Raw genomic sequence first — 56,084 nt, 5'->3', positions numbered from 1 at the left:
TGTCGCGGACAGGTTCGCCGTATTCACTGACCGAAGCCGTCAACGACCTGACCACGAACGTCGCCGCGACGGACACAGACACGCTCAATCAGTCGCTGGACACGTTGTCGGCCACACTCGACCAGGTCGCACCGCAACTGGGTCCGACATTCGACGGGCTCAGCAAGTTGTCTCGGTCATTGAACAGCCGCAGCGCTTCCCTGACTGAACTGTTGAAGAACGCCGGCGATGTCTCCCGGATACTCGCCGACCGCAGCCGGCAGGTGAACACGCTGATCCTCAACGGAAATGACCTCCTGGCGGTGTTGGTACAGCGCCGAGACGCCATCGGTGAACTACTCGCCAACACGGCCGCTGTCGCCAAGAATCTCACCGGCTTGGTTGCCGACAACGAGGCCGAGCTCGCACCGACACTCGATCGGCTCAACGCCGTGACGGCAATGTTGGAGAAGAACCGTGACAACTTGTCCAAAGCACTCCCCGGGTTGAAGAAGTTCCAGATGTCCACCAGTGAATCCGTGGCAAATGGTCCGTATTACAGCGCCTACGTCCCGAATCTGGTTCCACCGCAGTTCCTCCAGCCGTTCATGGACTATGCGTTCGGCTTCCGGGCAGGCGATCCGAACATGCCGCGCGCACTGTTCCCCCCGGTCCGCAACGGCATTCCGGGCGGTTCGCGATGAGCACGACAAAGCGGTCACGAATAGTTCTCGTCGCTGTGCTGGCCGGGCTTCTCGTTTCGAGTTGTGCGCTGCTGGCTCGTCAGACGTACTTCAAACCGCAGACGATCACAGCCGACTTCTCCTCGGCTGCCAGCCTGTATCCCGGCGACGAGGTGCGCATCGCCGGGGTGAAGGTTGGCACGATCGGCGCCATCACGGCGCAACCCGACCACGTCGCCGTCACGCTGGAAGTCGACCACGGCGTGCGCGTACCGAAGGACGCGAAGGCGGTGATCGTTGCCCAGAATCTGGTGTCAGCCCGCTATGTTCAACTCGCACCTCTCTACCGAGCCGGCGAGCCGCGATTGATCGGCGGCGGGAACATCCCGCTGGAGCGAACCGCAGTCCCCATCGAATGGGACGAGGTAAAAACTCAATTGTCCAGACTGGCCACAGAACTCGGCCCGAAGAGTTCGTTGTCCAGCAGTTCGATGGGGAAGTTCATCGACAGCGCGGCCAATGCGATGGACGGAAACGGTGAGAAGCTCCGGCAGACGTTCGCCCAACTGTCGCAACTAGGACGCATTCTGGCCGATGGCAGCGGGGATGTCGTCGCCACGATAGAAAACTTGCAGACCTTCGTGACCGCGCTCCGAAACAGCAGTGACGAACTCGTGCTGTTTCAGAACCACCTCGCAACGTTCAGTACGGTACTCGACGACAGCAAAGGCGATCTCGACGCCGCGATGTCGCAGCTGGCGGTCGCCGTCGGCGAGGTGCAACGCTTCGTCGCAGGCACCCGTGACAAGACCGCGGAGCAGGTGCAGCGCTTGGCCAATGTCACTTCTGTTCTGGCCGAACATCGTTCAGACCTCGAAAACATACTGCACGTAGCGCCAACGGCATTCGCGAACGCCTACAACATTCTCAACCCGAATCTCCCAGGTGCGGTGGGTACGTTTACCGTCGCGAACTTCTCGAACCCCATCGCATTCATCTGTAGCTCACTCGGGGCCGTCAGCAATGTCACCGCACCCGAGACGGCCAAGCTCTGCCGGCAATACCTCGGTCCGGCATTGTCATTGCTCAACTTCAACTCCTTGCCGGGCCCACCGATCAATCCCTACCTGCAGTCGTCGGTCACTCCCGACAAGGTGGTCTACACCGATCCCGCACTGGCGCCGGGCGGAACCGGCGGCGCGCCCGTGCCTCCAGAGATACCGCCGGCCGTGTCGGCATACACCGGGGTTGGTGCCAGCCCGCCACCCGGCGATGCGACGACACCGTCACTCCCTCAACTCCTGCTACCTGCTGAAAGCGCCGCACCAACTGGTGACGCACCACCACCGCCTGCCGAAGGGGCACCCCCATCGTGATCACGCGCGCAGTCCGAAACGTCGCGGCCGCAGGGTTGTGCGTCGCGATCACCAGTACCTCTTGTGGGTTCAGCGGTGTCAACTCCCTGCCACTGCCCGGCGCAGTCGCGAGCAGTTCACCGAACGCCGTCTACCACGTTCAGATCGCCAATGTCGCCACTCTGGAACAGAATTCACCGGTCATGATCAATGACGTGGTCGTGGGAAGCGTGGGCCGGCTCAGCGTCGAGAATTGGCATGCCAATGTCGAGGTACGCATAAAACCCGAGATCGCCGTGCCGGCCAACGCGGTGGCCACGATCGGACAAACCAGCTTGCTGGGGTCGATGCACTTGGCGCTCGACCCTCCGCTGGGCGAAGCACCCAGCGGCCACCTCCAACCAGGCTCGACTGTCACACTGAATCAGTCTTCGACGTACCCGTCGACCGAGCAGACCCTGTCCGCACTCTCCGTCGTCATCAACGCCGGCGGACTCGGACAGATCGGTGAGATCATCCACAGCGCCACCACCGCCCTGTCCGGCCACGAATCGGACATCCGGCAGCTGCTCACACGACTGGACACGTTCGTGGGAACCGTTGATTCCCAGCGGGATCGAATTATCGTCGCCATTCAGAACCTCAACCGGTTGACCAGTACCCTCGCGACGCACAAGGACGACATCGCCGACGCACTCCACAAGATTCCGCCGGCCCTTGACGTCCTCCTACGAGAGCGAGCACGAATCGTCACCGCGTTCCAAAAGCTCGGCCAGTTCAGCGATGTCTCGACCGAACTCGTTCGCACGACGCAAGACGACATGGTCCGCAACCTGTCCAACCTCGAACCCACGATCAAGGCCTTCGCCGACATCGGTCCACAGCTGGACACCATCCTGGCCTATCTGCCGACGTTCCCCCTTCCACAGAACCTGATCGACAGGGGGCTCCGTGGCGACTACATGAACATCTTCGCCAGTATCGACTTGACGATCCCCCGACTGAAGCGGTCATTGTTCGCCGGGACGCGATGGGGAGATCCGAACGCTACCTTGGTGCCCGCGCCAGGTGATCCGGTCCACCTCAATTACAGCTATGAACCGCTGAGCGTCGGCGTGAATCCGCCACCGGCGGAATCCGCTCCGGGGGTAGCGGCACCCGTGCCGGCGGACCAACCGCTCCTACCCATCGCACCGCCGCCGTCGCCCGCCGTGACACAGCAGCCCGGCCAACAGCCGCCAATCTTCGCCGGCCCCTACGCGCAATCCCCTACACCGACGCCAGGGGCGAACTGATGTTGACTCGCTTCATCCGCACGCAGCTCATCGTGTTCACGATCACGTCCGTCATCGGGATGGCGGCAATGGCTTTCGTGTACATGGGAGCGCTCACGTGGCTGGGCATCGGTCGCATCACCGTCACCGTCGAGCTGCCGGCAACGGGTGGGCTCTACAGATTCAGCAATGTCACCTATCGCGGGGTGCAGATCGGGAAGGTCTCCAGCGTCGAGCCAACCGCAACCGGTGCCACCGCTGTGCTCTCGTTGGATTCTTCACCACAGATTCCTGCAGATGTGGCAGCCAATGTGCGCAGTGTGTCGGCCGTCGGGGAGCAGTATGTCGATCTGGTTCCCCGGGCGGGTGGCCCGCCGTTTCTCGCGGACGGCTCGCTGATCAAGAGTGCCGACACCACCGTCCCGCAAAGGGTCGGGCCCATGCTCGATCAACTCAGCTCGCTCGTGGCCAGCGTGCCGAAGGACAAACTGTCCGACCTACTCGACGAATCGTTTCGCGCATTCAACGGAGCCGGTTACGACTTCGCCTCTCTGCTCGACTCCGGGTCCCGAATCGCCGCCGAATCCAACGGCGCGGCGGATCGCATGGGAACGCTGATCGACGACACAGCACCGCTGCTCGATTCACAAGCGAAAAGCACTGAGGCGCTGCGCACGTGGGCACGGAGTCTGAACGCGGTGACCCAGCACGTGGTGGACAACGATGCCCATCTACGGACCGTGCTCAGCACCGGTGCCGACACTGCCGAAGAGGCTTCTCGGCTGCTCAACCAGCTCAAGCCGACCTTGCCGGTGCTACTGGCCAACATGACCACGATGGGTCAGGTCGGCGTCACCTACAACCCTGCGCTCAGGCAGCTGCTGGTCCTGCTCCCGCCCTATGTCGGCGGATTCGCTTCGATTTCGGGGATGAACAATCCGACCGGCAACTCGTTGGGGTCCTTTTCCCTGATGAGTGGTGATCCATCGGCATGCACGGTGGGCTTTCTGCCGCCCTCGTCCTGGCGATCACCCGATGACACGTCGGATATCGATACACCGGACAATTTGTACTGCAAGTTGCCGCAGGACTCACCTGTCGCCGTTCGCGGTGTCCGCAATAACCAGTGCATGGGCAAGCCCGGCAAACGAGCTCCGACGGTGGAGATCTGCGAAAGCGACAAGCCGTACATGCCCCTCGCGATGCGGCAGCATGTACTCGGGGCGTATCCCCTCGACCCCAACCTGATCTCCCAGGGCGTTCCGCCCGACTCAAGGGTCAAGCCGGACGAAAACCTCTACGGACCATTGGACGGCGCCCCCCTGCCGCCCCCGGGCCCGAACGCCGGTGCACCCGCGGCGCCGGCCGCATTCTCCGGTGATGCTGTCCCAGGTAGCAGCTCCGTCGCTGTCGCCAAGTACGATCCGCGCACCGGACGCTACGTCGGTACCGATGGTTTGGTCTATCGCCAGAGCAACCTGACGACGCAGACGGATACGGCGAACTGGCACGACATGCTTCCGCACTGACCAGCTGCGAAACTCAGCCGGCCTCCGACGTGTAGGCCACGACTCCGCCGAAGTGGGGCGCGGACTGACAGGCGAGTCCGACGGAGACGTCGCGCTGGCGATCTGCCGCGCGGCCCGACAGCTGCAGATAGCACTCCAGCATCTGGGGCACACCGTGCATGCGGCCGTTGCCCAGGGCACCTCCGCCTGACAGTGCCGGGATCGCGGCCGGATCGTCGCTGTCGATGCCACCCGAATCGACGAAGCGGTGCGCTTCGCCCTCAGGACAGACTCCGAGCGCTTCGAGCCAGAACCACACGAACGGGGAGAAGCCGTCGTAAACCTGCGGCAGGTCAACGTCATCGATCGTGAACCCGGTCTGGCGCCACAGCCTGTGCACGGTGTCGGCGCCACCGTGCTGGATGTCGTCGAGCGGCCAGTGCAGAGGTAGCCGCCGCGGACCGCCCGTGCTGCCCGCGAAGCCCGCGACGTACACCGGGCGGTTCGGCAGATCGACCGCCCGCTCGGCCGAGGTCAGCACGAACGTCGCCACCCCCTCGACCGGAATGTCGCAGTCCAACCGGCAGATTGGATCCGACAGCATCCGCTCGGCCAGGTACTGCTCGGCAGTGAGCGGCCGGTCGTGCCAGTACGACCACGGAATACGTGCCCCGTTCTTGCGCGCCTCGGTCACCACAGCGGCCATGGATTCCCTTCGGGCACCGTACCGTTGGAGATACTCCGTGTAGGGCAGGGCGATCATGGCGAGCGGCCCGAAGTAGCCCTGCGGCGCGGTCCACTGCATGGCGCCGCGGATCTCTCGCATGGGATTGCCGTGATAGCTGCCGGTCGGGTTGTGCAGCGCCCTGTGCACCAACACGTAGTTGGCGGCACCACTGAGCACTGCGTTGACGGCCATGCCGACCGAACCGCTCAGCTGCCCGATGCCGTCGAAACCCGCGACGTATCGTGGGTTCGCACCGAGGCTGCGGGCCAGCCAGGACGAGGACACGATGCTGACGCCGTCGACCACCTGGCGACCACCCGCGCTCGGCAACAAGCTAGAGCTGACGAAACCGTCGACCTGGTCCACGGTGAGCCCCGCATCAGCGATGGCCGCCCTGGCCACATCGACGGCCAAGGCGCCGAGAGCGCGGTCGCCGCGGCGATCAACCGAGCTGTGCGCATAGCCGACGACGGCGGCCCGGTTCCCTGTCATCGAACCAACTCGAAAGCAGGAACAGAGATTTCGTCCGTCAGATCCTCGTACGCCACCTGCACTTCGGCTCCGATGCCGAGTTCGGCCTCGACTCCGTCGAGCAGCCGACCGATCAGGCGCAGGTCGGCTTGTTCGGCGAGTTCGACATCCACGAGCACGAACGGCACTTCACTGTCGAACCCGGGCAGGAACGCCTGGCGTACCACAGTCCAGGAGCGGACGACGGCACGGCCGCTCACCGCGGTGAACTCGTACGCAGGGTCCGTCGAGCCGCATGCTGTGCACACCACGTCGGGTGGCAAAGCCAGGGTCGCGCATCGGCCGCAGCGCGCCACCGTCAGGACGTGACGGGCCGCCGAAGCCCAGTACGATTCCGATGACGCATCTGGGACCGGGAGCGGCCGATTCGTCGTCACGGGATGGCCCCTTCGTCGGCCAGCCGGCCGATGCGGTCCCAGTCGTAGCCGAGTTCGTTCAGCACGGTCTCGGTGTGCTCGCCATGTTCAGGGGCACGCCGCAGTGCAGGCGGTCGGCCGTCGAATTGCACTGGGACGGTGGGTAGCCGGTAGGACACCCCGTGGTCGGTTTCGACTTCTCCGATATAGGAGTTGGCAAGCACTTGTGGGTCGTCAACCACCTCTTCGACGGACTGGATCGGCGCCCACGGCGCGTCCAGCTTCGCGAGGATTTCCTTCCATTCCGCCAAGGTGTGTTCGGCGAAGGTGGAATCCAACTCCGCGACGCACTCCGCAGCGTTCGCACGCCGCGCTGCCATATCAGCGAACCGCACGTCCTCCGCGAGATCCGCCCGGTCGACCGTTCGGCAGAATTCCGGCCAGTACCTGTCGCCTTGGAGGAACATCAGCTGGACGTGGCGGTCGTCCTTGGTTCGGTAGGTGGCCGTCAACGGGCTCATCAGCGCAGTACGGCCCGAAGGTCGTTGCACCACACCGCCGTTGAGCGCAGCCAGCAGGTCGGAAGAAAGCATCCACATCGCCGTCGCAAGAAGTGAGACATCGACAACCGATCCCTCGCCGGTGCGCGTGCGCTTGAGCAAGGCCCCGGCGATGCCGAATGCAAGCGCCATAGCCCCATTACGGTCCCCCATCGCGCCACGCTGGCTGATCGGGTAATCCCGGTCGTCTGGGGTGAGAATATGGCCGACGCCGCCGCGGGCCCAGAACGCCGAACTGTCGTAGCCCGGCTGGTCAGCATCAGGCCCCCGCACTCCGAAACCGTTGCCGCGGGCGTAGATCAGCGTAGGGTAACGCTGACGCACAGCTTCGGCGCCCAAGCCCAGCCGGTCGAGCGCGCCTGGCCGCAGACTGGTCAGCAGCACGTCCGCCGAGGCGAGCAGATCGTGGAGGGCGGCCAGGCCGGCCGGCTTGCGTAGGTCCAGGGCCACCGAGCGCTTGCCGCGGTTCGCAAGAGCCATGGACAGATTCACGCCACCGCTGTCGGTGCCTATCCCCTGGGTGGCCAGACCGCGGTAGGGGTCACCGTCGAGACGCTCGATGCGGATCACATCCGCGCCCCAGTCAGCCAGAAGCGCACCCGCCACCGGTACGAACACCCACTGCGCGAGCTCGATGACCCGCACTCCGTCGAACGCTCCGGGAACGGTCACGGTACAGATACCTCCTGATAGTCAATGGCATTGAACGCGTCCCGGGCTCTGGCGGCCACATCGCGCAAGATCTGTTCCCGATCGGCGGGCAAGATGAACCGGGCGCTGATCGTCGCGTCCAGAGCCGCTGTGAACTCATCGAGATACCGATTCACGTCCCGGTACCTGCCGACGAGCGTCTCGGTGGGGAGCGGTGTTTCGCGGCCCGCCAGTTGACAAATCGGCCCTGGACTCGAGTGCGCCCCATACCGCGCCAACGCCACATCCAGGTGTGGGGACCGCACGCCGCCGAGCGGGTTCCCATAGCGGTCGACGCGGGCTTCCGATACGGGCCCTGTGCGATGCATACGGATGCGCGCCGCTCGCGGCGGCGGCAGCGCGTCCTCGACCCATTCGAACAGCAGCCGCAATGCCGCCCGGACGAACACCGATGTCGGGAAGCTCGAACCAGCGCCGTCGCACCCTTCCAACCGCGCCGCGTGGGGCGCTCCGGCGAGTTCGAAGAGCCGGTACCGGTCGCGGTTGTGATCGCTGTCGGGCCGACGGACCGACGCCGAGCCGGGGTTGACGAATGTGGCGGAGTCGATCTTGGCGGCGAAGCCCTCGACATCACTTTGCGGCTGCACCTCGATGACCGGCACGCCGACGTAGCGCACCGGCGGGTATTCCATTTCTGGCCGCCATGCAGCACCGGAAGCGATCGCCGAACAGCTCGCGGCATGACCAGCCGGGAAATAGCCATCGAAGATCGGCGAATCGTCAGGTAGTCGAGCCATGGCGTTGAATGCGATGGCGAATGTCGCGACGTCGACCGCGCTCTGCGAGTAGCCGCCGAGGTACACCCGGCGGACGTCGAGCTGCCCCAGCGGGCTGTCGCCGCCACCGCACTTGATCAGGGAACCGAGGTCGCACAACGCATCCCACCCCAGATCATTGATGGGGAAGTCAATTCGGGCGTACCGCACCGAATCTGATTTCCGCAACTCGGCGGCGCCCATCGCCCGTCCGGTGATGCCGACCCATGCATCGCCCTGCGCCTGGAGGAGTCCACCCACATGGGCCCACAAAGCGTCGCGATCAACGCCGAACGAGGTGTTGAACGGTTCGACGACGACGCGCCCACTGAACTCCGCCGGGTTCCTCGGATGCCGCACCAAGATGCGTGTCACATATGGACTGCCGTCGGAGGCGACGGTAACAGGCCCGGTGACCGGACCGGCGTAGGTCTGCGCGAAACCGGATAGCAGGTATTCGGTTTCGGCGTAGCCCTCGGCCAAGGCAGGCACGGACTCGCCGTCCCATGTCCGTTGTAGGCGCGCCGTCGAGCAGGCTGCGCCGCCACCGGTTGGGACCGGCACCGCCATCGGCTCTCGGTGCATACCCTGCCTACTTCAGGCAGCAGCCGGCGTCAACTGGGAGGGGAACCCCTGTGACGTAGCGTGATTCGTCGGATGCGAGGAACAGCACCGCATTGCTGACGTCCTCGGCCTCGATCCAGGGGATCGGCAGATAATGGAAGTTCCGGCAGATCGGCTCCAGGTCGTCCTTGCCCGGGTTCTCCAGGTCGGGCCGGAACGCCCTGAATGTCGCTTCATTGTGGAGCAACGGTGTGGCGACGTGGGTCGGGTGTACCGAATTGACCCGAATCGAGTACTGCCCCAACTCGACCGCGAACGACCGCATCAATCCGACGACGCCGTGCTTGGCCGTCACATAGTGCCCGATGTGGGGGTAGGCCTTGAGTCCGCCGACCGAACTGGTCAGGATCACCGAACCGCCGCGCTCGCCCGCCTTGAGGTGCGGCACAGCAGCTTTCACCGACTTCCAAACTCCGGTCAGGTTGACGTCCATCATCTGTTCCCACCGCGGCTCGTCCATCTCCTCGAGCATCGCGCCTGGAGTGCCGATACCCGCGTTCGCGACGACGATGTCGAGCCGACCGAGCTGCTCGACGCCGCTGTCGACCGCGGCTTTGAGCGCGTCGTAGTCGCGCACGTCCACCTCGGCGGTGACAACCCGGCGATCCAGCGACTTGATCAGATCCGCGGTTTCGGCGAGGTCCTCGGAGGTCGACGCCGGTGCCGTCGTGTTCTCGATGGGCTGACAGACATCGATCGCGATGACGTCGGCACCCTCCTGCGCCAGCCTGACCGCATGGCTGCGCCCTTGCCCGCGTGCCGCGCCGGTGACGAAGGCCACCTTGCCTTCCACCCGTCCAGCCACTTCAGTTCTCCTCGCCTAGGAAACTTCTAACCTGTTGTCGCACAAGATACTTCTGCACTTTTCCGCTCGCAGTGCGCGGATAGTCCTCGACCTCGCGGAGGTCTTCCGGCCACTTCTGGCGGGCCATTCCGGCCGCCCGAAAATGCTCACGCACGCGGTCCCGGCTCGGCAGCTGATGTCCGTCCCGGATACGCAGCACTCCGACCACGCGTTCGCCGAATCGGGCATCGGGGGCGGCGACCACGACCGCGTCCGCCACCTCCGGCATGGTCAGCAGCGCCTCCTCGACCTCGATGGCGCTGATGTTCTCACCTCCGCGGATGATGACATCGGACTTTCGGTCGGTGATCGTCAGATAGCCGTCGTCGTCCAGCACACCGATATCGCCGGTGTGGTACCAGCCCTCGTCGTCGAAGGCCTTCGCCGACAGCTCAGGGTCCAGGTAGCCGAGGCACAGATCCGGTCCCCTGCTCAGGATTTCCCCGTCGCTTGCCAGCCGGACCTCCACGCCGCCGCGAGCAGTTCCATCCGTGAGGAGTCGCTTTTCGAGCGCTGCCGTCGGGCTCGAACCGGTGATCGAGGGGTGCTCGGTACTGCCGTAGGACCGCGTCACCACCAGACCCAGGTCGGTCAGCCGACGAGTGACCGTGGTGGGAATCGCAGATCCACCCAAACCGAGGTAGCGCATGTACTGAAGATGGTCGTCGGTGAATTCGGGATGGTCCAGCAAGCTGGTGATGAAATATGCTGGGCCGCCGCCGAACCCGAGTCCGTCTCGTGCCATGAGCTTCAGCACCAGGCTGGGATCCCAAGCGTCGCACAGGTGGACCGGGATGCCTTCGAGCACCGGGCACAGCAATCCCCCGAGCATGCCGATGAAATGCCCGACGGGCAGCGCCGTGAGACTTCCGGCCGGCTGCTTGGGATGGCCGGCGTTGAGCTGCCGGATCTCGCACCCCAGGGTCTGGTGACTGTGGACGACACCTTTGGGGTCACGGGTGGTGCCCGACGTGAAGGCGATCAAGGCGGGATTCGCGGGGTCGGTGTCCCCGGCGCCAGGCATTGGTTCCGCGGCGAGCAGCTCGTCGAAATCCCGCCCGACGAGGCCGACGATCGGCACATCGACACATAGATCCGGGTGATGCGTCATCCGCCCGAACAGTTCGGTGGTGATGAACACCTTTGGCTTGGCGGCCGTCAGGATGTAACCGACTTCCTTGCGACCGTAGAAATGCACGATCGGCACCACGACCGTGCCGAGCAGGGCGGAGGCCCAGAACGTCGCGGCGGCTTCCATCCAGTTGGGCAGCTGGAACGCGACCACATCACCGGGGCCCACCCCTCGGGCCCGCAGACCACCCGCCAACCGCCGCGCGACATGCTCGACGTCGCCGAACGTTCCGGCGTATGGCCGGACGCTGGAATGCACCTGGAACGTGGTGCGCGGCGCTTCTGCCAGGGCTCGGGCCAGAAGCTCGCCCAGAGTGTCGGACGTCCACCATCCGTCCGCTTCGTACCGTTCCCTCAACTCTGAACTGGTCGAACGGGTCGCCATCACTTCGACCACATCTGCCCCGCACTGACAACAATCGCTCGAAACACACTGATGACAGTAGAACGTGATTCTTGTTGAAACAAGGGTCAAATTGTTGATTCGGGGCCGTCGGGTGCCGCTGGGTACCGGCCATTGCCACCAGCTCACGGCAACAAAACTGTTCAGCTGCCGGAATCATCAGATCTGATTTTGTGAGAACTACGCTCTACGCCGAAGTGGGTGTTTTGTCGGAAATCTACTCACTGGACGCGATCTGAGTACTACATTCCGCCCAAGAGCCGGTGCGGCGGCGGCACATCCAGGTCGATCGGCGGGATTGCTTCTGGAAAGGACGAAACCATGCCCCACGCCAGATCTGCGGAGATGTCGGCGGTCGGACTCCTCGGCCGTTCCCTCGGCGTGGCTCTTGCCTGTGGCTGCACGGCACTTCTCGCGACGACCCCGACCACCTGCGCCGGCGTCTCGCTGTCGACCAACGCGTTGATCATGGACGGCACCACCTTTCCCAGCCCGAGCCAAGGGTTCATGGAGTCGGCCGTCAACGACTTCATCATGCCGTCGACGCCCGGCAGCTACACCGCAGTCGCAGTGCGGACACCCGAACACGCCGTTGGCATCAATCAGTCGGTCGCCGACGGCGTCGCCGATTTGGAAGCCGCCATGGCTGCGAACGGGTGCAGCGAGGCAGGGCAGTCGTGCGTGGTGTTCGGGTATTCGCAGAGCACCGTGATCACGATGGTCGAGAAGGCCAAGCTGCAGCAGCGGATGGCTGCGGGCGAGCAGGTCCCCGACGTCACCTTCGTCGGCATCGGAGTAGGAAATCGCCCCAATGGCGGTATCGCGGAGCGCTTTTCAGGGGTCGTCATCCCGTTCTTCGATTTCACCTTCAACGGAGCATCACCGGACGATCCGGAACACCCGATCACCACCATCGACATCGCCCGCCAGTACGACGGCCTGGCCGACACACCACAGTTCCCGCTGAACCCGGTGGCCGATGCCAACGCATTGCTGGGAATCTTGTTCGCACATGCGCTCTACGGCGAAGAGATCAGCCTTGACCCGGCCAGTCCGAAGTACGTCGATGGCACCGTCAAGGAACAGGTCGGCGACACGACGTACTACTGGATCCCCACCGCGGATCTTCCGTTGTTCGACCCGCTGCGCCTGGCCGGTGTGCCGGAACCGGTCATCGACATCGTCGAGCCGCTCGCCAAGGTTGTCGTCGAAGCCGGCTACGACCGCTCGGTTTCCTTCGGTGAACCCACACCGGCTCAACTAATTCCGGTGATCGACCCGGTGACGTTCACGATCGAACTCGCGGCCGCAACGCTCGAAGGCGCCGACAACGCTGCGAAGATCCTTGGTGGCGAACTGCCCGGCTATGCGGCGCTCAAACAGGAACTCGACGCGGCGCACGCATCATCCGCTGCCACGATCGGCACCCGGTACCGCGACGCGGTCTCCTCGATCAACAAGGCTGTCAACCCATTCCAGACTTTTGCTCAGATCGAGGGGCCCCTCGCCACCCAATTCGACAATCTCGTGAATGCAGCGGGCGCGCCGCAACTGCTCAACAAGGTCATCGACCCCGTTCTCACGCCGGTCACCGCATGGGCGGAGGACAAGGTCCTGTTCCCGCGACCCGGTACCACGCCGGGGCCGATCGCCGGGGCCGCGCGGCAGTTCTTATCGAGGGTGGCGCCGAACCTCGCGCCGAAATCGCGGACTCACCGAACAGCGGCCAACGCGGCAGTGACTGCGCCCGAGACCGCCGCTCGGCCACACCTCGGACAGCGCAGGCGTTCCCACATCACACACGGCGATCCGCCGACACGTACATCGTCCACGCCTACCGACGCCGTTCGTTCCCCGGTGTCCACCAGAAAGTCAGCTCCCAAGCCGCACAAAACATTCGGTCCGCGGCGCCATCACACGCGGGCCACCGACGCCCGATGACTCAGTTCGACTCGGCCCTCTGGCCGGCCATGTCCGCCGTGCGTTGCATCGCGTCCATGCATTCCTGAAGGGCATACGCGGGGTTGAACTCCAGGTGATTGGTTGGATCGCTGTACTTGAGCACGTGCCCCGCTGGGATGAAGTAAACCTCTCCGGCATTGATCACCTCGTCTGGCCTGCTGGTGTTGGGGTAGACCGCCGTGATGGATCCCTCGAACACGTAACCGTAATGAGGACAGGTGCACACACCGCCCGGCAGTCCACCGAGCCGATTGAGTTCAGTGGTGTCTACGGGATGTTCCGTCGTGGTGTAACCCACTTCCAGATCTCCCCATTGCACCGATCGGAAGTGGTCCTTGGAGGCGGGCCAACGGCCCCCGCCGGCGTTGGGCAAATCGGCTGGCTTGGCGTGCGGCATCGCAGTTACCTTTCTTGTCGGCTGTCGAGTGGCCGACCTTGTCGGAGCGCCTGTGGGCGCCTGAGGCTCACGTATGCGCCTGTGGCAGTAGAACGTCAATCTGCTTCGAAGGAGAATTACATACCAGCGATGGGTGCGCGGGCGGATTCGTTCGATCTGTTGAAGAAACGCTCGCACGATCGTTCAGAGGTCACTGCCCGCGCGGACGAGCGCGTCGTGATCAGCTACTGCGTTACTCATGCGGTGCAGCAGAATCTCGATGAGCCCCGGCTCGACCTGCGTGGTGATACTCCACAGAAAGAGCCCGTGCACGAAGCCGAGGCTGAGGGCACGCCAGGCGTCGTCCCACGTCGGCGGCTCAACGCCCAACTGGGCCAGGCACTCTAGATAGTGCTGCAACAAATCACCTTCGGACGTACGGCGGTCCTCGACCGTGAGCGTCGAGGCGATGTGATAGCCCACGTCGATCGACCAGGTTCCACGTTGCACCAACTGCCAGTCCAGCAGACACGGCAGTCCCGCGGCATCGAGAAACAGGTTGCCCAGGTGGGGATCACCGTGGATGACGCACCACGGCGACGTCGATTCCGTATCGGACAGCGCAGCAGTCATGGCCCGGTAGACATCGACAAGGCGCTGTGCGTCACGCAGTCCGGCGGGAACTCCGCGGCCGTTAGGTCCGTGGTAGTTCGCACTGACCTTCGATACCGTCTCGGCCTCACCCCAGACCTGCATGGCAACGCCCATGCGAGATTCCAGCCACGGTGTCGCCGCCCAGTGCGGGTTCAGCCATGTCTCGGCATGCAACTGGGCCAATTCGCCGAGACTCGCCGCAGCCTGCTCCGGCGTATAAGCGCTTCTGCCGTCGAGAAATACACCTCCCTGGGCGACGACATCTTCGGTGATCACGACGCCGTGGCGAGTCTCCGGATCGACGTCGGCGTACACACTGCACAAGGTGCGGACACCGGTGGGCACGGCGAGATCTCGATAGAAAAGCGCCTCGGGTTCGCCGACATGGCGAGCCATCCAGCCGAGTTCGTTGAAGTAGCCCTTTACGCAGAGAGACTGTGACGGGCCATCCGCCGGCGCGCGGGAGTACTCGACAGCGAACCGGGCATTGGTCGAGATACGGTCCACCACCGGACCAGGGGTGACACGCTGCACCTCGATCCCGGGAAAGCGCGGCTGCAATGCCGCGGTGAGCCACGACGGCAGCAGCGCCTCGCCGAGCGTATTGGGCACGGAGACAGTCACGGGATAAGCGTCCTCTCGGTCACCTGGCCCAACTGTCGCGAGCCGGATGAGACCCATCGATATCACTATGACACTAGTGTGCAGTGAAGAAGATGGTTCTATCCTTTAGTGCATATTTCGACGGAAGCTCAAGATCCTCGTGCCAAGCAAAGCGAGCTCTAAGCCGGCAGCGGCCGGGATCCCGGCAGTGGGACAGCCACTAGCGCCGGGCACGATCCGATGAGCAGTGCAGGAGGCGAAATCCGGATCGGGATCGTCGCCGGCGGTGATGCCCGCGCCATCCGCGATCTAGAGGCTCGGCCAATCGACTCGTTGTGGACCGGCGGCCATCTCGCATCGCGAAATCCGAGCGCCGAGGCCATGGTTGGCCTCGTCCGGCTCGCCACGCTGACCGAACGGGTCAAGGTGGGCACGTCGATCCTGTTGCTGCCGCTCTATCCACCGGCGCTCGTCGCCAAGCAGATCGCCGACCTCGACTGCGCCACGGGCGGCCGCCTGATGCTCGGCGTCGGGGTCGGGGGCGAATACCCGCAGGAGTTCAGCGCCGTCCAGGTCCCGATCGAGGAGCGCGGCTGCCGCGTGAACGAATCGATTCCGCTGCTGCGGCGATTGTGGACCGCCGAACCCGTCACGCACGACGGCCCGTACTACCCGATGCAGGACGTGAAGATCCATCCGGCACCAGCGCAGCCAGGCGGCCCGCCGGTCATCGTCGCCGGGCGCAAAGAGCCGGCCATGCGACGGGCGGCGCTCCTCGGCGATGGCTGGTTCCCGTACCTGTACTCACCCCGCCGCTACGCCGCCTCGGTAGCGACGATCCGCCAGAGTGCCGCCGAGGCCGACCGCGACCTCACGAATTTCGAGTGGTGCGTGTGGGTGTTCCTCAACATCAACCCCGACGGTGACACTGCCCGGGAGGAGGCCGCCCGCACGATGGGCGGCACCTACAACCAGGACTTCCGGGCCATGATCGACAGCGTCGCGGCTGCGGGAACGGCGGCCGAGGTGGCCGCGAAGCTGCAGAGTTTCTACGACGCGGGCGCGCGCCACTTCATCTTCCTGCCCGCTACCGCGGGCGCAGACCAACAGCCGGTGCTGGACAGACTGTTGGCCGACGTCGTTCCCGCACTGCGCGCGTATGCGAAGCACCATGACGTGCCGCCTCTTGCATTCGCGAGGACCACACTCTAGAAACGAAGATCTGCACTTTCATTCCGACACAAGGGAACTCACCATGCCGCGCGGTAAACTCATCGTCTTCAACGAGCCGGCGTCGCCCGAGGTGGAGGAGGAGTACAACGCCTGGTACGACGGCGACCACGTACCGCAGATCCTCGCGAGCGTCCCGACGATAACCGGCGCCAAGCGCTATCGGATCGCCCCAGGCCAGAACTCCACCATCCCTGGCGCACCCCGTTACCTCGCGATCTACGACATCGAGGCCGACGACGTCATGGCTGCCCTTGCGCAGCTCGGCCAGGCCACCATGGACGGCAAGGTAATCATGACCGACCAGATCCGTTCGGACCCGCCAAGCACATTCCTCGTGTACGAGGAGATCTGAGTTGGCAACGGTCATCTCGCCCGCTCCAGTGTCATTTCCGGGCCGCCGGCATCACCTCTCGCAGCTCATTGCCAATCGTGTGAGCCAGCAGTTGGTGGCCCGCATCGTCGGGATGTATTCCGTCAGAAAACATCTCGGGGGGCACGAGGTTGCGGCCGCGCACGAGGATGGTGAACGAGTCCCGGGTGGCAAGTACCGCCTGCTCCACAGCCGATCGCAGATCGGCATGTGTGGCGCCCAGACGATTGGGCGTCAGCTCTGCATCGGGTCGGATGATCGGGCTCACGACGACGATCGGTACCTCGGGGTGTGCCGACCGGGCGATGCTCAGAAAGGCCCCCGTGTTCGAGCGCACCATGTCGACCGAATGCGGGATCGTGGCCCAACAGTTCGTGCCGTACGCCACCGAGATGACATCTAGGTCGAGCGCCGCAATCTGCTCGGCAACCGCGATCTCCCCACGGGCCGATCCGGCGTAGCCAAGGTTCAGGACGTCCAGACCACACTCCCGCCCGACGATGGCCACCCAGCTTCGCGCAGGAGAACTCGCCGACCAGCCCTCGGTGATCGAATCGCCGTAGGCGATCCAACGTGGCTGCGTCGGAGCCGGTTCGATCTCGCCACTCAAGGCGCGCAAGCTCGTCACCGTCGGCTTCATACCTTCCGGAAGATAGACGATCGCCCGGTCCATGCCATGCCCGAGCTCAAGCCGCACGGTGCCCTGGCCGAGCCTGGCGGGCTGCTCGTCGATCTGCCTACCGCCACGCCAGACACTGAAGGTTCGCCCCGCACCATCTCCGCGGTAACCGAGTTCGCCCGTCTGCGTTGTGTATTCAACCTCGAGGCCGGCTGCGTCACCGATCATCTCCAGGCGGACACCGGCAGGTAGCTGTGCCGCCAGCCAGGTGTCTGCGGGCAACCGCCTGGCCTGCGTGGGATCCGCGCGTGGGTACGGGATGGCGTCCGTCGCCGGCCAGGCAATTCCCCCCAGGAAGGGGCCGACGTCCTCGATTCGTTCCCTCACGTGAGGCCTGCCGTCCCTAGTCGTAATCGCCGCAGGAGAAGCGCTCGAGCATCTTCTCGTGCATCCCCCAGAGATCGCGGATGATGGCACCACCATCGACGATCAGCGTCTGCCCGGTCACACGCTCGGCGAGTGAAGACACCAAAAAGAGCACGGCGTTGGCGATGTCGCGAGTGCGCGGTGGCGCGAGTGGATTGACATTGTTGACGGCCCACTGTCCTTCGGGCCAGTCCTCGTTGCCCAGCCCGACGTTACCCGGCGCCACCGCATTGACCCGAATACCGTGCTGTCCCAACTCTTGGGCGAAGGTCTTGGCCAGCGAGATGACGCCCGCCTTTGCGGCCCCATAGGGCGCGTGCATCGCCGCGGCGTTGATCCCGTCCGCAGACGCCAGGGCGACGATGGAGCCGCCGGTGCCCTGCTCGATCATCTTGCGCCCCACGGTCTGGAACAGATAGAAGACCTGGCTGAGGTTGTTCTTGATCGACCAGTCCCAGTCCGGCAGGGTGATCGTCTCCGACTTTCCCCAGCGCGCCCCGCCGATGATGTCGACGCACGCATCGATCGATCCCAGTGCATCGGCAGCCTCGTCGACAGCGCGCTGCACCTGCACCGGATCGGTCATGTCCGCGGTGACCGGGAACGCCTCTCCCCCAGCCGCTTCGATCTCATCGACAATCCCCGCGGCCCGGCCGGCATCGATGTCGACACAGGCGACCCTCGCCCCCGCTTCAGCCAGCTTCAGCGAAGTCAGCCGCCCATGCCCCGCGCGTTCCGGAAGGAAGCCCGCACCGGAGACCAGGGCACCCTTGCCCGCCAATCCCAGATCAATCATCTTGCCCCTCAGGCATTCACGGAGGCGGACAGTTGATGGCCCCGCTCGGCGAGTCTGGGCATGATGTCGTTGCTGAGCAGTTCCAGGGTGCGCATCACCTTGTCGTGCGGCAGGTCCCCGAACTGAACGTAGCAGAGCAATTGATCCACCCCGGCTTCCTCGTACCGCAGGATCTTGCGCAGGCACTCTTCGGCGGTCCCGACGATGATCATGTCCTGGTCCTGGTAATGCGAGATCGGGACGTCGCCTCTGCGGATCGCCTCCAAGGCCGGGAAGGCCTTTTCCTTGGCCGCATCCGGTAGATGGGCAAGCTCCCATTTCAACTGGAACTCGGCGAGATTGCGGTACCACCACGTCACCGACTCCCACAACCCGTAGTCCGCGGCTTCCTTGGCGTCGTCGTAGACGTGAACCAGTGTGTAAACCGCGACCTTGTTGTTCCTCACCCTGGTCAGCTGGTTCTCTGTCTTGGCCGAGGCTGCGGCCGCCCGGTACATCGCGATCGTCTCGGCCACTTTCTCGACAGGCTGGAAGATCGACAGCGACAACAGGCCCAGGCCCTGTTCTCCGCATTGGACGGCGCTGCTCTGGCTCGCCGCCGCCTGCCATACCGGCGGATGGGGATCCTGATACGGCTTGGGCGTCTGGAATCTCTCGGGAAATTTCAGGTTCTCACTGTCCCAGCCCAGGCGCTCGTTCTCCCACATCTTGACCACGATCTCGATGGCCTCACGCGATTGGTCCCGCGACCGGTCATCGGTGGGCACACCGAATGCGGTCTGCTCCATAGGAGTCGAGCGCCCGGTACCCCACTCGACCCGGCCGTGGCTCAGCACGTCCACGGTGGCAACCTTCTCTGCCAGCCGGGCCGGGTGGCCGAATCCGAAGGGCGTCAGGGTGACGCCGAAGCCCAGTCTGATCTGCTCGGTACTCAAGGCGAGCCCACCGAGTATCGCCTCGTTGCAAGGGCTTGCGGATCGGCCCTCACGAAAGTGGTGTTCCACCACCCAGGCGGTGTTGAACCCCAGTCGGTCGGCGTACTGAATCTCGGCGATGGCCTCGTCGTAGGTCCGCTGCTCGGCCTCACGCTGCCCGTAGGGAAACGGCTTGTCCCACGGCTTCACCTTGGGCTGAAATTCGTAGATCAGGTCGAGCTGCATGTGATGGCCTTTTGCAATATCGAATTATCTTTTGTATATTTGAGCTTATGGCACGGCCTGCACTCTCGGCAACACGTTCTGTCGAAGTGCTCAACTTCTTGGCGGCCAATGCACCGGAACAATTCACGCTGTCCGACATCAGCGGACGCCTGGACATCAATCTCGCCTCGACCCATGCGCTGCTCAATGCGCTGGAAGACGCGGGTTACGTCGTCCGCCACCCCAGGTTGCGGACCTACAGTCTCGGCGCCTCGGTGGTGGCCCTTGGAAACGCTGCGCTGCAATCACATCCGGCCATCGCCTGCGCGAACGACGAGGCGCAGCGACTCAGCGCCGAACTCGAGTTGAGTGTGGCCGTCACTGCAGACGCCGGCGACGACATCGTCTTCCTGGGACGAATGGGTGAGCACCGCCCGCGTGATATCGAGGCCTATGCCGGCCAGCGCATTCCCCTCTCACCGCCGGTGGGAGCGGTCTTCGTTGCATGGAAGGATGCCGGCGGATGGCTGGCCGAAGCCGACGACCGGGTACAGATGGAGTCAGTCCTCGACGAAGTCCGCAGTCGCGGCTGGGCTGCCTCCTTCGAGCCGGACCACTACCAACCACTGGGGTCGCTGGACCCCGGCGCCTCGTACAACGTGGTGATGGTGACCGCACCCGTCTTCGGCCCCAACGGCATTCCGGTGGTCGCCCTGACGTTGCTGGGACTTCCACCAGCCCTGACCGCCGCGCGGCTTGCCTACTACGGCGAAACAGTCAGGGATGCAGGGCTATTGGCCACCCGCCGAAGTGGTGGCCGCGCACCCATCACTGCCTGATCGGCGCATCGGAAGCTGCTCAGATCCGTGCCGGCATGCTGTCCCAACCGCGCACCGCCGACGACGAGGAGAAGACGGCCTTGTCGAGGTCGACCTCCCAGTCGGGGAAGCGATTCATGATCTCGTCGAGGGCGATGCGCCCTTCGAGACGCGCCAACGCGTTGCCGAGGCAGTAGTGCGCACCGACCCCGAAGGTCAGGTGCTGCCGCGGCGCCCGACCGACATCGAAATTCTCTGCGTCGGCGCCGAATCGCGTGTCGTCGCGGTTGGCCGCCCCGATCAACGTCAGCACGGCACTGCCCGCCGGAACGGTCTGCCCGTAATAGTCCACATCGCGGGTCACGTACCGCGCCGCCTGCAACGCAGGCGGTTCGTACCTCAGGATTTCTTCGATGGCTTTGGGCAGCAGTGACCGGTCGGCGGCCAGTCGGCGTCGTTGATCGGGGTGCTCCGACAACAGCTTTCCCGTCCAGCCGATCAATCGGGTGGTCGTCTCGGCACCCGCGACGGAGACGACGTTCATGAACATCAGGAGTTCGTCGCGACTCAATCGGCGACGTGCACCGGTTTCGTCTTCGAACTCGGCCTCCAGGAGTTCTGAGGTGAGGTCGTCGGAAGGGTTGGCCACCCGCCAGTCGATGAACTCGGCGAACACCTGGCCATCGGTCATTCCTTCGGAATGGTCCAGCTTTTCGCCGCGTTCGGTGCGGATGATTCCTGCTTGTTCCTGGACGATCCTCTGGAAATGCTCGGGAATGCCGAACAGCATGCCGACCACCCGCAACGGCATGACCGAACCCAGATGCTTGACGAAGTCGAACTCGTCACCGCCGACAAGAGGGTCCAGGCACCGCGCAGTGAACTCACGGATCAACGGTTCGAGGCCATTCATCTTGCGCGGTGTGAAGGCCCGCGAGAGAAGATTGCGGTGGATGTCGTGGATCGGCGGGTCCTCGAATATCAGGGTGCCGGGCGGAATCTCGATATCGGCCTTCAATATCTCGATCACCACGCCTTTGGCGGAGCTGAAAGTCTGATGATCGACCAGCGCGCGGTTGACATCGTCGAACCGGCTCAGCGCGTAGAAGTCATGTTCCTCGTTGTAATAGAGCGGTGCATTGTCCCGCAGCCGCTTGAACATCGGATACGGGTCGGCGTTGAGGTCGACATCCCACGGGTCGTAATAGACGTCGTTGGTGGCGTCAACGGTCATGATGTGTACCTCCGGCTGTGTCTCTGAGTCATTTGTTGAGCTCGGCCAGGGCGTGAACCTGCTCGAGGTAGTGCCCAAGTGAGTGATGGACGAATCTGGCAGAAAGGATCGTGGTGCCACACTTGGCCATCCGCTCCAGGGTTTCCACAGTCGCCTCCGGGTTCCGCACGGGATCGAGGGGTTCCTCGGCAGGCATAATCACCTCGAAATCAGCAGGCAGCTCAAAGGTTTTCAGCCACTCTGATGCAGTCTTCATCGAAACGTAGTACGGACACCATCCATCAGCGAGGGTGACGGCCCGCCGCAACGACCGCTTCGTACGGCCGCCGATCCACATCGGCACGTGTAGCTGTAGCGCACAGGGATCGACCGTGAGACCACCGAACGAATAGAACTCGCCGTCATACGTCGGCTCATTGCTCGGCAGCGCCGCTCGCAACGCGCGCAAGGCATCGTCACCTCGGGGGCCACGATCATCGAACGGGGCGCCCAGAAGGTCGAACTCCTGATTCAACGAGCCGACCCCGAGCCCGAGGATCAACCGCCCATTGCTGACATGATCCAGTGTCCCGTAACGCTTTACGATTGCCAACGGGTGATGATATCCCAGCACGAGCGTCATGGTGGCGAACCTGATCACCGTGGTGCGGGCCGCGACGTATCCGAACGTAGCGAGCGGATCCCAATAGCGGGCTCCCCTGCGTGCCGTCTCGGTCGAAGGCAGGCCAATATGTTCGCTGCAGGTCATATGGTGATATCCGAGCCGATCCGCGGTCTCCGCAACACGACCGATATCCTCGATCGTTGCCGTCTTCTCCCATGTCAACGGTGCGCCGGCGACATTGGTGACGACGGGCGTGGCGATGCCGAGTCTCACACCAGCGGCTCTTCGCCCGCGAGGATCGTGCGATGCATGAGCCGGCCGCTGTCGACGGCATACGGGAGCGCCCGGTGCATGGTCCCGGTGTTGTCCCAGATGAGAAGGTCGCCGGCTTGCCACTGGTGGCGATAGACGTACTGCGGCTGAGTAGCCCAATCACGCAGGCGCGCAAGCAAAGCTCGGCTTTCCTCAACCGAGAGACCGATGACGTAATCCGCCGTGGCGCCGAGCAGCAGTGACTTGCGGTCAGACTGGTGCGTCCACACCATCGGGCAGGTCTTCGTCGGGGACTTTTGCCAGAACGTGATCTCGTCGTAGCTCATCTCCGGCGTGACGTAGTACTGCGACCGCTCGGCACTGTGCACGACGCGAAGATCCGCGATGAGGTCCTTGTCGGCCTGCGGCAAGTCGTCGTAGGAGGCGTAGGTGTTGCAGAACTCCGTCTCTCCGCCGGTCTCGGAGAGCTTGACCGCCCGCAGCAGCGTCGCCAGATTCGGATAAGGCTGCAGTGATCCGTCGAAGTGCCAGAACAGCGAGCCCTTCAGATACTTGGCGCGTTCATTCACCTTGTCATCGAGGGAGATCTTGTAGATGCCCTCCGCCCCCTCGTTCTGCACGAGGTTGCCGAGGGTTTTGGCGATGGATACCTGCTCGTCGTCACCGATCTGTAAGCCGCGGAAGTAGACCACTCCACGCTGCTCGAGCGTCGCGCGGATGTTCATGGCCTCTCGGCCGCTCAACAGGGTCTCGAGGTCGATTCTGATTTCACTACCGATCCGCGGAGCGACGTCGACGACGTCCAATTGTGCCGAAGTAAGTGCCATGGTTCAGCTGACTCTCGTGAGAATGGTATTGGCCGAATGTTTTACGCGAGGTTGCCTCCACAACTCGACCGCAAGCGAAACGGTGATCAGCGAGTACAGCAGGTTACGAAGATTGGCCACGTCCTCTGGGAGTGGTTCGGCATAGTCGAACTTGTCGATGTAGGCGACCGCTTCCTCGGCGTGGGGAAACACCTGGTCGTAGAACGCCTGAATCTCGTCCATGGAACTGTTCACGCGCTTCACATAACGCTCGTGTCCGTCTTCGATGGACCAGTCGGCCACGAGATGTTCGAGTTGCGAGAACTCAGGTGGCAGTGCGGTGTTCATCGGCCCGCCCTCTCGCCGGCCTCGACATAATCGCCGACCACCTTGTGCAGATGACGCAGCAGGATTTCCTCGTCGTTCATCGTGAAGTGGGTCAGAGCGCCGCTGTTGAGCATCGCCTGCAATCCTTCAGATGGGCTGGCGTCTTCCAGGATGATGTCGTTGAGGAACGTCACCGTCAGCTCCTGACCCAGCCGTTCCTTGTGCGTGGTCGGCGGCTGGTAATACATCTCGGTTTCGAAGATGTGGGAGTGCGGCCCGGTGGGCCAATGGGTGTGGATCGTGTAGCCGGAGGCGCCGAAGATCAGAATGAAGTTGGGGAAGAACTGATACGAGTCGAAGCCGTATTTCTCGGAGCGGGTGGGATTGAGCCCCGACGGCAGCGGCCCGCGATCGGCGCGCTTGTTCCACGGTCCGGCAGCGCTGGCTTCCATCACACATTCGATGGGCTTGGAGTACGGAGTCTTCTGCGATGGTTCGCCGGCGAACGAGTACGTCCGGTGCGGACCGTTGAGCCGGTAGGACAAGGCATCGGTAAACGGGTTCGGCTGATCGAACGCTTCCCTGGCTTCCGCCGTGACCGCCCCGAACGACGAGGCGTGGAGATACGGGCCGTGGTAGCTCTCGGCGAAGCCATCGAGGAAGATCTTCCAGTTGCATTGCAACTCGGCGTTGAATCGGTAGACCTGGTGCGGCCCGGCAAAGGGATAGCCTTCGATGCCATGCGCGAGGTCGCCGAGGTAGTCCCGCACCGACTCGGTGTTGTCGGGGTTGAGATTGACGAAGATGAAGCCTTCCCAGACTTCGCATTGAATCGCAGGCACCCGGCAGCTGTCGGCATCAAAATCCAGGAGGAGATCCTTCCTCGTGGCTGAGTGCAGCGAGCCGTCGAGCTTGTAGCGCCAGCCGTGGAAGCGGCAGTACAGCAGTGGCGCGCGGCCCTCTACCTCCCGGAAAGGGTCGTCCTCCCACAACATTTTGTTGCCGCGGTGTGGACAGACGTTGTGCAGGGCCCGGACCGCGCCGTCCTTGCCCCGCACGACGATGATCGAAGTGTTGAGGAATTTCAGTTCGCGGGTGAAGTAGCTGCCCGACTTGAGTATTCGCTCGACCCGCCCCATGTAGAGCCAAGTCTTCTTGAAGACGTGCTCACGTTCCTTCTCGTAGAACTCCACGGAGACGCAGTCTTCAAGGGAAACCGGACCACGACCCAGTTCCGGATACGCGTCTGTCCAATGCCCGCTTGCCGGCTTTGTGACCAGGGCTTCAGTACTCACGAGAGGGCTCCCATCAGGCCTAGGGGTCGAACGTAGCACTTGACAAATGCGCCCAGAAAGGGCCGAAAGCGCAACAGGCTGTTGCATATCTGGAACACTCACCGCCGTGGAGCAGAGCCTTCCTTTTGACGTGGACGCGCTGCTGATATTCGGCAAGGTGGTCGAATGCCGCAGTTTGTCGAAAGCGTCCGCGTTGCTCGGCATGCCCAAATCGACGGTCAGTCGCAAGCTCAGCAAGTTGGAGGCCGATCTCGGCATCAAACTGCTGCGCATGAACACCCATCAGCTGACGGTCACCGACCTCGGCAAGAAGATCTACGACCACGGGGCGAAGATCCTCACCGAGGCCAACAACGTTCGTGCGTTGGTCGAAAGCAGTAGGCAAGAGCCACAGGGTGAGCTGCGGGTTGCCATGCCGGTCTTTGTCGGCACTGACTATGCGTCCCGGGTGGGGGCGTCGTTCCTACAGCGGTATCCCCACTCTCGGCTCGACATTCAGCTGGTCGACGACATGGTCCACCCGATCACTGACGGATTCGACGTGGTGTTCGGAATCGGACCGCTGCAGGATTCGACACTGATCTCGCGGAAGGTCTTCAGTCTTGAACTGTTCCTGTGCGCCTCACCGGATTTCGTACAACAGTTGGCTGAGCCACTTACCGTTCCGGCACAACTGAACTCACTGCCGTTCATTGACTTCGGCTTTCGCGACGCCCAACGCAAGCTCACGGTTGCCAGGCACAAGCGCCGTCACGAGCTCGCGCCCGCGGTCCGCGCTCGTGCCAACAGCTTTCAAGTTTGCAAGCAGTACATCCTTCATGGGCTGGGAGTCGGCGCGATGCCCAACCAGATCATCTGCACCAACGAGCTGCGCGATGGCAGCATCGTGCCTGTCCTACCGGGGTGGGACCTCGAGCCCCTGGACGTGCACATGGTCTACCCCTTTCAGCTGTCCTTTTCCACCCTCATCAGCGCGTTCTATGACGCCGCCTGCGAAATCATCGTCGAGAATTCAGCGCGGGAGTGAGGACAGCTCCGGATCGACCACTCCATGATCCACGTCGGTCCAGTCGATTGCGGCGGCGACTGGCGCTCAGTTTGCGCCCTCGATCGGCACCGTCTTCGGAAACTCAGCGCCGTCGGGCAACACGAATTCGCCGTCGATGTTGACATAGCCAGAGTGTTTGGAGGGCAACGGAAGAACGTGGTCAGGGCAAGGCCGATCGGTCCCGTCGCCGCACAGGCCACCGTTGAGGTAGGAGCGCTTGAGGTGATCCTCGGGCCAAGGGTCGGACTGCGTGCCGATCCACATCGCAGGGATGTTGTAGAACACGAAGAAGCACGCGCTGACCGCACCGAAGATCGCCAAGAAGCGGACGATCTGCTGCTTCACGACTCCGCCGCGGATCTGGTCGAGTCCGCGCTCGGCAATGGTCCGGCCACGATCGTCGGTGAAGTAGCGCAGACAGCACAGGGCTGCCTGGACACCGCCCCACATCAGCCCTTCGTAAATCGGCCACTGGTAGTAGTGGCCGGCGTTGATCGAGAGCGACTGGATCGCACCGGGATAGGTGAACAGCCCGCTGGGCAGAAGGATGCAGCCCTCCATGACGAAGTCGAAGACAATGGCGATCGCGTAGGTCACGAGGATCAGCCGACTATTGCTGATGCCAGGCCAACGCGCTTTGATCTTGCGCATGACCCAACATCCGGCGATGGTGATCAGGACCATTCCGCCCAGGTAGCCCGCCACATTCGACAGGAGGGGTTCGGGCACCTGATGGCCCGGTTCCTCCGGCGACACCCATCCGGGGATGTTCGATGACCAGGCGCCCCGATTCCACAGCCAGGTGTTGTAGGTACACCACGTGTTGACGTAGTTCAGTAGCGGATCCTGGAAAAACATCAAGCCCATCGACACCATCAGCATGCCGTCCAAGGTGATTCGGCGCTCGCGGCGCCACGGCCTGATGAGGAACCACCAGATACTGACCGGCAGGAGCACCAGGAGAACGACGGTGTTCGCTGTCAGCACCACCTTCATCAAGGTGGGCGGATCGGTTGGCCCGGCGTGCACGCGCTCGAAATACGGCCCGGTGATCCACCGGATCCACACGTACACCTGAAAGGCCAGGATCGCGCCGCCGAGGACGGCCCAGATAAGGACCGGCTTCACCTTCTCCTGCGCCTCGACGCCGAGATTCGGTGCACCACTTCGTACCTCGGTGAGAATGCGTGGATTCTTCCTGCCTGACAGATCGCTCACTACACGGCCCCTTCCCAGATCGTTGACCTTCAGCACTCACCTTGGCGTGATGTGGACATGCAGATCGACGCGGTACATGTCGGCCATGAAATTACCCTTGATCAGTGGATAACTGTTGCGATTGGTAGAATGGCATTCTACATTGTAGTGCTTATGAACGAGAACCGGCCGCACTGTGCTGGCCGAGGCGCTGCGTATGAGTAGGTCAACCGTTGATGCCGCCGCCAACGTGCTGGCAGATCCGACCGCCCACACCGATCATTCCCGACTGCACGCCGCGTTGGCGCATCTGCGCGCGAACGCCCCGGTGGCGTGGGTGGATGTGCCCGGTTACCACCCCTTCTGGGCGATCACGAAACATGCCGACGTGACCGAGATCGAGCGTGCCAACACTCTTTTCACGAATTCGCCCCGACCGATGTTGGGAACCGCCGAATCCGATGAGGTCCACGCGCAGGCGGGTGTCAGCTCCTTGGTGCACCTTGACGGCGACCAACACCGCAAGGTGCGGGCGATCGCCGCGGAATGGTTCCGGCCAAAGGCAATGCGCGCCATGCAGGCCCGAATCGGCGAACTGGCGAAGGTCTACGTCGACGAGATGCGCGCAGCCGGAGGTAATTGCGATTTCGTTCAGCGGGTCGCAGTCAACTACCCGTTGTACGTGATCATGTCCCTACTCGGACTGCCGGAATCTGACTTCCCGTTCCTCTTGAAGTTGACGCAGGAGTTGTTCGGAAGCAACGACGACGAGTACAAACGCGGCACCCGAGCGCAAGACAACCTGCCCGCTCTGATGGAGATGTTCGAGTACTTCACGGCATTGACCGCAGCGCGCCGCAAGAATCCGACAGAGGACTTGGCCTCGACCATCGCCAATGCCCGCATCGACGGTGAGCTACTCAGCGACATCGAGACACTGTCCTACTACCTGATCATTGCCACTGCTGGGCACGACACCACCAGTGCGACGATTTCTGGTGGCTTACGCGCTCTCATCGAGAATCCAGACCAGCGCGCTGTATTGCGCGACGACATGAGTGCAATGCCGCTGGCCGTCGAGGAGATGACCCGCTGGGTCACCCCGGTCACCGCATTCATGCGGACCGCCGTGAAGGACACCATGATTCACGACGTAGCCATCGCAGCGGGAGAATCTGTGCTCCTGTCCTACGTATCGGCCAACCGCGATGAAGACGTCTTCGTGGAGCCATTCCGATTCGATGTCAGGCGCGATCCGAACCGGCATCTGGCATTTGGCCACGGCGTTCACTTCTGTTTAGGTGCGGCCTTGGCCCGCATGGAGATTCACAGCTTCTTCAGCGAACTTCTCCCCCGGCTGACCTCGGTGGAACTGACCGGCCGACCCGAACTGCTGGCCACAACTTTCGTCGGCGGGCTCAAACACCTTCCGATCAGCTACACGCTCACTTGACCGCGAGAGAAGGGAGCTAAAGGATCAGCCGGATGAGCGCAGCCGTGCGCGCCAGGCCAGGGAAGGCCGCGGCGGTGGATCGCGGGTGCAGCGCGTGTACGGCCAGGCGGAACATCAACGCCCGCAACAACATCTGCGGCCATTCGGGCAGCGACTGCCACCGCTCGACCAATCCGTCATCGGCGTCGCCCCAGGACAGCGCGTCGATCACCACCACGCCTGCGGCCCACGGAGCAGGCCGCCAGTAGGGGGTGATGTCGGTGATTCCAGGCGCGGCCGTTCCGGCGAAAAGCACTGTGCCGTAAAGGTCACCGTGGACCAGTTGACTCGCGCTCTTGGTCGGCCTGCGCAGGCCGGCCAACTGATTGATCAGCTCGACCGAGCGCTGGCCATCCGACGACCCGGGCGAGACCCTGGCGCCGGGCGGCAACGAATGCAGCGGCCGGTCCTCCCAGGCCGCCCGGTCGGCGGCAATGAACACGTCGACGTCGGCCCATGGCGCGACGGGCGGTTGGGTGAGGAAGCGTGGTCGCTCCAATTTCGCGGTGGCCTCATGCAACCGGACCGCGGCCGACACCACCTCGTCGTGACGGGGCTCGGGCGTGCCGGCGACGAAGGTGTCGGCACGCCACCCGGCGACCACGTAGCGTCCGTCCGTCGAGCGGACCGGGCGGGCCAGCCGCACGCCGTCGATGAACAGCGATTCCCGAACCTTGGCCGACCACGCCGCACGGGCGTGCTCGGGCACCATCGACATCACCACTTCGCCGCAGCGCCAGCCACCCTCCCAGCCTGAGCCGAGCGGTACCGGGCGTACCCCGGACAGGCCGAACGCCGCCAGCACATGTTCCGGCGGCCGTTCCACAGTCACAGCCTCAGCCTAAGGTGTTGACCGGCAAACCAGTCGTCAGTACATCACCATGTCGGGCTCGAGTTGCTTGGCCCAGGCCACAATTCCGCCCTGCAGGTGCACCGCGTCGGAAAATCCGGCCTTCTTGACGATGGCGAGCACCTCTGCGGACCGTATTCCGGTTTTGCAGTACAGCACCGGTGTTCGGTCCACCGGGAGCTTGGCCAATGCGTCACCCGATTCGAACGTCGGCTTCGGGATGAGCTCGGCGCCCTCGATGTGATTGATATCCCACTCGACGGGCTCGCGGACATCGATCAGCGCCAACGGTTTCCCGGAGTCGATGAGTTCCTTGAGCTCCAGCGGGGTGACCGTCGATCCGGCAGCGGCCTCGGCAGCAGCGTCCGACACCACGCCGCAGAACGCCTCGTAATCGATCAACTCGGTGATCTTGGGAGTCGCCGGGTCTTTGCGGATTCGGATGGTGCGGTAGGTCATGTCCAGCGCGTCGTACACCATCAGCCGGCCGAGCAGTGGCTCGCCGATTCCCGTGATGAGCTTGATTGCCTCGGTACCCATCACCGACGCGATCGAGGCGCACAGGATGCCCAGCACCCCGCCTTCGGCGCACGAGGGCACCATGCCCGGTGGCGGCGGCTCGGGATAGAGGTCGCGGTAGTTCAGGCCCAGCCCGTCGGGGGCGTCCTCCCAGAACACCGACACCTGGCCTTCGAACCGGTAGATCGAACCCCATACGTAGGGCTTGCCGGCCAGCACCGCGGCGTCGTTGACCAGATATCGGGTGGCGAAGTTGTCGGTGCCGTCCAGGATCAGGTCGTACTGGCTGAACAGCTCCACCGCATTGTCGGGTTCCAACCGGAACTCATGCAGATTCACCGTCACCAGCGGGTTGATCTCCAGAACCGAATCCCTGGCGCTCTGCGCCTTGGACCGGCCGATGTCGGACTGCCCGTGGATGATCTGCCGCTGCAGGTTGGACTCGTCGACCACGTCGAACTCGACGATGCCGATGGTGCCCACCCCCGCCGCAGCCAGGTAGAGCAAGGTCGGTGAGCCGAGCCCACCGGCCCCGATCACCAGCACCTTGGCGTTCTTCAGCCGCTTCTGCCCGATCACACCGACGTCCGGAATGATCAGGTGCCGGCTGTAGCGCGTCACCTCTTCACGCGTCAGCTCGGCGGCCGGCTCGACCAACGGCGGTAACGACACGTCCAAATTCGCGGACACCGGATGTCTCCTCAGTTTTTCTGGTCAGTTCATCGTCCCAGCTGCTCGTACACACAACGGTAATCCGGTGCCGATGCTTCCCGTGCTCCGGCTACCGCGATCGTGCGCACCAGCTATCCGCTACGGGTCTCGATGCCCACTCGCCCGGAGAATCCACCTCGGCGGCAGCGGTCAGGCGATCGGGTACGGCCAGGGGTTGAATTTGCAGGTCAGGCCGTCGGCCTTGACCGTTCCGGGGTCGAACTTGGCGGCGTCGTCGTTCGAGGTGGAGAACGTCTGCTGCATCATGATCGGCGCCAGCTTTCCGTTGCCCTCACAGGCCTCGTGCCGCTGGTATCCGATGGCGTGACCAACCTCATGGTTGATCAGGTACTGGCGGTAGGACCCGATGTCCCCCTGGAACGGCACCGCGCCGCGTACCCAGCGGGCCTCGTTGACGAAGACCCGGGGCTGATGCCCGTCGAACGACGGGTTGTAGCACGACGATTCCAGCTCGATGTCGTAGCCACAGCCCTCCCGGACTGTCATCGGGGAGGTCAGCGACACCCGGAAATCGGGTTCGACACCGCTGGTCTCGTCCACCCGGGTGAAGGCGAACAGACCGTTGTGCGTCCAGCTCTTCGGATTGGCCAGGGTCTCGCTGACCATCCGGCCGAAACCTTCGTCACCGCCGAACGAGGTGGTGTCCACACCGTCCTCGACCTCGACGGTGTAGGTGAACGACTTCGTGGTGCCCTCACCGATCTTGGGGGCGGCCCCCGGAACGATCCGCCAGGTCCGGGTCCCGGCCTCGGTGAACTGGCCGCCGGCAGGCAGAATCCCGGTCGGCAGGTTCGCGTCGAACTGGGTCAGGCCCTTGGGCGGCGCGCCGATGATCGAGGTGGAGGCCACGTCGATGGTGGGCGGGCCCTGCACCGGGCCCTCTTCTTCCTGGGCGGACTGCGAGACGCTCGTGCCGGTGACGGTCTGGTACATCACCACCACGGTCAGCACGATGAGCACCGGCAACGCATACGCGCGCCAGCCGTACGTGGACACGAAACGGCCGATCCAAGTCTGCTTACGCCACTGCTGGTGGTCGTCCCGATTGGATCTGGCGCGTCCTGAATCAGCGGCAATCGGATCGCGCTGAGCGCGGAGCGGCTCCCGCCACTCATTGCGCAGCGCCGGGACACGGCCACCCCCGCGACGTCCCGGGTCGTAGGTCACGGGACCAGAATGGCACAGACTCCTGTGGATCGGTTCTGAGCGCAGCTATGCCGTGACCTCGCCGGTGTCATTTCGAAATCCATGCCCGTTTCGCATCGACCGCGCGGCAGCAGTGCGCGTCACGGTAGTAGTGTCGGTGCGATCAGCGGCTCGGATGAACATGTCCAAGTGCGCCAGAGGAATACAGATTGAGGACCTGATGAGCGATCTCGCCAACACCGCCGAGAGGAGAGGCGACAAGCCGCCGACCGGTGGTCGACGCGGCAACCGCCTGCCTCGTGATGAACGGCGGGGACAGCTGTTGGCAGCCGCCAGCGAGGTTTTCGTCGAACGTGGGTACCACGCGGCGGGGATGGACGAGATCGCGGACCGCGCAGGTGTGAGCAAACCTGTTCTGTACCAACACTTCTCGTCGAAGCTCGAGTTGTATCTGGCAGTACTGCAACGCCACGTCGACAACCTGGTGTCCGGTGTGCGCCAAGCCCTGCGCACCACCACCGACAACCGGCAGCGGCTGCGCGCCGCGGTCGAGGCGTTCTTCGATTTCATCGAGCATGACAGCCAGGGGTACCGGCTGATCTTCGAGAACGACTACGTCAGCGAGCCGCAGGTGGCGTCTCAGGTGAAGGTGGCGACCGAGGCCTGCACCGACGCGGTGTTTGATCTGATCAGCCGCGATTCCGGCCTGGAGGCGCACCGCGCCAGGATGATCGCGGTCGGATTGGTGGCGATCAGCGTCGACTCGGCGCGATACTGGCTGACCAATGACCGGCCGATCGACCGGAATACCGCCGTGGATGGCACGGTGCAGTTCGCCTGGGGCGGACTGTCACACGTGCCACTCACCCGGTCCTAGACCGCTGGGGCGGATGCTCCGGCAGATTCCACACCAATCCCGAAGCCGACCCGGCGCACGTCAGCGGCGCCGATCTCGACATAGGCGATCCGGCTGTTCTGCACCAGAAACCGCCGGCCCTTCTCATCGGTCAACGCCAGCACACCCGACTCCTTGGCGAGTGCGTCGTTGACCTGCTGCTCCACCTCGGTGGGTGTCTGCGCGCTGTTGAAGGTCAGCTCGCGAGGGCTGTCCGTGACACCGATTTTGACCTCCACGCTGGACCCTTCTTTCTTTCTCACAACGTTTGTCGACTTCCCTGAGCAGGCTAGTGGACAGCCGAGCCCGCCCGCCGCGAGCGGGGCTGGACCGGAGGTACGCCGTGCGCGAAACACAGATACCGAACCGAGTCCGGACCGTGACCGACACGAACCGAGCTCGACCTCATCTGTCACTTCCGCCTCGATAGCATCAGTTTCGATATTGGACGAGACGACTGGGACAGCCGCATGACCAGGCATTATTCGCCGTATGACACCACTCCGACCGAGCGCTTCGGGGACCACCCTTATGAGCCGGGCGGGTACTCCGGCCATGCCCCCGAGGGCTACGCCCCCGACCCGGGGACCGACTACTCGGCCGATTACGACAACTACGACGCGGATTACGACGACGAGGTCACGTTCTACGAGGACCCCATCGACCGGCGCTGGATCTGGGTGGCCGGCGTGGCCGGCGCGATCCTGCTGGTCGCGGTGATCTGCACCGTGGTGATCCTCGGCGGCGGGGACAGCGGTTCGGTATCGGCCGGCCTCACCTCCCCATCGGCGACACAGACCACCCAACCGGCCCAGGACGCGACCTCCAAGCCGGTCCCGCCGCGCGCCGCACCGACGGCACCGCTCTCCCCCGAAACCGTGACCACCGTGACTCCGTCGCCCAGTGCCACCGCGGCGCCCGTGCCCGCCGCCCCGCCGGCTGAAGCGGCCCCGCCCGCAGCCACGGTGAGCCCGAACACCATCACGTACCGGGTTACCGGCAACCGGCAGCTCATCGACCTGGTGACGATCGTCTACACCGATGCGCAGGGCGCACTGCAGACCGACATCAATGTTGCACTGCCCTGGGCCAAGACCGTGGTGCTCAATCCCGGTGTCCAGCTCAAGTCGGTGACCGCGACGAGCGTCGCCGGTCAGCTCAACTGCTCGATCACCGACGCATCGGGCGCCGTGATCGTCGCGCAGGCCAACAACACGATGATCACCACCTGCACGCAGTAGCGGAAACCAAGCAGTGACGGACTGGGTCAGGCGGGTACTACGCCAGGCCCAGTTCCTGCATCCGGGACTGGTGGGTGTTCTGCAGCCGGCCGAAGAACTCGGCCAACTGGGTGAGACCCTCACCGCTGGACATGACCAAGTCGACGAGTTCGTCATGATCGGCCAGGACGAACTGCGCCTGGGTAACGGCCTCGCCGAGCAGACGACGCGCCCACAGCGCCAGCCGGTGCCGCTGACGGTCGCTGGCCGTGACGGCCGCGCGCACCTCGGCGACGACGAACTGCGAGTGCCCGGTTTCGGACAGCACCGAGCGCACCACGCCGGCCACGTCCTCCGGCAACGCATCAGCGATCTCCAGGTAGAAGTCCGCGGCCAGCGCATCGCCGATGTAGGTCTTGACCAACGCCTCCAGCCAGGTGCTGGGGGTGGTCATCCGGTGATAGTTCTCCAGCGCCGAGGCGTACTTCGTCATCGCCGGAACGACGTCAACTCCCCTGTGTTCCAACGCATCCCGCAACAACTCATAGTGACCCATCTCAGCCGCGGCCATACTCGCCAAGTTGATCCGGCCACGCAGATTCGGCGCCATGCGTGCCTCGTCGGTAAGCCGGTAGAACGCGGCGACCTCGCCGTAGGCCAGCACCGCGAACAGCTCGTTGACCCCGGGATGGTCCGCAGTCACGCCAGCCTCGACCGGTTCGACGATCCGTTCCGCGGCAGGCTGAGGCGAATTCATGAGGCCAACTCTAGACGCCGCTGGGACACCGTGATCTGCTGGCAAATCGGCCGATATCCCGCGACCAGCTACAATGGCATCTGGTAACCGCTTCGAGCCGACTATTTTCGGCCCCCGAACCGCTACCAGGAAATGTGCGTGCACGCAGTTGGCCCGCCCCTGTGGAGCTGGGCCCAGCGGATCGGCAGCGCCGACGGATACGACCGTATCCGGGCGAACCCGACCGCTTCACCGTCAAACTCGTGTGCGCTGGATGCCCATGAGGTTTGACAGTGAAAGGCCACCTCCACCCACCATGACTCATCTGAATAAAACGTTTGCCGAACTCGGCGTCCGCGACGAAATCGTCCGTGCACTGTCTGAAGAAGGCATCGAACACCCCTTTGCCATCCAAGAACTGACCCTCCCGCTGGCACTGGCCGGCGACGATCTGATCGGTCAGGCCCGCACCGGTATGGGCAAGACCTATGCCTTCGGGATCCCGCTGCTGCATCGCATCTCCACCGATGCGACCCGCCCGCTCAACGGCACCCCCCGGGCCCTGATCGTCGTGCCCACCCGTGAGCTCTGCATCCAGGTCTATGGCGATCTCGCCGGAGCGGCTCGCCATTTGATGGTGGACGCTGACACCGGCGCCAAGCGGAAATTCTCCGTGACGTCGATCTACGGCGGCCGGCCCTACGAGTCCCAGATCGAGGCACTGCGCAAGGGCGTCGACGTCGTCGTCGGCACCCCGGGCCGGCTGCTCGACCTGGCCCAGCAGGGCCACCTGCAGCTGGGCGGACTGTCCGTGCTGGTGCTCGACGAAGCCGACGAGATGCTTGATCTGGGCTTCCTACCCGACATCGAGCGCATTCTGCGGCTGACCCCCGACGACCGGCAGTCAATGCTGTTCTCGGCCACCATGCCGGACCCGATCATCACGCTGGCCCGCACGTTCATGAACCAGCCGACCCACATCCGGGCCGAGGCCCCGCACTCGGCGGCCACCCACGACACCACCGAACAGTTCGCCTACCGGGCCCATGCCCTGGACAAGTCGGAGCTGGTGAGCCGGATCCTGCAGGCCGACGGCCGCGGCGCCACGATGATCTTCACCCGCACCAAGCGCACCGCGCAGAAGGTGTCCGACGAACTCGCCGAGCGCGGATTCAAGGTCGACGCCGTGCACGGCGACCTGGGCCAGGGCGCCCGCGAGAAGGCACTTAAGTCGTTCCGCACGGGAACCGTCGACGTTCTGGTCGCCACCGATGTCGCGGCACGCGGTATCGACATCGACGACGTCACGCACGTCATCAACTACCAGTGCCCCGAGGACGAGCAGGCCTACGTGCACCGCATCGGCCGCACCGGCCGGGCCGGCAAGACCGGTGTCGCCATCACCCTGGTCGACTGGGACGAACTGACCCGCTGGGAGACGATCGACAAGGCGCTCAACCTGGGTTGCCCTGATCCCGCTGAAACCTATTCCAGCTCGCCGCATATCTATGAGGAGCTGGGTATCCCGAGCGACGTGACCGGCCGGATCGGTGAAGCGCGCAAGCCTGTGGCCAAGCGCAGTGCCGACGAGAAGCGCATCTCCTCGGCGGACTCCGAGGGCCGGCCGGCCAAGACCAGGTCCCGCAACCGTCGCCGTACCCGCGGTGGTGAGGCAGGCACCGGGCATCCCGAAGGCGCCGCAGCCGCGGCTCCGGAGGTCACCGATTCCGCACCGGTGACCGAGTCGGCAGACACCGCCGACGACGTGTCGTCCGCCGGACGGCGCCGACGTCGGCGCCGTCCCCGCAAGACCGAGACCGCAACGGCCGGCTGACCGGCTCACGCCAGGCAAGACCGGTCAGTGGTCAAACCCGAACGCCGCACCCGCGGCGACATCGCTGCCGCGGCGGCAATCGTCGCGATCGTCGCACTGGCGGCCGGCCTGATCTGGTGGACCAGTGACGCGCGGGCAACCATCAGCAGACCCGCTGCCGCACCCGTTCCCTACCTGACGCCGGCCCACGAGATTCCGGCCGGTCTGCAGCAGCTGTGGGCGGCCGGCAGCCCGAAGACCACTCAGCCTGTGCTCGCCGGCGGCTCGGTGGTGACCGCCGATGGTTCCACCGTCGAAGGCCGCGATCCCGTCAGCGGCGCAGTTCTGTGGAGCTATGCCCGCGACCTCGAACTGTGCGGCGTGACGTCGGTGTACCAGTACGCGGTCGCGGTGTATCCCGATGTTCGCGGCTGCGGACAGGTCAGCACGGTCGACGGCAAGTCCGGCACGCGTGGACCCGCCCGCACCGCCTACGCCGACCCCGAGGTGCAGCTGTCGTCCGACGGCTCCACGGTGCTCTCCGCCGGGGACAGTCGCCTCGAGCTGTGGCGCTCGGACATGGTCCGGATGCTGTCCTACGGTGCGCTGGACGCCCGCATCAAGCCCGACGTGCCGGCCTCGCCGGTTTGCCGCCAGCTGTCGGCGGCCGCGAGTTCCTCGGCGGTCTCGGTGCTGGAATCGTGCCCGAAGAGCAAGTTCGTCAGGTTGACGCTGCTGCGTCCGGCCGACGAAGAAGACACTCCCGACGTGCGCTACGTCGAACTGCAGGACATCACAGACGAATCCGGGGCCAAGGTGATCGCGGTGTCAGGCACCACCACCGCGGTGTACCTGCCCACGCCGAGGCCGATGGTCAACGTCATCGACGAGACCGGAAAGACGCTCGCCAGCCTGCCGCTGGCCAAGCCGGCGGCGCCGCAGTCGACCACCACCCGCGCCGGAGACCTGATCACCTGGTGGACCGGCGACTCGGTGCTGGTCTTCAGCACCACCGGCGGCTCCGGCCTCCAGTACAAGTTCACCGTCACCCCGTCGGGACCGCACCTTCCGGTCGGACCCGCCACGGTGATGGCCGGCCAGCTGCTGGTTCCGGTCAGCGACGGTTACGACGTCTTCGATCAAGCAACCGGGGCCGGCCGGCGCCACATCGCCCTGCCGCGCACACCGAGCGTGTCACCGGTGGTGCCGGCGGTGGCCGGGGACACCGTGCTCGAACAACGCGGCACGCAACTCGTGGCCCTCGGCGCGACCTGACCCGGGCGGGGCTCAGCCGATATCGATCACGATCACCGTGGTGTTGTCACTGCCGCCTGCGTCGTTGGCGACCTGGACCAGCCGCTGCGCCGCGACCTCAGGCTCGTCGGTTGCGGCCGCGCTCAGAATATCGGCATCCTCGGCTCCGGCGAACAGTCCGTCACTGCTGATCAACAACCGGTCTCCGGGACGGCAGTCCAGATCGAACAGATCGGGCCGGATGACCGGACCGATACCGAGCGCCCGGGTCAGCAGATGGCGGTGCGGGTGGAAGCGGGCCTCCTCGCGGGTGATCTCACCGGCACGCACCAACTCGCCGGAAACACTGTGGTCGTTGGTCAGCTGGCTCATGACGCCATCGCGAATCCGGTTCAGCGGCGAATCCCCGATGTTGACGGCCAGCGGCCCGCCCTGATCTTCGCCGAAGACTGCCACCACGGTCAGCGTTGTGCCCGAACTGGTGCCCGATGCGCTGACATGCGCGAAAACCTGTTCGTTGGCCTGCTGGACCGCGCCGATCAACCCGTCGCGGTCAGGTGCGGCGGCGAAACCGGCGGCCAGCGCCTCCACCGCGATCCGGCTGGCGTGATCACCGTCGGGACCGAAACCGTCGGCCACCGCGTACAGAATGCCGTCGGCGAGCAGAGAATCCTGGTTGCTGGCCCGCACCGGACCCTGGTCGGTGGCCGTCGCGGACCGTAACACCGAAGCCATGGCTGTACCTACACCACCTCAGGTGTGAATGTCGGCAGCTTCTTGCCGGACTTCCAGTGTTTGAGCAGGGCCTGGGCCAGCTCGCGATAGGCCAGCCCACCTTTGCTCTTGCGGCCGGCCAGCACCGAGGATCCCGATGCGCTGGCCTCGGCGAACCGGACCGTACGCGGGATCGGCGGGGCCAGCACCGGCAGCTCGTACCGGTCCGCGACATCGAGCAGTACGTCACGACTGTGGGTGGTGCGCGAATCGTAGAGCGTGGGCAGCGCGCCCAGCAGCGTCAGTTCGGGATTGGTGATCTGCTGCACGTCGGAAATCGTGCGCATGAACTGGCCCACGCCACGGTGCGCCAGGGTTTCACACTGCAGCGGCACGATCACCTCGTTCGCGGCCGTCAGACCGTTGAGCGTCAGCACGCCCAGTGACGGCGGGCAATCGATGATCACGACGTCGAAATCGGATTCGACCTTGGCCAGGGCCCGTTTGAGTGCATACTCCCGCCCGGCCCGCATCAGCAGCATGGCTTCGGATCCGGCCAGATCGATGTTGGCCGGCAGCAGCGTCATCCCCTCGGCCGTCTCGACCAGCGCGGCCCCCGGCTCGACGTCGCCGAGCAGTACCTCGTGTACCGACACCGGTAGTTTGTCCGGGTCGTGGCCCAATGAAAACGTCAGACAGCCTTGCGGATCCAGATCGACGAGTAGAACCCGCCTGCCTTGCTCGGACATCGCCGCACCCAGCGACGCCACCGTCGTCGTCTTGGCTACCCCACCCTTTTGATTGGCGACCGCTAATACTCGAGTCACACCTTCATCCAAGCACGCTCCCGGCGGCATTGCCGGTACGTGCGGCAGAATCGCCGGTGTGAGCGACCGCCTGCACCGCCTGATCCTGCTCCGCCACGGCGAGACCGAGTGGTCGGCCATCGGCAGGCACACCGGCCGCACCGAACAGGACCTGACCGAAACCGGGCGGGAACAGGCCGTCCTGGCCCGCCCGGCACTCGCCGAACTGCAGTTGACCGACCCGCTGGTGATCAGCAGCCCGCGGCGCCGCGCGCTGGACACCGCCGAGCTGGCCGGCCTGCATGTCGACGAGGTCAACCCGATGCTGGCCGAGTGGGATTACGGCGACTACGAGGGACTGACGACTCCGCAGATTCGCGAGAATGTGCCCGACTGGCTGGTGTGGACTCACGGTTGTCCGGGAGGTGAGTCCGTGGCGCAGGTGAGCATCCGTGCGGATCGGGCTGTCGCGTTGGGGCTGGAACATCTGCCCACCCGGGACGTCGTGTTCGTCGGGCACGGGCACTTCTCCCGCGCGATGTTGACCCGGTGGGCGGAACTGCCGGTGTCCGAGGGCATCCGACTCTCGATGGTGCCCGCTTCGCTGGCCGTGTGCGGGTTCGAGCATGGCGTGCGCCAGATCACCGCGCTCGGGCTGACCGGTCACCCCAACCCGTGTCTGTCGCAGTGAACCCGTCGTTCGTGTTGGCCGGGCCGAACGGGGCGGTCCTGGCCGAGGGCGTACGCGCCGGATTCTCCGACCTCACCGACGCACAGGCAGCGCTGCGCTCTGGAACACCAATTGTGCTGGGCGCGTTGCCATTCGATCCGACTGCACCGGCCGCCCTGTATGAACCCGACACGGTCCGGTTCACCGACGCGCTGCCCGAATGGCCCGTGAACCCGCCCCCGACGGTAGTGGAGCGCGAAACTCTGCCACCGGGATCGGTGCACCGCGAGCGGGTGGCCGAGGCGATCCGACGCCTGCGGGATCCACAAATCCCGATCGACAAGGTGGTGCTGGCCCGTGCTCTGCGCCTGACCGCCGATTCACCGTGGGACGCGCGGGCCGTGTTACGCCGACTGGCCGACGCCGATCCGGCCGCCACGGTGTACCTGGCGGATCTGTCCGCGGCGGGCGAAGCCCACGCCGGCACGGTGCTGGTGGGCGCGAGCCCTGAATTGCTGGTGGCGCGCGAGGGCGAGATGGTGATCTGCCAGCCGTTCGCCGGGTCGGCACCACGATCGCCCGATCCGGAGGTCGACGCGGCCAACGCGGCCGCGCTGGCCGCCTCGGCGAAGAACCGGCACGAGCACCAACTGGTGGTCGACATGATGCGTCAGGCGCTGGAGCCACTGTGCGTGGACCTGCAGATCGCCGAGGAGCCCGAGCTGCACGGCACCGACGCACTGTGGCACCTGAGCACCCCGGTGATCGGTCGGCTACGCGAAAAGCGCACCACCGCAATCGATCTCGCGCTGTCTCTGCACCCGACCCCGGCCGTCGGCGGAGTTCCGACCGACCGCGCCGCCACGCTGATCGGCGAACTGGAGGGCGACCGCGGGTTCTACGCGGGCGCCGTTGGCTGGTGCGACAGCAGCGGCGACGGACGCTGGGTGGTGTCGATCCGTTGTGCGGTGTTGTCCGCGGATCGATACACGGCACTGGCCAGCGCCGGCGGCGGTATTGTCGCCGAATCCGATCCCGACGACGAAGTCGACGAGACCACCACGAAATTCAGAACCATCCTGACTGGGCTAGGGGCGACATGAGCGAGTTGATCCGCCGGGCGCGGCCCGGCGACGAAGTCGAGATCACCGCGATGATCCGCGAGTTGGCTGAGTTCGAACGAGCCTCCGACGAGTGCACCGTCACCGAAAAGCAGATGCACACAGCCCTTTTCGGTGAGCGACCGGTGGCCTACGCACACATGCTGGAGGTCGACGGGCAGGTTGCCGCGACCGCGGTGTGGTTCCTGAACTTCTCCACCTGGGACGGCGTCGCCGGGCTCTACCTCGAGGACCTCTACGTGCGTCCGGCCTTCCGGCGCCGCGGTCTGGCCCGAAAGCTGTTGTCCGCCTTGGCTGCCGAATGTGTCGAACACGGCTACACCCGGATGACCTGGGCGGTGCTGAACTGGAACGTCAACGCCATCGCGCTGTACGACGCCGTGGGCGGCAAGCCGCAGACGGAGTGGACCACCTACCGGGTATCGGGCCCCGAGCTCTCGACGCTGGCTGCCGAGCGACTCGGCTAGCTGCGTCCGGTGATCCAGTCCACCGAGGACGGGCTGAACAGCAACCCCAGGGTCACGAGGGCGAGCAGCCCGACGAGCACGCCGTACACCACGTGGTGCGAGGTGATCACGTACCAGGCCACCGGCAGCAACAGCAGGTTGGTGAGCACCGAGATCCCCCGGCCCCAGCGTCGTGCCGTGATCAGCGCCCAGCCGCCGGCGAGCACCCCACCACCGATCAACACGAACCAGATCGCCGTGCCGTAACCGCTGACGATGTGCTGGTCCGCACCGCCCAACGCGCGCACCAGGAGCACGACCGCCATGATCAGCGCGGCGATTCCTTCGGCGGCGGTCAGAAAACCCGCATACCGGATTGAAGGAGGCTGGATCACGAGAGCCGCTCCGCCAGGTAGCGCACCGCGTACTCGTATCCGGCCGGACCGGCGCCGGCGATCACCACCTGGGCGACGGCCGACACGTAGGAGTGATGCCGGAACGACTCCCGGGTGTGGATGTTGCTCAGGTGAATCTCGACCACGGGCAGGTCGGCGGCGCTGAGCGCATCGCGGATCGCCACCGAGGTGTGGCTGTAGGCCGCGGGATTGATGATGATGCCGACGCAGTCCTGTCGGGCCGCCTGGATGGCGTCGACCAGCGCACCCTCGTGATTGCTCTGCACGGCGCGGACCTCGAAGCCCAACCCGGCGGCCAGCTCGGCCACCCGCTGCTCGATCTGAGCCAGCGTGGTGGACCCGTAGATCTCGGGCTGCCGGGTGCCCAGCAGGTTGAGATTCGGTCCGTTGACGAGCAACAATCGGCGTTCGGTCACCTTCAGTACGGTACCGGCCGGTTCACGACGTCGAGATCGACACCAGGGTCGTGGTTGGGCAAAATTCACCGCCCTCACGTCGATTTCGGCGTAAGAGACGCGTAGGGATACTTGACCGCGTGTCGAGCGACAACCCCTGCCCATGCGGCACCGGCCGCACCTACGACGACTGCTGCGGGCCGCTGCACACCGGAACCCGCCACGCCCCCACCGCCGTCGCACTGATGCGGTCGCGGTTCAGCGCGTTCGCCATCGGCGACGCCGGCTACCTACTGATCTCCTGGCATCCCGCCACCCGGCCCGCTGAACTGACCCTCGACGAGACCCTGAGCTGGCGGCGGTTGCAGATCGTCGACACGGAGTCGGGAGGCGAGGATGACGCCGAGGGCGTGGTCGAGTTCCGCGCCCAGTACGTGCATGGCGGCAGCCGCCACATCCTTCACGAACGCAGCCGGTTCGAGCGGGTCGACGGCCAGTGGCGCTACCTGGATGGACAGATTCACGAATAACGGCTGTACACCTTGCGCGGTTAGGCTCATGCCCCGTGCGCGCCGTGCTGATCGTGAACCCGAACGCGACCTCGACCACCCCGGCCGGGCGTGACCTGCTCGCCCACGCGCTGGAAAGCCGGGTGACGCTGACCGTCGAACACACCAATCACCGAGGTCACGCCATCGAGATCGCCCGAGACGCCGCCCGTGACGGTGTGGACGTGCTGATCGTGCACGGCGGCGACGGCACGGTCAACGAAGTCGTCAACGGCGTGCTCGGCGACTGTGGGACCCGTCCCGATGCCGCCCTGGCGCCTGCGGTGGCCGTCGTTCCGGGAGGCTCGGCCAACGTCTTCGCCCGGGCACTGGGCATCAGCCCCGATCCCATCGAAGCCACCAACCAACTCGTCGACCTGCTCGGCGGCTATCGGATGGGACGCCCGTGGCGCCGCATCGGTCTGATGGACTGCGGTGAGCGCTGGGGTGTGTTCACCGCCGGGATGGGCGTGGACGGTGACGTGGTGGCGGCCGTGGAGGCCCAGCGCGCGAAGGGACGCAAGGTCACCGCATCGCGTTATATCCGGGTTGCCGTGCGCGAGTTCCTGACGAGCGTCCGCAGGGAACCGACGCTCACGCTGCATCTGCCGGGCGCCGACCCGGTCGAAGGGGTGCACTTCGCGTTCGTGTCGAACTCCAGTCCCTGGACGTACGCGAACAGCCGCCCGGTGTGGACGAACCCCGAAACCACGTTCGACAAAGGTTTGGGCGTGTTCGCCACGACGAGCATGAACATCTGGTCGAATCTGCGACTGGTCCGCCAGATGGTGGCCCGTAACCCGCGCCTGAAGGCCAAGCATCTGATCCGTGACGACAACGTCTCTTCGGTCACCGTGACGAGCAACACGCCTGCCGCCTGCCAGATTGATGGAGATTACATCGGCACGCGCGAAACCATGACGTTCACGTCGGTCCCCGAGGCGCTGAGCGTCGTCGCCCCGACGAAGAAAATTGATTGACCTGCGCAAACACACCGCTTAAGGTGGAATTAGGGCGCAGCTGAATCCAGAGTGTAGTACACAGGAGTGAGGCGCCCGGTCACCGCCCCACCCAGTGACTTTGCCCACGTGTTAACTCAATGCTATTGACATCTGTTCAGCCTGTGAAAGCATCAATGCAACAGTGCAGAAACATTCGTGTGCACGCGTTAACAGCCGAAGAAAATCTAGTGCGCTTCGCCGCGCACGCATGACATGTCTAACGAGGAGTTTGATCTTATGGATTGGCGCCACAAGGCCGTCTGTCGCGACGAAGATCCGGAGCTGTTCTTCCCCGTGGGAAACAGTGGCCCGGCGCTTGCTCAGATCGCTGACGCGAAGCTGGTGTGCAACCGCTGCCCCGTGACCACCGAGTGCCTCACCTGGGCCTTGGACTCGGGCCAGGACGCCGGCGTGTGGGGCGGGATGAGCGAGGACGAGCGTCGTGCGCTCAAGCGTCGCAACGCCCGCACCAAGGCCCGCACCGGAGTCTGACCCTCGGTCCAGATACCGACGCAAGCTATGGCCCCGACGAATGTCGGGGCCATAGCTTATTTTCGCGACAATTAGCCACAGCAAATTGCGTAATGGTCATCACATCTTCTATTGACGCAACTGCGTAATTACTTCAGTGATACTGGCGTCCCACTGTGAACGTCCTGTACCGAGCCTGACTCACTGGACGCCGCGACTCCGCCTGCCGATCGGCACCCGCAGCACCACATCGGTTCCCCCGGTCGCGACATCGTGCATGCCCAGGGACCCGTCCAATTCCGCCGTGACCAGCGTTCGCACGATCTGTAGACCCAACCGGTCGGACTTCTCCAGGCTGAACCCATCGGGCAGGCCACGTCCGTCATCGTGCACCACGACATCGAGCCAGCGGGCCGAGCGCTCGGACCTGATCGTCACGCAACCCTGGGGAGTCTTGGTGTCGAAGGCGTGCTCGATGGCGTTCTGCACCAATTCGGTGATCACCATGATCAATGCGGTCGCACGGTCGGCGTCGAGCACGCCGAGCGCTCCGTCGCGGTTGATCCGGATCGGGGTGTCCACCGAGGCGACATCGTTCATGATCGGCAGGATCCGGTCGATCACCTCGTCGAGGTTGACCTCCTCGTCGACCGACATCGACAACGCATCGTGCACCAGCGCGATCGACGACACCCTTCGCACCGATTCGGTCAGCGCCTCGCGGGCCTCCAGGTTGTTGGTACGGCGAGCCTGCAGCCGCAGTAGAGCTGCCACGGTCTGCAGATTGTTCTTCACCCGGTGATGAATCTCGCGGATCGTCGCGTCCTTGCTCAGCAACGCCCGGTCACGCCGCTTGACCTCGGTGACGTCGCGGATCAGCACAGCGGCACCGACCGCGGCGCCATCGACCACCAGCGGCAGCGTCCGTAACAGCACGGCCGCGCCGCCGGCGTCGACCTCCATGCGCATGCTGGAGCCACCCGCCAGCGAGTCGCGAACGTGGTTGGCCAGTTCCTGGGCCTCGAACGGGTCGGAGATCAATGGCCGGGTGACGGTGACGAGATTGTGGCCGTCGAGCTCGGAAGCCAGGCCCATGCGGTGATAGGCCGAGATGGCATTGGGACTGGCGAACACCACGTCACCGACCCCGTTGAGGCGGATGAACCCGTCGCCCACCCGCGGGCTGGAACGCGACATGGCCAGATCCCCGACGTTCGGGAAGGTGCCTTCGGACAGCATGTGCAGCAGATCGCTCGCACAGTCCAGGTAGGCCCCCTCCAGCGGGCTGGCCATCCGACGGGCGGCCAGAGCGGTCTGGTGGGTCAACACCGCAACCACATGATCGCCGTGACGTACCGGGACTGCTTCCACGTTCAGGCCGGGGAGGTCGGGCGAATGTCGTTGCGTACCACCGCTTCCCCGACCGATCGCACCCGACTCGAAGGCCGTGGTGACGATGTGGAGGTCTGCGGCCGCGGCCAGGGTGCCGACCGAGTCGGCCAACAAGACGGTGGGAGCGGTGTTGGGTCTCACCTGCGCGACGCACACCAGCACCCCGTCGTCGCGGCGCACCCACATCAAATAGTCGGCGAACGACAGATCTGCCAACAACTGCCACTCCCCGACCACCGCATGCAGGTGGTCCACCGCGCTGCCGGGCAGCACGGTGTGCTCAGCGAGCAGGTCACCGAGAGTGGACATCAGCCAGCGCTTCGCAAGCGTCAGTCGATTACCGCGATCAGATGGCCTGCCTGGATGACGTCGCCCTCGGCGACATTGACCTTGGTCACAGTGCCCGCAACCTCTGAGAGGACCGGGATCTCCATCTTCATCGACTCGAGCAGCACCAGGGTGTCCCCCGCACCGATCTGATCGCCCTCGTGAACCACGACCTCAAGCACACTGGCCACGATTTCGGCGCGAACGTCCTCGGCCATCTTCACCCCACTTCACTCCGGCGCTAACCCGACTACTTCTGCGGCCTACATCGAACCACAACCCCGGGTGGACAGCGCTGCCCCCGGGGCATGAGACACTAGGGAGCAAGCTCTTACACCATCTGGAGGATCATCATGGCCAAGCGTGGCCGCAAGAAGCGGGACCGCAAGCACTCGAAGGCGAACCACGGCAAGCGCCCCAACGCCGGTTCGAAGTCAGTGCGCTAGCCGCTTCGGCAGACTTTGACCGCCCGACTCCTACGGAGATCGGGCGGTTTGTCGTCTGCCCACCCGGGGCCTGAGTGCCCCGTCAGCCCCGGATGATCGTGGTCCGGCTGATCTGGATCCGCAGCCGTTCCCGCAGCCCGTCGGGAGCCTTTTCACCGCTGCACTTGGCCGCGATCAGCTTCTTCACGCGGTCCTCGACCCCGTAATGACGCAGGCAGGCCGGGCATTCTTCGAGGTGATGCTTGAGCTTGTCACGGCTTTCGGCCGTGCACTCACCGTCGAGCAGCGTCCATACCTCGGCGATCACCGCGGCGCATTCCGGGTGCTCGGGGTCGACCGGGCCGACCGGCGGGTTCCAGCGCTCGTCCTCATCGCGCTTGTCACTCATGACGAGACCTCCTCCGGCTCACCAAGCTGCTGACCTCGGATGAAGCCACGCTCCCTGGCCACATCCGCCAGCAGCTCACGCAGCTGCTTGCGACCGCGGTGCAATCGGGACATCACCGTCCCGATGGGAGTATCCATGATCTCGGCGATCTCCTTGTAGGGAAAACCCTCGACGTCGGCGTAATACACCGCCATCCGGAATTCCTCGGGCAGCGCCTGCAGCGCTGCCTTGATCTCGGTGTCGGGCAACGCCTCCAGCGCCTCTACCTCAGCCGAACGCAGACCGGTCGAAGAATGCTCGGCATTGGCCGCCAGCTGCCAGTCGGTGATCTCGTCGGTGGGATATTCAGCGGGCTGACGCTGCTTCTTGCGGTAGCTGTTGATGTAGGTGTTGGTCAGGATGCGGTACAGCCACGCCTTGAGGTTGGTGCCCTCGCGGAATGACCGGAAGCCGGCATAGGCCTTGACCATGGTTTCCTGCAGCAGGTCCTCGGCATCGGCGGGGTTGCGGGTCATCCGCAATGCGCCGCCGTACAGCTGGTCCAGCAGCGGAATGGCATCACGTTCGAACCGGGCGGTCAGCTCGGCATCAGTTTCGGCAGGAGGCTGCGGCGCGTCAGGCTCGGCCTGCTCGACGTCAGTCATCGTGGGAAACACCTTCCCTTCTGTCGCGGCGCCACCAACAGGCACGGAATACCACTGGGTATCCGCCGGCCGTTCCAGGCATACGGTTGGCACCAGAATCCTCCTTAGATCCTAGAGCGTGCTACCGACAAGTAGCGCTGAGCAGGTGTCGAGAGCAATAACGGCATGTAGGGGCCACTCTGTTCCCGGGCGCCCGGCATGCCGCGGCTACCCTGTGCCGATGGCACGCGCAGCGACCCCGGCCATCGCCGCCCTGGTGGCAGCAGGTATCGACCATCAAGTGGTGCAGTACCGCCACGATCCGCGTAACGAAGCCTTCGGAGCCGAGGCAGTGGCCGAGCTCGCCGCGGACGGCTTCGCCGCCGAGCAGGTGTTCAAGACGCTGGTCATCGCCTTGCCCAAGGGCCTGGCAGTGGCGGTGTTACCGGTGCCGACCAAGCTTTCGCTCAAGGCCGCAGCCTCGGCACTCGGAGTCCCCAAGGCCGAGATGGCCGACCCGGCGGCGGCCCAGCGCTCCAGCGGATACGTGGTGGGCGGCATCTCCCCGCTGGGGCAGCGCAAGCCCCTGCCCACCGTCATCGACGCCTCGGCACTGGCGTTCGACACGGTGCTGTGCAGCGCGGGCAAGCGGGGCTGGGACATCGCGCTCGCCCCGGCCGACCTGATTCGGGCCACCGACGCGGTGACCGCCGAGATCACCGTCGCCTCCTGAGCGGCCGGCGTTCGATATCGGCATGTCGCAATCGGAAACGTGCCGGTGTCCGAATCCATGATTTACATCACGGCCCACGCCGGATTGCATGGACCCGAAGAGGAAGGCGGGTCCCATGACGATCAGCGTGGCCGAGCGAGCGGAACTGGCCGCCGCCGTCTCCGAGTTGCTGCACGACGAGTGCACCGAGCAGGACGTGCGCCGGGCGATGGACAGCGACGACGGATTCGACCGTGAGCTGTGGCGCAGGCTGGCGGCCCAGGGCGTGGCGGGACTGCTGGTCGACAGCGAGTACGGCGGCGTCGGCCTGGGCGCCCTCGAGCTCGAGGCCGTCGCCGAGGCGACCGGGGCCGCGCTCCTCCCGGCACCGTTCCTGTCCAGCGCGGTGCTGACGTCGGCACTGATCGAGGCGGCAGGCACCGGCGCCGACAAGCAACGTCTGCTGCCGGGACTGGTCGCAGGAACCTCGGTGGGGACGGTCGCGGTGACCGGTGCCCGCGGCACCTGGGCCCGCCAGGGCGTCGCGGTGCGTGCGACGGAAGCGGGCGCCACGGAGGGTGCCGACCACACGCTGACCGGCAACGCGCACTACGTCATCCACGGCCAGGTGGCCGACGTGATCCTGGTCGTGGCACGCATCAACGGCGACTTCGGGGTCTTCCAGGTCGCGCCCGGCGCCGAGGGTTTCGAGCGCACGGCCGCAACGGTTTTCGACCCGTCGGTCCCGCTGTCGACGTACACGTTCGACGCCACCCCGGCCCGTCGTCTCGGCACCTCGGGCTGGGACGCGGTGCAACAGGCGCTCGACCTCGCGGTGATCGCGCTGGCCGGTGAACAGGTGGGCGGGGCACGGCGGATCTTCGACATCACCGTGGACTATCTCAAGACCCGGATTCAGTTCGGCCGACCCATCGGCAGCTTTCAGGCCCTCAAACACATGGCCGCCGACCTGCTGGTGCAGGTGGAATCGGCCACCTCGGCCGCCCAGCACGCTGCTGCCGAGTATGACGCAGGTAGCGAAAAGGCCGGTGGGGCAATCGGTCTGGCCGGATTCGCCTGCGCCGAGGCCTACCACGCGACCGCCATGTCGGCGATCCAGATGCACGGCGGCATCGCTTTCACCTGGGAGCACCCGGCCCACCTGTTCCTGCGTCGGGCCCGCACCGGCCTGCAACTGCTCGGCGGCTCGGAGCTGCACCGCGAGCGCTACCTCTCGTCGAAAGGCGCCTGACGATGACCGCCAACGACCTGCCCAGCGCGGATCAACTGCGCACCGAGGTGCGCGACTGGCTTGCCCAGAACTGGTCCGGCTTACCGAAATCCACCAATCCGTGGGTCAGCTCCCCCGAGCGCGTGGCGTGGCTCCAGAAAGTTCTCGACGCGGGCTACGCGGTGCCGACATACCCCACCGAATGGTTCGGGCGGGCGTACCCGACTGCACTGGCCGCGCTCATCGAGCAGGAATTCCGGGCGGTCAAGGCCCCCGGCGCGCGACAGGACAAATACAGCATCCCGGCCAATACCGCGCTCAAGTTCGGCACCGATCAGCTCAAGAGCGACCTGGTGCGGGACTTTCTGACCGAGCGTGCCCGCACCTGCCTGCTCTACAGCGAACCCGGGGCCGGATCCGATCTGGCCGCCGTGCGCACCACCGCGGTCCGCGACGGTGACGAGTGGGTGATCAACGGCCAGAAGGTGTGGACGTCGGGCGCCACGACCGCCGAGTACGCACTGCTGATCGCCCGCACCGACTGGGACGTGCCCAAGCACAAAGGCTTGAGTTTCTTCATGATTCCGATGCGCCAACCCGGCATCGAGGTCCGTCCACTGGTACAGATCACCGGCGAATCGCACTTCAACGAGGTGTTCATCACCGACGCACGGGTGTCCGGCGCCTACCTGCTCGGCGGCGAAGGCAATGGGTGGCGGGTACTGCAGACCGCACTGGCCTACGAGCGGTCGATCATGGGCGACGGCGGTCGCGGTTCACGCAACCGCACCCGGGCCGACGACCTCATCGGCCTGGCACGCGATCACGGCCGACTGGAGGATCCGGCGGTGCGGAAGGAGCTGGCCAACGTGCTGGCGTTGCGCGAACTCAACTCACTCAACAACGCGCGAGCCAAAGCAGCTGCAGCACAGGGTAGTTCCAGCTCGATCATGTCGCTGGGCAAGCTATCGATGTCGAACATCCTGCATGCCGAGGCCCGCCTCAAGACCGAGATCATCGGCGCCGAGGCACTTTTGGCCGGCCCCGAGAACCCCGAGGCCGACGACGTCAACTTCCTGACCCTCAACGCGTTCTTCACCTCGATCGGCGGCGGCACCGACCAGATCCAGCGCAACATCATCGGCGAGCGCGTACTCGGCCTGGCCAAAGAGCCCGAGGTCGATCGAGACATCCCATTCCGCCAGGCCCGCCGGAGCTGAACGATGGCCAACCCGGACGACTACGACCCGCCGCTGGCCGGCGTTCGCATCCTCGACCTGTCCCGTGGTCCGATGACTGCGGTCGGTCGCCTGCTGGCCGATCTCGGCGCCTCGGTGACCCAGGTGCACCTACCCGGCGTCACCGAGGAACCCGACGACCGCCTCGCCGCGGGTGCCGGCGTTGACGCCGGCCCGGTGAGCATCGCGATCAACCGACACGGCCTGGGCACCGTCGTCATCGATCCGTCGATCCCCGACGACCGCCGCCGCTGGGTTCAGCTGCTGGCCGGGGCCGACATCCTGATCGAGGACACCCGGCCCGGCTCGACTGCCGAGAAAGCCTTGTCGGCACGCACCATTCACGCCGAACACCCTGGACTGGTGATCCTGTCCATCAGCGATTTCGGCCGTGACACCAGCTACCGCGGCTGGCAGGCCACCGCACCGGTACTGCATGCCCTGACCAGCGAGCTGTCCCGCTCCGGCATCCCGGGGCGCGAGCCCCTGATCCCGCCCGCAGCACAACTGCCCTATCGCGTGGCGGCGGCGCAGGCCGCGGTGATGACCACGAGCGTGTACCTGGACCGATTGCGTACCGGCGAAGGCGATCTCATCGACTTCTCGATCCTCGACGGAGCCATGCAGACACTCGATCCTCCGTTCGGTACCGCTGGGACGGCCTCGGCCGGGGTCGCACTGAGCGCGCAACGACGCGATTGGAACGCCGAACGACTGCGGTACCCGATCATCGCCTGCAAGGACGGGCATGTGCGCATCTGCCTGCTCGCAAAACGCCAGTGGCACGGCATGTTCGAGTGGATGGGCCGGCCCGCGCAGTTCGCCGATCCGTCGTTCGACCGGCTGCGGGTGCGATTCAGCTCACCGGAGCTGATGGCCGCGATCGGGCAGTTCTGTGCCGGGCAGACCCGGGCCGAGTTGGAGGTTGCCGGCCAGCGCCACGGGGTGCCGACGGCGGCAGTACTGACCCTCGCCGAGACGCTGGGCACCGAACAGGTCATGAGCCGGGGGTACTTCCAGGAGGTTGAACTGGCCCCGGGAATGTCGGCGCCCGTGCCGGCCGGGGTCATCGAGATCGACGGATACCGGGCCACTGCACCGGCCACGTCCGACTCGCGGCACCTCGATGTAGCGCCGCTACTCGCCGGCCGCCACCGTCGCAACGAAGGCCTTCCGCTGGAGGGTGTGCGCGTGCTGGATCTCGGCGTGATCGTCGTCGGGTCCGACACCGGACGATTGTTCGGCGACCTCGGCGCCGACGTCATCAAGATCGAGAACTCGGCATTCCCGGACGGTCTGCGCGGCAACCTCGCCTCGATGTCGCAGACCTACGCCGCCGGCCATCGCAACAAGCGCTCGATCGGAATCGATCTGCGGTCACCGCGGGGCCAGGCTCTGGCGCACCAGCTGGTTGCGATGTCCGACGTCGTACTGACCAACTTCAAACCGGGCGTGGCCGAGACGTTGGGCATGGACTACCAGACGTTGCGGGAGCTGAACCCCGGCATCGTGGTGGTGGACAGTTCGGCATTCGGGCCCACCGGGCCATGGGCGAAGCGAATGGGCTACGGCCCGCTCGTACGTGCGGCCGCCGGGTTCACCGACCTGTGGGTGTACCCGGACGAACCTGAATCGTTCTGCGACACGGTCACCGTCTACCCCGATCACGTGGCCGCGCGGATCGGTGCGCTCGGCGCACTGGCCCTGCTGTTGCGTCGCGAACGCACCGGCACCGGTGGGTCGGTCAGCGTCGCGCAGTCGGAAGTGATGCTGAGCCACCTGGCCGGGGAGATCGCCGCCGACGTCCTGGTGCGTCGCGGGCACGAACCCTCGGCTCAACCCGTCCACGATGCGCCCTGGGGCCTGTTCCCGGCCGCCGGCGAGGACACCTGGCTCGCGGTCACCGTGCGCGATGACGCCGATTGGCGCGCGCTGTGCGGGGCGATCGACCGTCCGGATCTGGGTGCCGAGGCACAACTGGGGACCCGCACCGGACGGGACGCCCACCGCGGCCGCATCGACGAGGCCGTGCGTGCCTGGACGTCCCAGCACCCGGCGACCGAGGCGATGGAGCTGTTGCAGGCGGCCGGTGTCCCGGCCGGTGCCGCGCTGCGTGCCGCCGAGGTCGCCGACTGGGCCTACTACGTGCAGCGGCGCGCATTCCGCGAGGAGCTGCACCCCCACGCCGATGAACCGTTCATCATGGAGAACGTGCAGATCCATTCGGATCGCATCGCTGACCCGCCGCTGCTGCAGGCGCCGCTGCTCGGCGAGCAGACCCGTGACATCGCCGCCGAACTGTTGGGACTGGACGGCGCCGACATCGACGAGCTGATCGCCGCGGGCGTGCTCGAAGTCCCGCAGAGCGTGCAACCGGCGGGACGCTGATCGCACGTCTCGTACGATTCGTGGGTCACCCCGCCCTCGTAACGCCGGAAAAGACCCCATGGACTTCACCAGACTCAGGTACTTCGTGGCGGTTGCCGAGGAACTGCACTTCAAGCGCGCCGCCGACCGGCTGATGATCACGCCGCCGCCGTTGAGCAAGCAGATCAAACTCTTCGAGAACGAACTCGGCGGGCAACTCTTCGAGCGCAACTACCACGAGGTCCGGTTGACACCGCTGGGCGCCAAGCTGCTCGGCCCGGCGCGCGAAATCCTGCGCCAGGTAGAGGAATTGAAGGCCACCGCGACCCGCCTCACCGAGGGCGCCGCCACCGTCCGGGTCGGTGCCACCGCATACGCCCCGTCAGATTTCGTCGCGCAGGTCCAGCGCGCGGTCACCGACCTGCCGGTGCCGACCGAGTTCAGCGTCCCCGGGTCGGCCGCCGAGGTGACGGCCAAGCTGGTGTCCGGCCATCTCGACCTCGGGCTTATCCATCTGCCCACCGCCGACAAGCGGTTGGAGTATCGGGTGGTGGCCACCTTCGGTGGTGCCGTCGCGGTCCGGTTCGATGATCCGCTGGCCACCAAGGACCTCGTGTCGATCGAGGAATTGCGCGATCGCGACGTGGTGATCGACTTCGCTCGGCCCAACCCGGTCATGCTGGCCGGCCTGACGCGTGCGCTCAACGCGCGCGGGGTGAGCCGCATCGTGCGCACCACCAACCAGTTCGGCGGCGAACTGGAGATGGCCGCCCAGGTGTTCAACCGCCGCCTCGTCGCGGTGGTGCCGTACGCGCCCGAGTCACTGATCGGCAAGATCTTCTCGCCGCCGGAGTTCACGCTCGTTCCCATCGACGAGAGCACCTGGGCGCCGGCCAGGATCGCCTTGGCCTGGGTACCCGACCGGCTGAAGGACCCGGCCGCGATCGAAGCGCTGGTGGCTGCGCTGGCGGTCACCCTGGCCCGGGAGCGGGCGCAGTAATGTGGTCACAGTGATGCCGATGATGGTGGGTGCGACCGTGGCCTCGGGGGTCACCGCACTGGTGGCCCTGCTCGGCACACCCGCGCCCGTACCGACCGCACCGCAGATCCGGCTGGTAGACGACACCGTCCCGATGACCCAAGGTGACGGCTCGCTGGCCGACGGACAAGTCCTCACCCCGTTCGACGTGCAGAATCCGGCCATCGGCCGGTTGGATCCGCGTCTGCTGGCCGCCATTCAGAACGCCGCCAATGCCGCGGCCGCCGAAGGCGTGACCATGACGATCAACTCGGGCTGGCGGTCGGCCGAATTCCAGCAGTCACTGCTCGATCAGGGCGTGCAGACCTATGGCAGCCTCGCGGCCGCCCGCCAGTACGTGCAGACGCCGACCGCATCCCGGCATGTGACCGGTGAGGCCGTCGATGTCGGCGGTCCGCAGGCCGATCACTGGCTGATCGCCAACGGCGCACGCTTCGGGCTGTGCCAGATCTATGCCAACGAGCTGTGGCACTTCGAGCTCGTCGCGGACCCGGCAGACAACTGTCCCCCGCTGCAGCCCAACGCCGCGGGCTGACCTTCCGCCGATTTTTACCTGAGGGCCGCGGGAATCGTCGATCAACCGCCCAGGTGTGGAAACTGACGGACCCGGGGCCGCATATCGTGTCCGTATGACACTGTCCGGGAAGACCATGTTCATCTCCGGCGCCAGCCGCGGTATCGGCCTGGCGATCGCCAAGAAGGCCGCCGCTGACGGCGCCAACATCGCGCTGGTCGCCAAGACCGCCGAACCGCATCCCAAGCTCGAGGGCACCGTCTACACGGCCGCCAAGGAGATCGAGGAGGCCGGCGGGCAGGCGCTGCCGATCGTCGGAGACGTGCGCGACGGTGACTCCGTGGCCGCCGCAGTCGCCAAGGCCGTCGAGCAGTTCGGCGGCATCGACCTCTGCGTCAACAACGCCTCAGCCATCAACCTCGGGTCGATCGAGGAAGTCCCGCTCAAGCGCTTCGACCTGATGAACGGCATCCAGATCCGCGGCACCTACGCGGTGTCCCAAGCCTGCATCCCCCACATGAAGGGCCGGGACAACCCGCACATCCTCACCCTGTCCCCGCCGATCCGACTGGAGTCCGAGTGGCTCAAACCGACCGCCTACATGATGGCCAAGTTCGGAATGACGCTGTGCGCCTTGGGCATTGCCGAAGAGATGCGTGAGGCGGGAATCGCATCGAACACGCTGTGGCCACGCACGCTGGTGGCCACCGCCGCGGTGCAGAACCTGCTCGGCGGCGACGAGGCGATGGGCCGCGCCCGCAAGCCCGACGTCTACGCCGACGCCGCCTACACGATCTTCAACAAGCCCGCGCGCGAGTACACCGGCCAGAGCCTGCTGTGCGAGGACGTCCTGCTGGACAACGGTGTCGCCGATCTGTCGGTGTACGACTGCGTGCCCGGCTCCGAACTCGGCGTGGACCTGTGGGTCGACACCCCCAACCCGCCCGGATACCGCGGCCCATAGGGGTCGGAATCGCGCTCGCCGGGCGTTTGCCCGCCTGGCGAGCGACAATTCAGCGACAACCTGGAAACCGTTGCTGGGCTGGCAATACACGAGTAATATCGAACATGTGTTCGAATTGCTCGAGGTGCCCATGCTCAGTGAGCTCACTGACAGCGCGCTGATCGATGCCCTCCAACACCACACCCGCGCAGAAGCCATCGAAGCTGCCGCACGCCTGACCGTCATCGCCGAGATCGTGGCCCGCCACTGCGACGACGAAGACGACACCTCCGCCCACCGCGCGATCGACGGCTGGGAACTCGCCACCGCCGCGATCAGCGCCGCCTGCAACCTGGGCCGCCGCGCCGCCTCCACCCAAATGCGCATCGCCCAAGCAC

At 65.1% G+C, this 56,084-nt stretch carries 58 protein-coding genes and 1 pseudogene (1 of these 59 running past the window's edge); 29 read left to right on the top strand and 30 right to left on the bottom strand.

Going from position 1 to position 56,084, the window contains the following annotated elements; all coding sequences use genetic code 11:
• The 4 genes in view from ACZYZF_RS20595 to ACZYZF_RS20580 are tightly spaced (each overlapping or abutting the next) and all read left to right on the top strand, a layout consistent with a single transcriptional unit that may run on beyond the window.
• Positions 1 to 683: the 3' portion of an MCE family protein gene (locus ACZYZF_RS20595; RefSeq protein ID WP_463836667.1), read on the top strand. 394 nt of this gene lie to the left of the window's left edge; only the last 683 of its 1,077 coding nucleotides appear in the window; the start codon falls outside the window, past its left edge; the stop codon is at positions 681 to 683.
• The gene (locus ACZYZF_RS20590) at positions 680 to 2,038 is read left to right on the top strand and encodes an MCE family protein (protein ID WP_463836666.1); all 1,359 of its coding nucleotides are present in this window, start codon (positions 680 to 682) and stop codon (positions 2,036 to 2,038) included. Before ACZYZF_RS20595 ends, ACZYZF_RS20590 begins: the two co-directional genes overlap by 4 nt.
• Positions 2,038 to 3,312, top strand: a complete 1,275-nt coding sequence (locus ACZYZF_RS20585; RefSeq protein WP_463836861.1) for an MCE family protein — start codon at positions 2,038 to 2,040, stop codon at positions 3,310 to 3,312. The genes ACZYZF_RS20590 and ACZYZF_RS20585 overlap by 1 nt, the downstream gene beginning before the upstream one ends.
• Complete coding sequence (locus ACZYZF_RS20580; protein WP_463836665.1) at positions 3,312 to 4,820, top strand: MCE family protein; 1,509 nt, start codon at positions 3,312 to 3,314, stop codon at positions 4,818 to 4,820. Before ACZYZF_RS20585 ends, ACZYZF_RS20580 begins: the two co-directional genes overlap by 1 nt.
• 13 nt (positions 4,821 to 4,833) lie before the next feature.
• Here the strand turns inward: ACZYZF_RS20580 and ACZYZF_RS20575 are convergent, their stop codons facing one another.
• The 6 genes from ACZYZF_RS20575 to ACZYZF_RS20550 are packed head-to-tail and all read right to left on the bottom strand — an operon-like array spanning position 4,834 to position 11,423.
• Complete coding sequence (locus ACZYZF_RS20575; protein ID WP_463836664.1) at positions 4,834 to 6,018, bottom strand: thiolase family protein; 1,185 nt, start codon at positions 6,016 to 6,018, stop codon at positions 4,834 to 4,836.
• Entirely contained in the window at positions 6,015 to 6,434 is a 420-nt protein-coding gene (locus tag ACZYZF_RS20570; protein ID WP_463836663.1) for a Zn-ribbon domain-containing OB-fold protein, read from the bottom strand. The genes ACZYZF_RS20575 and ACZYZF_RS20570 overlap by 4 nt, the downstream gene beginning before the upstream one ends.
• Complete coding sequence (locus tag ACZYZF_RS20565) at positions 6,431 to 7,645, bottom strand: CaiB/BaiF CoA transferase family protein (protein WP_463836662.1); 1,215 nt, start codon at positions 7,643 to 7,645, stop codon at positions 6,431 to 6,433. Before ACZYZF_RS20565 ends, ACZYZF_RS20570 begins: the two co-directional genes overlap by 4 nt.
• Complete coding sequence (locus ACZYZF_RS20560) at positions 7,642 to 9,009, bottom strand: alpha/beta hydrolase domain-containing protein (RefSeq protein WP_463836661.1); 1,368 nt, start codon at positions 9,007 to 9,009, stop codon at positions 7,642 to 7,644. The genes ACZYZF_RS20565 and ACZYZF_RS20560 overlap by 4 nt, the downstream gene beginning before the upstream one ends.
• Before the next feature lie 22 nt (positions 9,010 to 9,031).
• Complete coding sequence (locus ACZYZF_RS20555) at positions 9,032 to 9,868, bottom strand: mycofactocin-coupled SDR family oxidoreductase (RefSeq protein WP_463836660.1); 837 nt, start codon at positions 9,866 to 9,868, stop codon at positions 9,032 to 9,034.
• A 1-nt stretch (position 9,869) separates the two neighbouring features.
• Complete coding sequence (locus ACZYZF_RS20550) at positions 9,870 to 11,423, bottom strand: AMP-binding protein (protein ID WP_463836659.1); 1,554 nt, start codon at positions 11,421 to 11,423, stop codon at positions 9,870 to 9,872.
• Between the two features lie 339 nt (positions 11,424 to 11,762).
• Between ACZYZF_RS20550 and ACZYZF_RS20545 the strand changes: the two genes are divergently transcribed.
• Positions 11,763 to 13,382: a PE-PPE domain-containing protein gene (locus ACZYZF_RS20545; protein ID WP_463836658.1), complete on the top strand. Its 1,620-nt coding sequence runs from the start codon at positions 11,763 to 11,765 to the stop codon at positions 13,380 to 13,382.
• A 1-nt stretch (position 13,383) separates the two neighbouring features.
• On the opposite strand, the gene ACZYZF_RS20540 is transcribed toward ACZYZF_RS20545, so the two are convergent.
• A complete protein-coding gene (locus tag ACZYZF_RS20540) occupies positions 13,384 to 13,800 on the bottom strand; it encodes a cupin domain-containing protein (protein WP_463836657.1) in 417 nt (138 codons plus the stop codon).
• A gap of 183 nt (positions 13,801 to 13,983) precedes the next feature.
• Positions 13,984 to 15,057 carry a phosphotransferase gene (locus tag ACZYZF_RS20535; RefSeq protein ID WP_463836656.1) on the bottom strand — a complete coding sequence of 358 codons (1,074 nt, stop codon included), beginning with the start codon at positions 15,055 to 15,057 and terminating at the stop codon, positions 13,984 to 13,986.
• A 219-nt stretch (positions 15,058 to 15,276) separates the two neighbouring features.
• Here ACZYZF_RS20535 and ACZYZF_RS20530 point away from each other — a divergent pair, with 219 nt between their 5' ends.
• Both ACZYZF_RS20530 and ACZYZF_RS20525 read left to right on the top strand, forming a co-directional pair.
• Entirely contained in the window at positions 15,277 to 16,248 is a 972-nt protein-coding gene (locus tag ACZYZF_RS20530; RefSeq protein WP_463836655.1) for an LLM class flavin-dependent oxidoreductase, read from the top strand.
• Positions 16,249 to 16,291: 43 nt separating this feature from the next.
• The gene (locus ACZYZF_RS20525; RefSeq protein WP_463836654.1) at positions 16,292 to 16,621 is read left to right on the top strand and encodes a hypothetical protein; all 330 of its coding nucleotides are present in this window, start codon (positions 16,292 to 16,294) and stop codon (positions 16,619 to 16,621) included.
• Positions 16,622 to 16,652: 31 nt separating this feature from the next.
• Here ACZYZF_RS20525 and ACZYZF_RS20520 read toward each other — a convergent pair whose 3' ends face one another.
• The 3 genes from ACZYZF_RS20520 to ACZYZF_RS20510 are packed head-to-tail and all read right to left on the bottom strand — an operon-like array spanning position 16,653 to position 19,640.
• Positions 16,653 to 17,645, bottom strand: a complete 993-nt coding sequence (locus ACZYZF_RS20520; protein ID WP_463836653.1) for a GDSL-type esterase/lipase family protein — start codon at positions 17,643 to 17,645, stop codon at positions 16,653 to 16,655.
• Between the two features lie 16 nt (positions 17,646 to 17,661).
• Positions 17,662 to 18,480, bottom strand: a complete 819-nt coding sequence (locus ACZYZF_RS20515; RefSeq protein WP_463836652.1) for an SDR family NAD(P)-dependent oxidoreductase — start codon at positions 18,478 to 18,480, stop codon at positions 17,662 to 17,664.
• 8 nt (positions 18,481 to 18,488) lie between these two features.
• Positions 18,489 to 19,640 carry an LLM class flavin-dependent oxidoreductase gene (locus ACZYZF_RS20510; RefSeq protein WP_463836651.1) on the bottom strand — a complete coding sequence of 384 codons (1,152 nt, stop codon included), beginning with the start codon at positions 19,638 to 19,640 and terminating at the stop codon, positions 18,489 to 18,491.
• Between the two features lie 47 nt (positions 19,641 to 19,687).
• On the opposite strand from ACZYZF_RS20510, the gene ACZYZF_RS20505 reads away from it, so the two are divergent.
• Entirely contained in the window at positions 19,688 to 20,458 is a 771-nt protein-coding gene (locus ACZYZF_RS20505; protein ID WP_463836650.1) for an IclR family transcriptional regulator, read from the top strand.
• A gap of 19 nt (positions 20,459 to 20,477) precedes the next feature.
• Here the strand turns inward: ACZYZF_RS20505 and ACZYZF_RS20500 are convergent, their stop codons facing one another.
• From ACZYZF_RS20500 to ACZYZF_RS20480, 5 genes are read right to left on the bottom strand one after another with little or no spacing between them, the layout of a single operon-like run.
• Positions 20,478 to 21,671, bottom strand: coding sequence for a cytochrome P450 (locus ACZYZF_RS20500; RefSeq protein ID WP_463836649.1), 1,194 nt, complete (start codon positions 21,669 to 21,671; stop codon positions 20,478 to 20,480).
• A gap of 28 nt (positions 21,672 to 21,699) precedes the next feature.
• A complete protein-coding gene (locus ACZYZF_RS20495; protein ID WP_463836648.1) occupies positions 21,700 to 22,548 on the bottom strand; it encodes a TIGR03619 family F420-dependent LLM class oxidoreductase in 849 nt (282 codons plus the stop codon).
• Positions 22,545 to 23,375 carry a TauD/TfdA dioxygenase family protein gene (locus tag ACZYZF_RS20490; RefSeq protein WP_463836647.1) on the bottom strand — a complete coding sequence of 277 codons (831 nt, stop codon included), beginning with the start codon at positions 23,373 to 23,375 and terminating at the stop codon, positions 22,545 to 22,547. The genes ACZYZF_RS20495 and ACZYZF_RS20490 overlap by 4 nt, the downstream gene beginning before the upstream one ends.
• Before the next feature lie 3 nt (positions 23,376 to 23,378).
• Complete coding sequence (locus tag ACZYZF_RS20485) at positions 23,379 to 23,702, bottom strand: hypothetical protein (protein ID WP_463836646.1); 324 nt, start codon at positions 23,700 to 23,702, stop codon at positions 23,379 to 23,381.
• Positions 23,699 to 24,976 carry an aromatic ring-hydroxylating oxygenase subunit alpha gene (locus ACZYZF_RS20480; RefSeq protein ID WP_463836645.1) on the bottom strand — a complete coding sequence of 426 codons (1,278 nt, stop codon included), beginning with the start codon at positions 24,974 to 24,976 and terminating at the stop codon, positions 23,699 to 23,701. The genes ACZYZF_RS20485 and ACZYZF_RS20480 overlap by 4 nt, the downstream gene beginning before the upstream one ends.
• 106 nt (positions 24,977 to 25,082) lie before the next feature.
• On the opposite strand from ACZYZF_RS20480, the gene ACZYZF_RS20475 reads away from it, so the two are divergent.
• Positions 25,083 to 26,003 (top strand): LysR family transcriptional regulator, encoded by a 921-nt coding sequence (locus ACZYZF_RS20475; RefSeq protein ID WP_463836644.1) that lies wholly within the window; start codon positions 25,083 to 25,085, stop codon positions 26,001 to 26,003.
• Positions 26,004 to 26,069: 66 nt separating this feature from the next.
• Here the strand turns inward: ACZYZF_RS20475 and ACZYZF_RS20470 are convergent, their stop codons facing one another.
• Entirely contained in the window at positions 26,070 to 27,242 is a 1,173-nt protein-coding gene (locus ACZYZF_RS20470) for a spirocyclase AveC family protein (protein WP_463836643.1), read from the bottom strand.
• 196 nt (positions 27,243 to 27,438) lie between these two features.
• Here ACZYZF_RS20470 and ACZYZF_RS20465 point away from each other — a divergent pair, with 196 nt between their 5' ends.
• A complete protein-coding gene (locus tag ACZYZF_RS20465) occupies positions 27,439 to 28,674 on the top strand; it encodes a cytochrome P450 (protein WP_463836642.1) in 1,236 nt (411 codons plus the stop codon).
• Positions 28,675 to 28,690: 16 nt separating this feature from the next.
• On the opposite strand, the gene ACZYZF_RS20460 is transcribed toward ACZYZF_RS20465, so the two are convergent.
• The 3 genes from ACZYZF_RS20460 to ACZYZF_RS20450 all read right to left on the bottom strand — a co-directional run bounded on the left by ACZYZF_RS20460 (position 28,691) and on the right by ACZYZF_RS20450 (position 31,981).
• Positions 28,691 to 29,545, bottom strand: a complete 855-nt coding sequence (locus ACZYZF_RS20460; RefSeq protein WP_463744582.1) for a TIGR02569 family protein — start codon at positions 29,543 to 29,545, stop codon at positions 28,691 to 28,693.
• 36 nt (positions 29,546 to 29,581) lie between these two features.
• A complete protein-coding gene (gene moeZ / locus ACZYZF_RS20455) occupies positions 29,582 to 30,760 on the bottom strand; it encodes an adenylyltransferase/sulfurtransferase MoeZ (RefSeq protein WP_088304606.1) in 1,179 nt (392 codons plus the stop codon).
• A gap of 183 nt (positions 30,761 to 30,943) precedes the next feature.
• Entirely contained in the window at positions 30,944 to 31,981 is a 1,038-nt protein-coding gene (locus tag ACZYZF_RS20450; RefSeq protein ID WP_463744583.1) for a DUF3152 domain-containing protein, read from the bottom strand.
• A gap of 199 nt (positions 31,982 to 32,180) precedes the next feature.
• Between ACZYZF_RS20450 and ACZYZF_RS20445 the strand changes: the two genes are divergently transcribed.
• The gene (locus ACZYZF_RS20445) at positions 32,181 to 32,837 is read left to right on the top strand and encodes a TetR/AcrR family transcriptional regulator (protein WP_463744584.1); all 657 of its coding nucleotides are present in this window, start codon (positions 32,181 to 32,183) and stop codon (positions 32,835 to 32,837) included.
• On the opposite strand, the gene ACZYZF_RS20440 is transcribed toward ACZYZF_RS20445, so the two are convergent.
• Complete coding sequence (locus tag ACZYZF_RS20440) at positions 32,834 to 33,094, bottom strand: DUF3107 domain-containing protein (protein WP_463744585.1); 261 nt, start codon at positions 33,092 to 33,094, stop codon at positions 32,834 to 32,836. The two genes, ACZYZF_RS20445 and ACZYZF_RS20440, sit on opposite strands and share 4 nt — an antisense overlap.
• A gap of 231 nt (positions 33,095 to 33,325) precedes the next feature.
• On the opposite strand from ACZYZF_RS20440, the gene ACZYZF_RS20435 reads away from it, so the two are divergent.
• Entirely contained in the window at positions 33,326 to 34,096 is a 771-nt protein-coding gene (locus tag ACZYZF_RS20435; RefSeq protein WP_463744586.1) for an MmpS family transport accessory protein, read from the top strand.
• Positions 34,097 to 34,133: 37 nt separating this feature from the next.
• Here ACZYZF_RS20435 and ACZYZF_RS20430 read toward each other — a convergent pair whose 3' ends face one another.
• Positions 34,134 to 34,832 (bottom strand): ferritin-like fold-containing protein, encoded by a 699-nt coding sequence (locus tag ACZYZF_RS20430; protein WP_463744587.1) that lies wholly within the window; start codon positions 34,830 to 34,832, stop codon positions 34,134 to 34,136.
• Positions 34,833 to 35,127: 295 nt separating this feature from the next.
• Here ACZYZF_RS20430 and ACZYZF_RS20425 point away from each other — a divergent pair, with 295 nt between their 5' ends.
• Positions 35,128 to 36,645 (top strand): DEAD/DEAH box helicase, encoded by a 1,518-nt coding sequence (locus tag ACZYZF_RS20425; RefSeq protein WP_463744588.1) that lies wholly within the window; start codon positions 35,128 to 35,130, stop codon positions 36,643 to 36,645.
• A gap of 27 nt (positions 36,646 to 36,672) precedes the next feature.
• Positions 36,673 to 37,899 (top strand): Rv3212 family protein, encoded by a 1,227-nt coding sequence (locus ACZYZF_RS20420; RefSeq protein WP_463744589.1) that lies wholly within the window; start codon positions 36,673 to 36,675, stop codon positions 37,897 to 37,899.
• Between the two features lie 12 nt (positions 37,900 to 37,911).
• Here the strand turns inward: ACZYZF_RS20420 and ACZYZF_RS20415 are convergent, their stop codons facing one another.
• On the bottom strand, positions 37,912 to 38,613 hold the full coding sequence (locus ACZYZF_RS20415; protein ID WP_463744590.1) for a PP2C family protein-serine/threonine phosphatase: 702 nt from the start codon (positions 38,611 to 38,613) through the stop codon (positions 37,912 to 37,914).
• An 8-nt stretch (positions 38,614 to 38,621) separates the two neighbouring features.
• Positions 38,622 to 39,449: a ParA family protein gene (locus ACZYZF_RS20410; RefSeq protein WP_463744591.1), complete on the bottom strand. Its 828-nt coding sequence runs from the start codon at positions 39,447 to 39,449 to the stop codon at positions 38,622 to 38,624.
• A gap of 28 nt (positions 39,450 to 39,477) precedes the next feature.
• Here ACZYZF_RS20410 and ACZYZF_RS20405 point away from each other — a divergent pair, with 28 nt between their 5' ends.
• The 3 genes from ACZYZF_RS20405 to ACZYZF_RS20395 are packed head-to-tail and all read left to right on the top strand — an operon-like array spanning position 39,478 to position 41,656.
• Positions 39,478 to 40,089 carry an acid phosphatase gene (locus ACZYZF_RS20405; RefSeq protein WP_463744592.1) on the top strand — a complete coding sequence of 204 codons (612 nt, stop codon included), beginning with the start codon at positions 39,478 to 39,480 and terminating at the stop codon, positions 40,087 to 40,089.
• Complete coding sequence (locus ACZYZF_RS20400; RefSeq protein ID WP_463744593.1) at positions 40,074 to 41,171, top strand: isochorismate synthase; 1,098 nt, start codon at positions 40,074 to 40,076, stop codon at positions 41,169 to 41,171. The genes ACZYZF_RS20405 and ACZYZF_RS20400 overlap by 16 nt, the downstream gene beginning before the upstream one ends.
• On the top strand, positions 41,168 to 41,656 hold the full coding sequence (locus ACZYZF_RS20395) for an N-acetyltransferase family protein (protein WP_463744594.1): 489 nt from the start codon (positions 41,168 to 41,170) through the stop codon (positions 41,654 to 41,656). Before ACZYZF_RS20400 ends, ACZYZF_RS20395 begins: the two co-directional genes overlap by 4 nt.
• On the opposite strand, the gene ACZYZF_RS20390 is transcribed toward ACZYZF_RS20395, so the two are convergent.
• The gene (locus ACZYZF_RS20390) at positions 41,653 to 42,030 is read right to left on the bottom strand and encodes a hypothetical protein (RefSeq protein WP_463744595.1); all 378 of its coding nucleotides are present in this window, start codon (positions 42,028 to 42,030) and stop codon (positions 41,653 to 41,655) included. The genes ACZYZF_RS20395 and ACZYZF_RS20390 overlap by 4 nt on opposite strands.
• Positions 42,027 to 42,467 (bottom strand): type II 3-dehydroquinate dehydratase, encoded by a 441-nt coding sequence (gene aroQ / locus ACZYZF_RS20385; RefSeq protein WP_463744596.1) that lies wholly within the window; start codon positions 42,465 to 42,467, stop codon positions 42,027 to 42,029. Before aroQ ends, ACZYZF_RS20390 begins: the two co-directional genes overlap by 4 nt.
• A gap of 119 nt (positions 42,468 to 42,586) precedes the next feature.
• On the opposite strand from aroQ, the gene ACZYZF_RS20380 reads away from it, so the two are divergent.
• From ACZYZF_RS20380 to whiB1, 3 genes are all read left to right on the top strand, one after another.
• Positions 42,587 to 42,976: a YchJ family protein gene (locus ACZYZF_RS20380; RefSeq protein ID WP_463836641.1), complete on the top strand. Its 390-nt coding sequence runs from the start codon at positions 42,587 to 42,589 to the stop codon at positions 42,974 to 42,976.
• 35 nt (positions 42,977 to 43,011) lie between these two features.
• Positions 43,012 to 43,974 carry a diacylglycerol/lipid kinase family protein gene (locus ACZYZF_RS20375; RefSeq protein WP_463744598.1) on the top strand — a complete coding sequence of 321 codons (963 nt, stop codon included), beginning with the start codon at positions 43,012 to 43,014 and terminating at the stop codon, positions 43,972 to 43,974.
• A gap of 258 nt (positions 43,975 to 44,232) precedes the next feature.
• A complete protein-coding gene (whiB1, locus tag ACZYZF_RS20370) occupies positions 44,233 to 44,487 on the top strand; it encodes a transcriptional regulator WhiB1 (RefSeq protein ID WP_003882795.1) in 255 nt (84 codons plus the stop codon).
• A gap of 180 nt (positions 44,488 to 44,667) precedes the next feature.
• Here whiB1 and ACZYZF_RS20365 read toward each other — a convergent pair whose 3' ends face one another.
• Positions 44,668 to 46,167: a sensor histidine kinase gene (locus ACZYZF_RS20365; RefSeq protein WP_463744599.1), complete on the bottom strand. Its 1,500-nt coding sequence runs from the start codon at positions 46,165 to 46,167 to the stop codon at positions 44,668 to 44,670.
• A 20-nt stretch (positions 46,168 to 46,187) separates the two neighbouring features.
• Positions 46,188 to 46,403 (bottom strand): biotin/lipoyl-binding carrier protein, encoded by a 216-nt coding sequence (locus ACZYZF_RS20360; RefSeq protein ID WP_029106541.1) that lies wholly within the window; start codon positions 46,401 to 46,403, stop codon positions 46,188 to 46,190.
• A 135-nt stretch (positions 46,404 to 46,538) separates the two neighbouring features.
• Between ACZYZF_RS20360 and ACZYZF_RS20355 the strand changes: the two genes are divergently transcribed.
• Positions 46,539 to 46,631 (top strand): 50S ribosomal protein bL37, encoded by a 93-nt coding sequence (locus ACZYZF_RS20355; RefSeq protein ID WP_003882799.1) that lies wholly within the window; start codon positions 46,539 to 46,541, stop codon positions 46,629 to 46,631.
• Between the two features lie 82 nt (positions 46,632 to 46,713).
• Here the strand turns inward: ACZYZF_RS20355 and rsrA are convergent, their stop codons facing one another.
• On the bottom strand, positions 46,714 to 47,019 hold the full coding sequence (gene rsrA, locus ACZYZF_RS20350; RefSeq protein WP_463744600.1) for a mycothiol system anti-sigma-R factor: 306 nt from the start codon (positions 47,017 to 47,019) through the stop codon (positions 46,714 to 46,716).
• Complete coding sequence (locus ACZYZF_RS20345; RefSeq protein ID WP_029106539.1) at positions 47,016 to 47,663, bottom strand: sigma-70 family RNA polymerase sigma factor; 648 nt, start codon at positions 47,661 to 47,663, stop codon at positions 47,016 to 47,018. Before ACZYZF_RS20345 ends, rsrA begins: the two co-directional genes overlap by 4 nt.
• 220 nt (positions 47,664 to 47,883) lie before the next feature.
• On the opposite strand from ACZYZF_RS20345, the gene ybaK reads away from it, so the two are divergent.
• From ybaK to ACZYZF_RS20305, 8 genes and pseudogenes are all read left to right on the top strand, one after another.
• Entirely contained in the window at positions 47,884 to 48,375 is a 492-nt protein-coding gene (ybaK, locus tag ACZYZF_RS20340; protein WP_463744601.1) for a Cys-tRNA(Pro) deacylase, read from the top strand.
• 115 nt (positions 48,376 to 48,490) lie between these two features.
• On the top strand, positions 48,491 to 49,606 hold the full coding sequence (locus tag ACZYZF_RS20335; protein WP_463836640.1) for an acyl-CoA dehydrogenase family protein: 1,116 nt from the start codon (positions 48,491 to 48,493) through the stop codon (positions 49,604 to 49,606).
• Positions 49,607 to 49,608: 2 nt separating this feature from the next.
• Positions 49,609 to 50,805, top strand: coding sequence for an acyl-CoA dehydrogenase family protein (locus tag ACZYZF_RS20330; protein ID WP_463744603.1), 1,197 nt, complete (start codon positions 49,609 to 49,611; stop codon positions 50,803 to 50,805).
• 3 nt (positions 50,806 to 50,808) lie between these two features.
• Entirely contained in the window at positions 50,809 to 53,211 is a 2,403-nt protein-coding gene (locus ACZYZF_RS20325) for a CaiB/BaiF CoA-transferase family protein (protein WP_463744604.1), read from the top strand.
• Between the two features lie 58 nt (positions 53,212 to 53,269).
• On the top strand, positions 53,270 to 54,190 hold the full coding sequence (locus tag ACZYZF_RS20320) for a LysR family transcriptional regulator (RefSeq protein ID WP_463744605.1): 921 nt from the start codon (positions 53,270 to 53,272) through the stop codon (positions 54,188 to 54,190).
• Between the two features lie 13 nt (positions 54,191 to 54,203).
• Positions 54,204 to 54,764, top strand: coding sequence for a M15 family metallopeptidase (locus ACZYZF_RS20315; protein WP_463836639.1), 561 nt, complete (start codon positions 54,204 to 54,206; stop codon positions 54,762 to 54,764).
• Positions 54,765 to 54,858: 94 nt separating this feature from the next.
• The gene (locus ACZYZF_RS20310; protein WP_463836638.1) at positions 54,859 to 55,707 is read left to right on the top strand and encodes an SDR family oxidoreductase; all 849 of its coding nucleotides are present in this window, start codon (positions 54,859 to 54,861) and stop codon (positions 55,705 to 55,707) included.
• A gap of 106 nt (positions 55,708 to 55,813) precedes the next feature.
• Positions 55,814 to 56,084 (top strand): annotated as a pseudogene (locus ACZYZF_RS20305) (HNH endonuclease); the annotation flags it as partial.

This window comes from Mycobacterium sp. IDUB_24, assembly GCF_055419385.1.
This window is presented reverse-complemented; position numbering and strand designations above follow the sequence as displayed.

Bases quoted from the DNA above. Each gene is read 5' to 3' on its own strand.
- ACZYZF_RS20590 (WP_463836666.1), top strand. From the start codon at position 680: ATGAGCACGACAAAGCGGTCACGAATAGTTCTCGTCGCTGTGCTGGCC.
- ACZYZF_RS20580 (WP_463836665.1), top strand. From the start codon at position 3,312: ATGTTGACTCGCTTCATCCGCACGCAGCTCATCGTGTTCACGATCACG.
- ACZYZF_RS20575 (WP_463836664.1), bottom strand. From the start codon at position 6,018: ATGACAGGGAACCGGGCCGCCGTCGTCGGCTATGCGCACAGCTCGGTT.
- ACZYZF_RS20560 (WP_463836661.1), bottom strand. From the start codon at position 9,009: ATGGCGGTGCCGGTCCCAACCGGTGGCGGCGCAGCCTGCTCGACGGCG.
- ACZYZF_RS20550 (WP_463836659.1), bottom strand. From the start codon at position 11,423: ATGGCGACCCGTTCGACCAGTTCAGAGTTGAGGGAACGGTACGAAGCG.
- ACZYZF_RS20545 (WP_463836658.1), top strand. From the start codon at position 11,763: ATGCCCCACGCCAGATCTGCGGAGATGTCGGCGGTCGGACTCCTCGGC.
- ACZYZF_RS20540 (WP_463836657.1), bottom strand. From the start codon at position 13,800: ATGCCGCACGCCAAGCCAGCCGATTTGCCCAACGCCGGCGGGGGCCGT.
- ACZYZF_RS20530 (WP_463836655.1), top strand. From the start codon at position 15,277: ATGAGCAGTGCAGGAGGCGAAATCCGGATCGGGATCGTCGCCGGCGGT.
- ACZYZF_RS20525 (WP_463836654.1), top strand. From the start codon at position 16,292: ATGCCGCGCGGTAAACTCATCGTCTTCAACGAGCCGGCGTCGCCCGAG.
- ACZYZF_RS20515 (WP_463836652.1), bottom strand. From the start codon at position 18,480: ATGATTGATCTGGGATTGGCGGGCAAGGGTGCCCTGGTCTCCGGTGCG.
- ACZYZF_RS20510 (WP_463836651.1), bottom strand. From the start codon at position 19,640: ATGCAGCTCGACCTGATCTACGAATTTCAGCCCAAGGTGAAGCCGTGG.
- ACZYZF_RS20505 (WP_463836650.1), top strand. From the start codon at position 19,688: ATGGCACGGCCTGCACTCTCGGCAACACGTTCTGTCGAAGTGCTCAAC.
- ACZYZF_RS20500 (WP_463836649.1), bottom strand. From the start codon at position 21,671: ATGACCGTTGACGCCACCAACGACGTCTATTACGACCCGTGGGATGTC.
- ACZYZF_RS20490 (WP_463836647.1), bottom strand. From the start codon at position 23,375: ATGGCACTTACTTCGGCACAATTGGACGTCGTCGACGTCGCTCCGCGG.
- ACZYZF_RS20485 (WP_463836646.1), bottom strand. From the start codon at position 23,702: ATGAACACCGCACTGCCACCTGAGTTCTCGCAACTCGAACATCTCGTG.
- ACZYZF_RS20465 (WP_463836642.1), top strand. From the start codon at position 27,439: ATGAGTAGGTCAACCGTTGATGCCGCCGCCAACGTGCTGGCAGATCCG.
- ACZYZF_RS20445 (WP_463744584.1), top strand. From the start codon at position 32,181: ATGAGCGATCTCGCCAACACCGCCGAGAGGAGAGGCGACAAGCCGCCG.
- ACZYZF_RS20435 (WP_463744586.1), top strand. From the start codon at position 33,326: ATGACCAGGCATTATTCGCCGTATGACACCACTCCGACCGAGCGCTTC.
- ACZYZF_RS20430 (WP_463744587.1), bottom strand. From the start codon at position 34,832: ATGAATTCGCCTCAGCCTGCCGCGGAACGGATCGTCGAACCGGTCGAG.
- ACZYZF_RS20425 (WP_463744588.1), top strand. From the start codon at position 35,128: ATGACTCATCTGAATAAAACGTTTGCCGAACTCGGCGTCCGCGACGAA.
- ACZYZF_RS20415 (WP_463744590.1), bottom strand. From the start codon at position 38,613: ATGGCTTCGGTGTTACGGTCCGCGACGGCCACCGACCAGGGTCCGGTG.
- ACZYZF_RS20410 (WP_463744591.1), bottom strand. From the start codon at position 39,449: ATGCCGCCGGGAGCGTGCTTGGATGAAGGTGTGACTCGAGTATTAGCG.
- ACZYZF_RS20395 (WP_463744594.1), top strand. From the start codon at position 41,168: ATGAGCGAGTTGATCCGCCGGGCGCGGCCCGGCGACGAAGTCGAGATC.
- whiB1 (WP_003882795.1), top strand. From the start codon at position 44,233: ATGGATTGGCGCCACAAGGCCGTCTGTCGCGACGAAGATCCGGAGCTG.
- ACZYZF_RS20365 (WP_463744599.1), bottom strand. From the start codon at position 46,167: ATGTCCACTCTCGGTGACCTGCTCGCTGAGCACACCGTGCTGCCCGGC.
- ACZYZF_RS20360 (WP_029106541.1), bottom strand. From the start codon at position 46,403: ATGGCCGAGGACGTTCGCGCCGAAATCGTGGCCAGTGTGCTTGAGGTC.
- ACZYZF_RS20355 (WP_003882799.1), top strand. From the start codon at position 46,539: ATGGCCAAGCGTGGCCGCAAGAAGCGGGACCGCAAGCACTCGAAGGCG.
- rsrA (WP_463744600.1), bottom strand. From the start codon at position 47,019: ATGAGTGACAAGCGCGATGAGGACGAGCGCTGGAACCCGCCGGTCGGC.
- ACZYZF_RS20345 (WP_029106539.1), bottom strand. From the start codon at position 47,663: ATGACTGACGTCGAGCAGGCCGAGCCTGACGCGCCGCAGCCTCCTGCC.
- ybaK (WP_463744601.1), top strand. From the start codon at position 47,884: ATGGCACGCGCAGCGACCCCGGCCATCGCCGCCCTGGTGGCAGCAGGT.
- ACZYZF_RS20335 (WP_463836640.1), top strand. From the start codon at position 48,491: ATGACGATCAGCGTGGCCGAGCGAGCGGAACTGGCCGCCGCCGTCTCC.
- ACZYZF_RS20330 (WP_463744603.1), top strand. From the start codon at position 49,609: ATGACCGCCAACGACCTGCCCAGCGCGGATCAACTGCGCACCGAGGTG.
- ACZYZF_RS20325 (WP_463744604.1), top strand. From the start codon at position 50,809: ATGGCCAACCCGGACGACTACGACCCGCCGCTGGCCGGCGTTCGCATC.
- ACZYZF_RS20320 (WP_463744605.1), top strand. From the start codon at position 53,270: ATGGACTTCACCAGACTCAGGTACTTCGTGGCGGTTGCCGAGGAACTG.
- ACZYZF_RS20315 (WP_463836639.1), top strand. From the start codon at position 54,204: ATGCCGATGATGGTGGGTGCGACCGTGGCCTCGGGGGTCACCGCACTG.
- ACZYZF_RS20310 (WP_463836638.1), top strand. From the start codon at position 54,859: ATGACACTGTCCGGGAAGACCATGTTCATCTCCGGCGCCAGCCGCGGT.